55 protein-coding genes (2 of these 55 only partly in view) are annotated in these 56,761 nt (G+C 47.0%); 32 read left to right on the plus strand and 23 right to left on the minus strand.

Annotation, left to right across the window (positions count from 1 at the left end):
* The 4 genes in view from ACY2RR_RS16285 to ACY2RR_RS16300 are tightly spaced (at most 2 nt apart) and all read left to right on the plus strand, a layout consistent with a single transcriptional unit that may run on beyond the window.
* Nucleotides 1-182: the 3' end of a restriction endonuclease subunit S gene (locus ACY2RR_RS16285; protein ID WP_490109330.1), read on the plus strand. 1,138 nt of this gene lie to the left of the window's left edge; 182 of the gene's 1,320 nt are visible here — the last part of the coding sequence; its start codon lies off the left edge, out of view; it ends in the stop codon at nt 180-182.
* Entirely contained in the window at nt 183-1,880 is a 1,698-nt protein-coding gene (locus ACY2RR_RS16290; RefSeq protein WP_490109225.1) for an AAA family ATPase, read from the plus strand. It begins immediately after the preceding gene.
* Nucleotides 1,880-2,998: a hypothetical protein gene (locus ACY2RR_RS16295; RefSeq protein WP_490109226.1), complete on the plus strand. Its 1,119-nt coding sequence runs from the start codon at nt 1,880-1,882 to the stop codon at nt 2,996-2,998. Before ACY2RR_RS16290 ends, ACY2RR_RS16295 begins: the two co-directional genes overlap by 1 nt.
* A 2-nt stretch (nt 2,999-3,000) precedes the next feature.
* Nucleotides 3,001-4,047, plus strand: coding sequence for a restriction endonuclease (locus ACY2RR_RS16300; RefSeq protein WP_490109227.1), 1,047 nt, complete (start codon nt 3,001-3,003; stop codon nt 4,045-4,047).
* Between the two features lie 7 nt (nt 4,048-4,054).
* On the opposite strand, the gene ACY2RR_RS16305 is transcribed toward ACY2RR_RS16300, so the two are convergent.
* The 4 genes from ACY2RR_RS16305 to ACY2RR_RS16320 all read right to left on the minus strand — a co-directional run bounded on the left by ACY2RR_RS16305 (nt 4,055) and on the right by ACY2RR_RS16320 (nt 9,359).
* Nucleotides 4,055-5,155 carry an SAVED domain-containing protein gene (locus ACY2RR_RS16305; RefSeq protein WP_490109228.1) on the minus strand — a complete coding sequence of 367 codons (1,101 nt, stop codon included), beginning with the start codon at nt 5,153-5,155 and terminating at the stop codon, nt 4,055-4,057.
* On the minus strand, nt 5,152-7,377 hold the full coding sequence (locus tag ACY2RR_RS16310; RefSeq protein WP_490109229.1) for a ThiF family adenylyltransferase: 2,226 nt from the start codon (nt 7,375-7,377) through the stop codon (nt 5,152-5,154). Before ACY2RR_RS16310 ends, ACY2RR_RS16305 begins: the two co-directional genes overlap by 4 nt.
* 1 nt (nt 7,378) lies before the next feature.
* The gene (locus tag ACY2RR_RS16315) at nt 7,379-8,473 is read right to left on the minus strand and encodes a cyclic GMP-AMP synthase DncV-like nucleotidyltransferase (protein ID WP_490109230.1); all 1,095 of its coding nucleotides are present in this window, start codon (nt 8,471-8,473) and stop codon (nt 7,379-7,381) included.
* Nucleotides 8,474-8,645: 172 nt separating this feature from the next.
* Nucleotides 8,646-9,359, minus strand: coding sequence for an NUDIX hydrolase (locus ACY2RR_RS16320; RefSeq protein ID WP_490109231.1), 714 nt, complete (start codon nt 9,357-9,359; stop codon nt 8,646-8,648).
* A 164-nt stretch (nt 9,360-9,523) separates the two neighbouring features.
* On the opposite strand from ACY2RR_RS16320, the gene ACY2RR_RS16325 reads away from it, so the two are divergent.
* The 8 genes from ACY2RR_RS16325 to ACY2RR_RS16360 all read left to right on the plus strand — a co-directional run bounded on the left by ACY2RR_RS16325 (nt 9,524) and on the right by ACY2RR_RS16360 (nt 16,231).
* On the plus strand, nt 9,524-10,546 hold the full coding sequence (locus ACY2RR_RS16325; RefSeq protein ID WP_490109232.1) for an SPFH domain-containing protein: 1,023 nt from the start codon (nt 9,524-9,526) through the stop codon (nt 10,544-10,546).
* Nucleotides 10,543-11,466 (plus strand): diacylglycerol kinase catalytic domain-containing protein, encoded by a 924-nt coding sequence (locus ACY2RR_RS16330; protein ID WP_490109233.1) that lies wholly within the window; start codon nt 10,543-10,545, stop codon nt 11,464-11,466. The genes ACY2RR_RS16325 and ACY2RR_RS16330 overlap by 4 nt, the downstream gene beginning before the upstream one ends.
* A gap of 26 nt (nt 11,467-11,492) precedes the next feature.
* Nucleotides 11,493-11,942 (plus strand): 5' nucleotidase, NT5C type, encoded by a 450-nt coding sequence (locus ACY2RR_RS16335; RefSeq protein WP_490109234.1) that lies wholly within the window; start codon nt 11,493-11,495, stop codon nt 11,940-11,942.
* A complete protein-coding gene (locus ACY2RR_RS16340) occupies nt 11,917-12,588 on the plus strand; it encodes a metallophosphoesterase (protein ID WP_490109235.1) in 672 nt (223 codons plus the stop codon). The genes ACY2RR_RS16335 and ACY2RR_RS16340 overlap by 26 nt, the downstream gene beginning before the upstream one ends.
* A gap of 188 nt (nt 12,589-12,776) precedes the next feature.
* Nucleotides 12,777-13,763, plus strand: coding sequence for a LysR family transcriptional regulator (locus tag ACY2RR_RS16345; RefSeq protein ID WP_490109236.1), 987 nt, complete (start codon nt 12,777-12,779; stop codon nt 13,761-13,763).
* Nucleotides 13,764-13,892: 129 nt separating this feature from the next.
* Nucleotides 13,893-15,002 carry an alkene reductase gene (locus ACY2RR_RS16350; RefSeq protein ID WP_490109237.1) on the plus strand — a complete coding sequence of 370 codons (1,110 nt, stop codon included), beginning with the start codon at nt 13,893-13,895 and terminating at the stop codon, nt 15,000-15,002.
* A gap of 114 nt (nt 15,003-15,116) precedes the next feature.
* Nucleotides 15,117-15,407: a putative quinol monooxygenase gene (locus ACY2RR_RS16355; protein WP_490109238.1), complete on the plus strand. Its 291-nt coding sequence runs from the start codon at nt 15,117-15,119 to the stop codon at nt 15,405-15,407.
* 14 nt (nt 15,408-15,421) lie between these two features.
* Entirely contained in the window at nt 15,422-16,231 is an 810-nt protein-coding gene (locus tag ACY2RR_RS16360) for an SDR family NAD(P)-dependent oxidoreductase (RefSeq protein WP_490109239.1), read from the plus strand.
* A 51-nt stretch (nt 16,232-16,282) separates the two neighbouring features.
* Here ACY2RR_RS16360 and ACY2RR_RS16365 read toward each other — a convergent pair whose 3' ends face one another.
* On the minus strand, nt 16,283-17,245 hold the full coding sequence (locus tag ACY2RR_RS16365) for an NAD(P)H-dependent oxidoreductase (RefSeq protein ID WP_490109240.1): 963 nt from the start codon (nt 17,243-17,245) through the stop codon (nt 16,283-16,285).
* A 152-nt stretch (nt 17,246-17,397) separates the two neighbouring features.
* On the opposite strand from ACY2RR_RS16365, the gene ACY2RR_RS16370 reads away from it, so the two are divergent.
* Nucleotides 17,398-18,303 (plus strand): LysR family transcriptional regulator, encoded by a 906-nt coding sequence (locus tag ACY2RR_RS16370; RefSeq protein WP_490109241.1) that lies wholly within the window; start codon nt 17,398-17,400, stop codon nt 18,301-18,303.
* On the opposite strand, the gene ACY2RR_RS16375 is transcribed toward ACY2RR_RS16370, so the two are convergent.
* Nucleotides 18,304-19,515, minus strand: coding sequence for an MFS transporter (locus ACY2RR_RS16375; RefSeq protein WP_490109242.1), 1,212 nt, complete (start codon nt 19,513-19,515; stop codon nt 18,304-18,306). It lies immediately after the preceding gene.
* Nucleotides 19,515-19,673 carry a hypothetical protein gene (locus ACY2RR_RS16380; RefSeq protein WP_490109243.1) on the minus strand — a complete coding sequence of 53 codons (159 nt, stop codon included), beginning with the start codon at nt 19,671-19,673 and terminating at the stop codon, nt 19,515-19,517. Before ACY2RR_RS16380 ends, ACY2RR_RS16375 begins: the two co-directional genes overlap by 1 nt.
* 350 nt (nt 19,674-20,023) lie before the next feature.
* On the opposite strand from ACY2RR_RS16380, the gene ACY2RR_RS16385 reads away from it, so the two are divergent.
* The 5 genes from ACY2RR_RS16385 to ACY2RR_RS16405 all read left to right on the plus strand — a co-directional run bounded on the left by ACY2RR_RS16385 (nt 20,024) and on the right by ACY2RR_RS16405 (nt 23,832).
* Nucleotides 20,024-20,431, plus strand: coding sequence for a DUF4440 domain-containing protein (locus ACY2RR_RS16385; RefSeq protein WP_490109244.1), 408 nt, complete (start codon nt 20,024-20,026; stop codon nt 20,429-20,431).
* 119 nt (nt 20,432-20,550) lie between these two features.
* Complete coding sequence (locus tag ACY2RR_RS16390; protein WP_490109245.1) at nt 20,551-21,288, plus strand: SDR family NAD(P)-dependent oxidoreductase; 738 nt, start codon at nt 20,551-20,553, stop codon at nt 21,286-21,288.
* Between the two features lie 90 nt (nt 21,289-21,378).
* On the plus strand, nt 21,379-21,912 hold the full coding sequence (locus ACY2RR_RS16395) for a nuclear transport factor 2 family protein (RefSeq protein WP_490109246.1): 534 nt from the start codon (nt 21,379-21,381) through the stop codon (nt 21,910-21,912).
* Between the two features lie 167 nt (nt 21,913-22,079).
* Complete coding sequence (locus ACY2RR_RS16400) at nt 22,080-23,033, plus strand: MBL fold metallo-hydrolase (protein ID WP_490109247.1); 954 nt, start codon at nt 22,080-22,082, stop codon at nt 23,031-23,033.
* A gap of 187 nt (nt 23,034-23,220) precedes the next feature.
* A complete protein-coding gene (locus ACY2RR_RS16405; protein WP_490109248.1) occupies nt 23,221-23,832 on the plus strand; it encodes a TetR/AcrR family transcriptional regulator in 612 nt (203 codons plus the stop codon).
* A 23-nt stretch (nt 23,833-23,855) separates the two neighbouring features.
* On the opposite strand, the gene ACY2RR_RS16410 is transcribed toward ACY2RR_RS16405, so the two are convergent.
* Both ACY2RR_RS16410 and ACY2RR_RS16415 read right to left on the minus strand, forming a co-directional pair.
* Complete coding sequence (locus tag ACY2RR_RS16410; protein ID WP_490109249.1) at nt 23,856-25,571, minus strand: sensor domain-containing diguanylate cyclase; 1,716 nt, start codon at nt 25,569-25,571, stop codon at nt 23,856-23,858.
* A gap of 144 nt (nt 25,572-25,715) precedes the next feature.
* On the minus strand, nt 25,716-26,621 hold the full coding sequence (locus tag ACY2RR_RS16415; protein ID WP_490109250.1) for an AraC family transcriptional regulator: 906 nt from the start codon (nt 26,619-26,621) through the stop codon (nt 25,716-25,718).
* Nucleotides 26,622-26,828: 207 nt separating this feature from the next.
* On the opposite strand from ACY2RR_RS16415, the gene ACY2RR_RS16420 reads away from it, so the two are divergent.
* The gene (locus ACY2RR_RS16420; protein ID WP_490109251.1) at nt 26,829-27,977 is read left to right on the plus strand and encodes an iron-containing alcohol dehydrogenase; all 1,149 of its coding nucleotides are present in this window, start codon (nt 26,829-26,831) and stop codon (nt 27,975-27,977) included.
* 160 nt (nt 27,978-28,137) lie between these two features.
* Nucleotides 28,138-28,584 carry a DUF411 domain-containing protein gene (locus ACY2RR_RS16425; protein WP_490109252.1) on the plus strand — a complete coding sequence of 149 codons (447 nt, stop codon included), beginning with the start codon at nt 28,138-28,140 and terminating at the stop codon, nt 28,582-28,584.
* A gap of 101 nt (nt 28,585-28,685) precedes the next feature.
* Here the strand turns inward: ACY2RR_RS16425 and ACY2RR_RS16430 are convergent, their stop codons facing one another.
* From ACY2RR_RS16430 to ACY2RR_RS16440, 3 genes are all read right to left on the minus strand, one after another.
* On the minus strand, nt 28,686-30,293 hold the full coding sequence (locus ACY2RR_RS16430) for a BCCT family transporter (RefSeq protein WP_490109253.1): 1,608 nt from the start codon (nt 30,291-30,293) through the stop codon (nt 28,686-28,688).
* Nucleotides 30,294-30,355: 62 nt separating this feature from the next.
* Nucleotides 30,356-31,486, minus strand: a complete 1,131-nt coding sequence (locus ACY2RR_RS16435) for a mandelate racemase/muconate lactonizing enzyme family protein (protein WP_490109254.1) — start codon at nt 31,484-31,486, stop codon at nt 30,356-30,358.
* A gap of 89 nt (nt 31,487-31,575) precedes the next feature.
* Nucleotides 31,576-32,931, minus strand: coding sequence for an FAD-dependent oxidoreductase (locus ACY2RR_RS16440; protein WP_490109255.1), 1,356 nt, complete (start codon nt 32,929-32,931; stop codon nt 31,576-31,578).
* Between the two features lie 172 nt (nt 32,932-33,103).
* On the opposite strand from ACY2RR_RS16440, the gene ACY2RR_RS16445 reads away from it, so the two are divergent.
* The 5 genes from ACY2RR_RS16445 to ACY2RR_RS16465 all read left to right on the plus strand — a co-directional run bounded on the left by ACY2RR_RS16445 (nt 33,104) and on the right by ACY2RR_RS16465 (nt 37,328).
* Nucleotides 33,104-33,373: a CBU_0592 family membrane protein gene (locus ACY2RR_RS16445; protein WP_490109256.1), complete on the plus strand. Its 270-nt coding sequence runs from the start codon at nt 33,104-33,106 to the stop codon at nt 33,371-33,373.
* Nucleotides 33,374-33,395: 22 nt separating this feature from the next.
* Nucleotides 33,396-34,037, plus strand: a complete 642-nt coding sequence (locus tag ACY2RR_RS16450) for a GntR family transcriptional regulator (protein ID WP_490109257.1) — start codon at nt 33,396-33,398, stop codon at nt 34,035-34,037.
* 65 nt (nt 34,038-34,102) lie between these two features.
* The gene (locus ACY2RR_RS16455) at nt 34,103-34,729 is read left to right on the plus strand and encodes a paraquat-inducible protein A (RefSeq protein WP_490109258.1); all 627 of its coding nucleotides are present in this window, start codon (nt 34,103-34,105) and stop codon (nt 34,727-34,729) included.
* Nucleotides 34,726-35,328, plus strand: a complete 603-nt coding sequence (locus tag ACY2RR_RS16460) for a paraquat-inducible protein A (protein ID WP_490109259.1) — start codon at nt 34,726-34,728, stop codon at nt 35,326-35,328. Before ACY2RR_RS16455 ends, ACY2RR_RS16460 begins: the two co-directional genes overlap by 4 nt.
* A 2-nt stretch (nt 35,329-35,330) precedes the next feature.
* Nucleotides 35,331-37,328 (plus strand): MlaD family protein, encoded by a 1,998-nt coding sequence (locus tag ACY2RR_RS16465; protein WP_490109260.1) that lies wholly within the window; start codon nt 35,331-35,333, stop codon nt 37,326-37,328.
* Nucleotides 37,329-37,489: 161 nt separating this feature from the next.
* Here the strand turns inward: ACY2RR_RS16465 and ACY2RR_RS16470 are convergent, their stop codons facing one another.
* Nucleotides 37,490-39,028: an SGNH/GDSL hydrolase family protein gene (locus tag ACY2RR_RS16470; RefSeq protein WP_490109261.1), complete on the minus strand. Its 1,539-nt coding sequence runs from the start codon at nt 39,026-39,028 to the stop codon at nt 37,490-37,492.
* Between the two features lie 91 nt (nt 39,029-39,119).
* Between ACY2RR_RS16470 and ACY2RR_RS16475 the strand changes: the two genes are divergently transcribed.
* Nucleotides 39,120-39,410 (plus strand): hypothetical protein, encoded by a 291-nt coding sequence (locus tag ACY2RR_RS16475; protein ID WP_490109262.1) that lies wholly within the window; start codon nt 39,120-39,122, stop codon nt 39,408-39,410.
* Nucleotides 39,411-39,468: 58 nt separating this feature from the next.
* A complete protein-coding gene (locus ACY2RR_RS16480; RefSeq protein ID WP_490109263.1) occupies nt 39,469-40,053 on the plus strand; it encodes a hypothetical protein in 585 nt (194 codons plus the stop codon).
* A gap of 64 nt (nt 40,054-40,117) precedes the next feature.
* Here the strand turns inward: ACY2RR_RS16480 and hisC are convergent, their stop codons facing one another.
* From hisC to znuA, 4 genes are all read right to left on the minus strand, one after another.
* On the minus strand, nt 40,118-41,164 hold the full coding sequence (gene hisC / locus ACY2RR_RS16485; RefSeq protein ID WP_490109264.1) for a histidinol-phosphate transaminase: 1,047 nt from the start codon (nt 41,162-41,164) through the stop codon (nt 40,118-40,120).
* Between the two features lie 105 nt (nt 41,165-41,269).
* On the minus strand, nt 41,270-42,295 hold the full coding sequence (locus ACY2RR_RS16490; protein WP_490109265.1) for a hypothetical protein: 1,026 nt from the start codon (nt 42,293-42,295) through the stop codon (nt 41,270-41,272).
* Nucleotides 42,292-42,813: a hypothetical protein gene (locus ACY2RR_RS16495; RefSeq protein ID WP_490109266.1), complete on the minus strand. Its 522-nt coding sequence runs from the start codon at nt 42,811-42,813 to the stop codon at nt 42,292-42,294. Before ACY2RR_RS16495 ends, ACY2RR_RS16490 begins: the two co-directional genes overlap by 4 nt.
* 348 nt (nt 42,814-43,161) lie before the next feature.
* The gene (gene znuA, locus ACY2RR_RS16500; protein WP_490109267.1) at nt 43,162-44,148 is read right to left on the minus strand and encodes a zinc ABC transporter substrate-binding protein ZnuA; all 987 of its coding nucleotides are present in this window, start codon (nt 44,146-44,148) and stop codon (nt 43,162-43,164) included.
* 107 nt (nt 44,149-44,255) lie between these two features.
* On the opposite strand from znuA, the gene ACY2RR_RS16505 reads away from it, so the two are divergent.
* The gene (locus ACY2RR_RS16505) at nt 44,256-44,780 is read left to right on the plus strand and encodes a hypothetical protein (protein ID WP_490109268.1); all 525 of its coding nucleotides are present in this window, start codon (nt 44,256-44,258) and stop codon (nt 44,778-44,780) included.
* 11 nt (nt 44,781-44,791) lie between these two features.
* Here ACY2RR_RS16505 and ACY2RR_RS16510 read toward each other — a convergent pair whose 3' ends face one another.
* Entirely contained in the window at nt 44,792-44,983 is a 192-nt protein-coding gene (locus ACY2RR_RS16510) for a PA3496 family putative envelope integrity protein (RefSeq protein ID WP_490109269.1), read from the minus strand.
* Between the two features lie 78 nt (nt 44,984-45,061).
* Nucleotides 45,062-45,916 (minus strand): transcriptional regulator HexR, encoded by an 855-nt coding sequence (gene hexR / locus ACY2RR_RS16515; protein ID WP_490109270.1) that lies wholly within the window; start codon nt 45,914-45,916, stop codon nt 45,062-45,064.
* Nucleotides 45,917-46,225: 309 nt separating this feature from the next.
* On the opposite strand from hexR, the gene ACY2RR_RS16520 reads away from it, so the two are divergent.
* The 4 genes from ACY2RR_RS16520 to ACY2RR_RS16535 all read left to right on the plus strand — a co-directional run bounded on the left by ACY2RR_RS16520 (nt 46,226) and on the right by ACY2RR_RS16535 (nt 52,302).
* A complete protein-coding gene (locus ACY2RR_RS16520) occupies nt 46,226-47,734 on the plus strand; it encodes an ethanolamine ammonia-lyase reactivating factor EutA (protein WP_490109271.1) in 1,509 nt (502 codons plus the stop codon).
* A 69-nt stretch (nt 47,735-47,803) separates the two neighbouring features.
* Entirely contained in the window at nt 47,804-50,260 is a 2,457-nt protein-coding gene (gene eutB / locus ACY2RR_RS16525) for an ethanolamine ammonia-lyase subunit EutB (RefSeq protein ID WP_490109272.1), read from the plus strand.
* Between the two features lie 159 nt (nt 50,261-50,419).
* A complete protein-coding gene (locus ACY2RR_RS16530) occupies nt 50,420-51,754 on the plus strand; it encodes a 4Fe-4S dicluster domain-containing protein (protein ID WP_490109273.1) in 1,335 nt (444 codons plus the stop codon).
* Entirely contained in the window at nt 51,751-52,302 is a 552-nt protein-coding gene (locus ACY2RR_RS16535; RefSeq protein ID WP_490109274.1) for a BMC domain-containing protein, read from the plus strand. The genes ACY2RR_RS16530 and ACY2RR_RS16535 overlap by 4 nt, the downstream gene beginning before the upstream one ends.
* A 73-nt stretch (nt 52,303-52,375) precedes the next feature.
* Here ACY2RR_RS16535 and ACY2RR_RS16540 read toward each other — a convergent pair whose 3' ends face one another.
* The 4 genes from ACY2RR_RS16540 to eutB (ACY2RR_RS16555) all read right to left on the minus strand — a co-directional run.
* Complete coding sequence (locus tag ACY2RR_RS16540; protein WP_490109275.1) at nt 52,376-52,645, minus strand: hypothetical protein; 270 nt, start codon at nt 52,643-52,645, stop codon at nt 52,376-52,378.
* 124 nt (nt 52,646-52,769) lie between these two features.
* A complete protein-coding gene (gene eutA / locus ACY2RR_RS16545) occupies nt 52,770-54,224 on the minus strand; it encodes an ethanolamine ammonia-lyase reactivating factor EutA (RefSeq protein WP_490109276.1) in 1,455 nt (484 codons plus the stop codon).
* A gap of 152 nt (nt 54,225-54,376) precedes the next feature.
* Nucleotides 54,377-55,492, minus strand: coding sequence for an ethanolamine utilization protein EutH (gene eutH, locus ACY2RR_RS16550; protein ID WP_490109277.1), 1,116 nt, complete (start codon nt 55,490-55,492; stop codon nt 54,377-54,379).
* Nucleotides 55,493-55,736: 244 nt separating this feature from the next.
* A protein-coding gene (eutB, locus tag ACY2RR_RS16555; protein ID WP_490109278.1) for an ethanolamine ammonia-lyase subunit EutB crosses the window boundary here: on the minus strand, nt 55,737-56,761 show its 3' end. Its footprint extends 1,435 nt past the window's final position; the window shows 1,025 of its 2,460 coding nt (coding positions 1,436-2,460); its start codon lies off the right edge, out of view — the gene reads right to left on this strand; its stop codon occupies nt 55,737-55,739.

The following is a 56,761-nucleotide window of genomic DNA, read 5'->3' on the forward strand; positions in this document are numbered from 1 at the left end:
GGGTGAATAACCTCACTCAATCTATCCTCGCCAAAGCCTTCCGGGGCGAACTGACCGAACAGTGGCGTAAGGATAACCCAGAGTTAATCAGTGGTGAGAACTCCGCTGAAGCACTACTGGAGAAAATCAAGGCAGAGCGTGTTGCGCTCAAACCTAAAAAACGTTCACGGAAGACAGCGTAAATGAAGTTACTGTCACTCACTCTGGATGGCCAGTACAAAGGGTTGAAAGACCAGCACTTCGACTTTAGCCAGACTCAGGGCAATATCCTTGCACTGATTGGTTTGAATGGCTCGGGTAAGTCTCAGCTGTTAGAGGTGATTTCTGAGATCTTTGCATATCTGGAACGTTGGCAAAGACAGGATTTTAAGGTTCGTTCTTGGTTTGATAACTTATCAACTGCATTGGTTTACTCAATTCAGCCCTATGACTCAGAGGATTCAGAGAACAGCTATGAAGTCCGAATAGAGCACAACGGCAGAATTGCTTGGTGGAAAGATGGAAACATTCCTCAAGGGTCAGATAGTTTGCCTTTACCAAGCCATATTATTGGTTACTCATCAGGCCTGAATGAGAATCTACAACGATCCTTTATGAAAAATAGCATTCAGTATATGGACGCAATGAATGCTAAACGTTTATGGGAAACTCGCTTAGCCACAATAAAAGAAAATTTTGACGAAAAAGAAAGACACCTTACGGAAGCAGATTTGGTGTTGGGTGACCGTCAAATCGAAGAGGCTTATAGCTATTACCAAAAACGCTACCCAGGTATATTCCCTGAACAAGGCGGTGATTTTAGGATCACAGAAAACCCTGAAGCAGGGCTTCGAGCTACGCCTGTGCCCATGATGAAATACTTTGATCATGACAGCACGGGGTTGCTATTGACTAGCTTGGGAGGCTGGGGGAGTCATGAAGCGACCGAAGTCTTTGGCGCCGAACAACGGTTTGATCATATCAGCTCTGCAAAGCTTAGGTACGATTTAAGAAAATTTACACATGATGCTGGAGCACTGCTGGATATAGCCAAACTGATAAGGTGTGTTGGAGGTATTGATAGCCAACATTTCAAAGCGTTATCAGATAAAACGTCTTCGGATGTTTATAATCAGTTTGAATTAGATTACTTAGCGGGTGAAATCACGCTCGATTTTTCTAATGATAATTTATGTGAAGAGATAAGCAGTTCTTTTTTCGAACCAATCATTCTGTTTGAAAAGCTATTTCGTATCCAAATGTTAGGTGCTGAATTCTGGAATGGAGAAATGAAACGCTCTTTAAGACAAGATAGTTTTATTGGCAATGTGAAGAAACCACAAAAGTGGAAGGCCCCTTTACAATTGGTTTCTCTATGTTTGGGTAGTGAAGGCGGATCTCCAATATCCTTTGAGGATATCTCAGATGGTGAAGCTCAACTGTTACAGGTTTTGTCTGCGGGCGTCGTTTTCAGAGACAGTCGAACACTCTTTCTTTTAGATGAGCCAGAAACGCACCTTAACCCATCATGGCGTACGCACTTCCATAGCTACCTTGATAGGTCAATAAATAAAAACGTGCAGAATTCAAAGGTACAAGTTTTTGTGTCTACTCATTCGCCGTTTATGGTTTCGTCTTTGAAAAAGGAGAATGTTTTTCAATTCAGGAAGAGTGAAGATCTCATAGTTATTATGTCTCCAGTTGCTAACCAGACTTATGGCGCTTCATTTGATGTTTTGACAAAAGAATATTTCAATCTTCACTCGTTGATCTCTCACAGTGTCATTGATGAAATCCGTGAGCAGCTGAAAAAGGGTGATGATCATGCTCGTGAATGGATAGAGGAAAACTTGGGGCTCTCTGCTGAAAAGGCTTATTTGATAAGGAAGTTGAGTCACTAATGCTGTTCACTCTTTCACAAAGCACCCCCAGCTTTGAAGTTTTCGAAGAACTCAATGCAGAGCTGTTATTTTTTTTACAGAGCTCTATCGGTGATGGGGAGTTTCGCCGCGAATTATTTCGCCCCGGGGCTGTTGGGCAGGCTTGCTGGGATAATGCAAAAGAGAACAATTCTCGCGCAGAAAAAAACCTTACCCGTGATAAATTTCGTTTGTTGTTTATTGAAATTCAATTACTTGATACTGCACAACGACAGAGAGTGTTCGATGTATGTAATGCTCATCAAAACTTAGAACAATTTTTTCAGAATCCACATCCACACTTTCTTTCTGGGATCCCTTCAAGGGTGAGAAGTGAGCTTAAGGTAGTTTCCTCTCATCTTTATACATCAACGAAGGGCTTGCAGGGTGTGATAAATGCATGCTCAGGCATTAATATAAATGATCATTTTCAGGCGTTTGTGGAATCTAATGGTCGAGTATGCAAGGCATGTGGGATGCAACTATTAAACACTTACCGAGCGAATGTCAGCGAGTCTGAGCAGTGGAGATCAGATTATGACCATCAACTATGTCAATCTAAATATTCGATTTTTGCAGTTCACCCATATAACCTGATTCCACTTTGTGATGTTTGCAACCAAGATGCAAAAAAGGCGAAGAATATATTTCTTGATCATCAAGGGAACCAGCGACCTTCTTTTTATCCCTACACTGAATCAAGCTATCAGTATGTTGATATTCAGGTTGATTTGCTTCGAGATCCACATCCTACAGTATCCGTTGTATGGGTATCCCAAGATGCGGCTATTAGACAAAAGCTCGATACTTGGAACCAAGTCTATGAGATAAAAAACTTGGTGGAGGGGCAGTTCAGAAATTTATCGGAAATTCTTATTGATGAAATTCGTTTTCAAGATTTTGAGCATTTGCGACTAAGGGTAGAGGAAGAGGCTAGCCCTCCATCAATGGGGACCCTCACAAGGCGAGAATGGAAGTTCTGGTACCATAAACTCTTTGCATGCCTCAACCAGTTAGACCTGAGACCATTTTGGGAGAGTGCGAGTTTCACGGCCGCTCGTGGTAATGAGTCTGCTGATTATACTCTGAGGAGAAACTAAGCATGGCAGTTTGGCTCGTCAGAGCTGGTGCGCAGGGCCAGTATGAGCAAAAGTTTTTGCTGGAAAATCGCATCTACCTGACATGGGATGACCTTAACTTCCCTCTGGATAGCCTTCATGAGCGTAGTGAGTTAATTGCCCACCTGGGTGAACTCTATGGAGATGAGAAGCCGAAGCGGTTGATCAACCATGCCAGTCAGATCTGGCCTTTTGCTCATGCTATGAAGCAGGGAGACAGAGTAGTACTGCCTTCTAAGACACAGCCTGTCGTCTATGTGGGCAAGGTTATGTCTGATTACCAGCATCAGCCTGACGCAGATAACCCCTATTTTCATTGGCGTTCCGTTGAGTGGGAAGCCAATGGTGTGCCTCGCTCTCATTTCTCTCAGGATTTGCTCTACAGCTTTGGCGCGTTTATGACGGTATGTCGCGTAAAGCGGAATAATGCTGAGCAGCGGTTGGAAGATATGGCTCGCTCTGGCTGGGAGCCTGAAACACAAAAACATATTATTAAGTCCGCAGCGCCAGTAACAGATAATGACGATGATGCCAGTGACGAAAATGCAGATACCAATCTGGAAGAGTTGGCTCATGCTCAGATCGTCAAGCTTATCGAAGCCAAATTCAAAGGACATAACCTGACTCGACTGGTAACCGCGATTCTGGAAGCTCAGGGATATACCTGCTGGCAAAGCCCGGAAGGAGCCGATGGTGGTGCGGATATCCTGGCCGGAGATGGCCCTATGGGATTTGGGAGTCAGCGCATTTGTATTGAGGTGAAATCCGGTGATGGTTTGGTTGATCGTCCTACCGTGGATAAGTTGATGGGAGCCATGACCAAATTTAACGCCACCCAAGGACTGTTTGTAGCTTGGGGTGGTTTTAAAGGCAATGTTCAAAAGGAGCTGGCATCCAGCTTTTTCAGAGTTCGGCTTTGGACTCAGCATGATCTGCTCGAACAGCTGTTTCTTCACTACGAGAAGTTGGATGATGAGATCAAAGCTGAGTTACCTCTTAAGAGAGTTTGGACTCTGGCTATGGTTGATTAACTGCAGTTCAAGTCGTCGTAGTTTCCAATTGGCGGGTGGTGTTGGTTTCTATGCACTGACTGTTTAGCTTTACGCCAGACCTTGAAAGTTCGAGAGACCAGTCGTATGCGTTCACGTCAGGGTTAAAGTTATGAATCACCCAGTTTTTCTGGGTGCCTTCCTGGAACCTTCTACCCAGTTCAATAGCAAAGGTTGATTGAACTGAAAGAAAAAGGTGAACCCTCCTGCAACCGGGTAAAGCTGATAACTGGTCAATCCATTGGCATATTTCGCCGCTCAAGCGACAAAGGTTTTCCTGATTCTTAATCAGGTTTCTGCCATGGCCTGTGCCGGGAAGCAAAATCGTAGTGTGGTCTTGCAGTTCTATAGGTAGCTGTTCAACAGTAATGGGAGTGGTAAATCCAGCGGCTAGGGCTATATCACCATCGTCGTTGATTTGAGTGACGAGTTGCACCTCGTTAAATGAAATATCTTCATCAGAGTCATTTAACAGCGACCAACGGCCATCTCTGCGAAAGCGATCGAAGTACAGGACCTCACTGGAGATATTGCGTAGAAATGCCCCGTAAGCCACCAAGAAAGGGATTCTGGCTAATCCACCTATGTATAACCGCTGACCTTTGTCATGAAGGATAAAGCGCTTAAAGGTATCGGCTTCGAGTTCAGCGTTGTAACGCCTGGTTTGTTGTTTGAAATCCTCTATATGCCCCTGAGGGATACCAAGGGTAATCGCCTCCCGACAGAACTCTTTCTCTGTGGGGTCAAGTATCTCATCAGGGAAATCATTCGATGTACCTGGCAAAGAAGAGATAAAGACCTTGGCTGTATGTCGCATTTTCATATTCCATTCAGAATAAATCAGCAGTGACCCCACAGCGGCTAAGCCGATACTTACGAATACAGAGTAGAGGGAAGCTTGCTGGGCCGTCAGCTCCAGTGAGTCTATAAGATAGCCATTGGTGAAATTGATCTTAAAGACCCCCAGTGAGAAAGCAGTACCTGCCAGAGCCAGTGTGCAGAGTTTTGCCCCCCATAAGGTTCGGGGATATGCGGTTCGTCTAAATTTGAGGAAGGTGAGAAATAACCACTTTATTCTGTTCCATATCATACTTTGCTGCTGGCCTCTGAGCTGGTTGGTTCCAGTTCAATAATTTTGTCATCCATAGCGGTATAAACAGCTGTTTTCAAACGACCAACAACAATGAAAAACAGTTGTCTCTCATGGTTTTCCTGGTCGTGTGTTTGCCAGTCAACCGTGTCGGGAAGTGATGGTTCGGGGAAATCCTGAGGATGAGAATGCCAGGTACCCAAATAGCCCAATATATGATCTGAACCTTCAAAAGCAGTGTCTACCTCCCTTTGGTGAGCAGGAGCATCTAGGTGAAAGCGAGCTCTTTGGCGGATGTCTGTTTTCCTGGGAGTTGTCAGCTGATGAATGCAGGTTTCACCGTTACTTGTATTAAAACCGATCAGCAATCCTGCGGCTTCAGTCATGTCGGGCGATGTCTGTCTATAGGACCTTAACTTCTTTTCTATCGACTGAGGAATGCGTAACCGTGTAGAGCTATGACTGTACTCTTTATGCTCACTCGGGTTGCATACATCGCAGAGAGGATGGAGTAATGGGAGCTTTTTGAGTGAAGCGTGAAAGCTGTTGAAACGAGGAGTGAATTTTAAGCCTGCGTTTTCTGCATCTGACTCATCCCCCTTCCAGCTGACTTTTGTTGATGATGTCACTTGCCCGTTCAAGAAGCGGATGCCTAGATCTGCGGCCATGACCGCTGTCTGGGTTGAACTGACAGCCCCATAAGGGATAAACATTTCTCCGCAACCAGCATGGTTTTTAACTATGTTCTGGTTTGCAGCTAGAAAATTCAGGTTCGATGCCAGTCCACGGGTACCTGTTTCTGGTTCTACATAAGCACAACGCAGGCAGCCACTAGCGTCAGGCAAATCTAATACTGCATGCCCTCCTACTCCATAACCTTCAAGCCAAGTGTAAATTACCGGTGTCTTAACCCGAGTTTGAGTTATGTGCTCGTGGAATAACCTTTCATGCGTTGGAGCGCCAATAGCAACAACTACCAGATCATACGGTGACAGTAACTTTTCAACCCTCAGGCTGAGCAGGGAGAACGGAAGACCTGTTGCTTTTACCCAAGGGTATTTTTTTATGAGCTGTTTGGCTACAGATGTTGATTTGAGTTGATATATAGAAGACTGATCAAGAGTATGACGATAAGTGTTGGAGGGAGTGAATATATCGATATCCGATATATCTATATGACCAACCCCAGCAGCTCCTAACTTATGGGCCAGCTCACTGCCAACTGATCCACTTCCAACCAGAAGGACATGCTTATTTGTAAGAGGGCTTTCTGCTCCGCTGCGAGGCATTAGCCGATCTTTGTTGAAAGAATCGACATGAAATGGAGCCACTTTCCAGCCTGACATTTTTTCAAGGGTACTTGGAAAGGACCTTCTCTGGTCTCGGTAGAGTCGAACACCAAGCCAACTCGTTCCAGATGGCGTAGGGAGATTGAGCACAAGCCAAAACTCTTTGGCTCTTGGGCCCCACAGCTCTGTCTTTATACTTCTCTTCGTTGCTTCAGCGACTTTATCCAAGGCATCAGCCAGCCAACGCTTCAAAGATGATTCCGTTTCTGGAAAACTGGTCTCAACCTCTTTCAGAGGAATAACGAAGCAGAGGCCGCTGGCTGGTTGCTTTCTCTTTTCTTTAGAGAAATAAGCTGCTATTTCTGAGCCTTCACCATTGCACGGTAAAGCCACATAAGATGCAGGGATGGAAAATTTGCGGTGCCTAGACAATGGTAAATATAGTTCTAACCGCTGAAAGTCATAGCCATTGGAGGAACAGAACAGGTACTTGCTAACATTGCCATACAAGTGCTCTGTGCTCTTCTGCCAGTTCGTAAGGAACTCTCTTTTCAGCTCTTCCTGATTGAAATCTGAATCCTCAAGCAAAGACTTCAGCAGGTTGATGTGGCGACAAATAGACTCTTCAAAGGCCAGTTCCGGACGTTCAAAATTAACTGAAACAGAGTCTAGGTGATTGACACATATGTACCCATATCCACTGTAGACACTGGAAGGTAATACATGTGCCAGCGAGCCATAGTCTTTATGGTTCTTCAGATAAAACTGGGGCAGCTGACTCAGCTCATCCGTGCAAACATGAACAAGTGATATAAGTTTATCTGCTGCTTCGAAAGTGACAGATAGCGCATCTTTATCATGAAGCAAGGCAGGCTCTACATAATATTCACTACTTAAAAAGTGCTGAAAAATCGCTTCGTAATTTAAAGACAAATCAGGCTCCTTGTGAGGTTCCTGACGCACCTGCTGATGAAAACAACGCAGCACCTGCTGCTATAGATGAAGCTTTTTTCTTATCACTCGCTTCTGGAACGATGAAGTCATCACCAAAAACCATGTTTAATAGAGTGCACTGCTTGATTTCACAGCTTTCATCAATGGCTTTCTGAAGTTCGGTCTGAAGCCTGGTCAACTTGTTTTTAAACTGTTCACCCAGGTTTAAGTCGCTGCCTGATTCAGTTTCACCGCCGGTGATCTTATGCTGGAAAATATCCCGTCGAGGAGTTTTCGGTAGTTTCGTGTACACCCGATAATTTTCAGTAAATAAGGGAGCACGGAGGTAGCTGTCATCAAGAATACCATCAACGGCAGCCTTTAGAGCGACTAAGTCATCCTTTGTCTCACTGGTAAACCAACCTGGTTTGTACTGCTCTTTCAGCATGATCGTGAGCCCGATAGAGAACAGTTTTTTTCCAGTTTCTTCGTTGAAATTGAAGTCTCTCCAACGCTTCATATACCGGACTAAGCGCTTGTACTGTTTGCCCTTATCAAGAGAGCCTGCCCCATAACTATCCACATTTTTAATCCACTCGATCAGTCCTCTGGGATCTGAGGGGGACCACTCTTTGTTATTTTGATCAGAGCCAACTTTACCAACTGCAAGGTGATAGACATCATCACCGAAAACATCCTCGCCTTTTTTGTAAACGGTATAATCAATGTGCAAGTTGATGCTCTGGTAGTCAGCCGTTATGCAAGGCTTTTTAATTTTCGGATCCTTGAAGTTTCTGTCTTCAAGCACCTTTAATACAACTTTCTTTGGTTCAATCGGGTCTTCTGGAGCCTTACTGGCATCAATAACAAGTGCACGATCAATATCGTAGTCACCTTCAAGGCTATTGATCGCTGTATCGACAGCAAAAGAACCCTGCAAAAAAGTCTCGGTAACTGGATAACCAGCTTCTTTGAATGCTTTTTTTATTTCGCTGAGGATACTCTCGTCCTTGTCCTTGGCTTTTTTATATCCAGGTGATCGTCTGGTGAGATAAATCTTTTTATCGAACCGATCAAAGTGTTTTTGTATTGCCATTTTCCCTTAGCCTTACAGTCAGTCGAATGACCATAAGTTGGGGTCTTTCATGGTGTTTTCAATGATGATTTTTTTATGAACAGGAAAAGCGTCGTTTAGTTACTGATTTGAACCTTCTAGTCGCTTGGGTATAGCCGTAGAAGGTTCTTTTTATATTGGAGGGGGGAGGGGATTACAGCTCTAAATTACGTAAGAATTTAAACTCACCAGCTGTTTTTTTCATTTTGTATATAGCTGCAGGCCGGCCCCCTTCGGAGCGTTTTGCCCCCGTATCTTCCAGCAATTCTGCTTGTTCAATACGCCGTCTGAACGATTTTTTTTGCAGAGGCTTTCCAATTAAAACCTCATGGACGTGTTGCAGCTCTGGCAAAGTGAATATTTCAGGAAGCGTATAGGCTGGCACGATGGAGTACAGTGCTTTTTGCCTGAGTCTTTCTCGCCCTGCAGCGATAATGTCCTGGTGATCAAAGGCCAACGAAAGAGTGTCCAGTTTATCCAAGCCCACCCACTGCACATCACTGACGGTATTAATATGGGATGCACAGGACTGATGAGCGACCAGAGCTGTGTAGGTAACTGTAACAGACCAGCCTCGCTTATCCCGCCCTTGGCCACTGAAAGTAGCCAGTTGCTCCAGATAAGGAGGAGTCACCCCCGTCTTTTCAATGAGCTTGCGGAGAATGGTTTCCTGCAAGTTTTTGTCTGTTTCCTCATTCACAAACCCGCCCGGTAAGGCCCATTTTCCATATTCCGGGTGGTTGGATCGTTTGACCAGAAGAACCTTGACCTCCTCCTCATGATAGGTAAACAGCACAGCATCAGCCGTTAGCAGTGGGGCATTGAAGTCGGCTTTATTGTAGCTGGCAAGGAATTCTTCTTCGTTCATAGCTGTGCTTAATATTCCAAAGAATCAATATTTTATATGCAGCTTTTGTCGTTAGGCAAACTTATTGTCCTATAGACATAAATAAGTTCTTGACGTATTTGTGTCTATAGGACACTATCTGGCAATAAAGAGACTTATAGACACTAACGAAAAGGAAAAAGACCATGTTCGGCATTAGATATTACAAAGCAGACTCCGCAACCTACGTTATTAAAAGCGCTAATGGTCGGGTGCGCCGTCAAGGTAAAGGGTTGAGCTTCTATTACAACTCTGCCACCACATCCATTGCCGCTGTTCCTGTCAGTGTTCAAGAAGCACCATTCATCTTTAACATGCAAACATTTGACTTCCAGGCTGTCAGAGTACAGGGGCAGATAACTTTCCAGGTGACTGATCCTGAAAAGACCGCAACAATGCTCAACTTCAGCCTGAAAGCGGATAGCTCTGGTTATGTTTCGGAAGATCCTATGAAATTAAGCGACAGAGTGGTCAGAAGAATTCAGGCAATGGTGCAGAACAAAGTGCAGGCGACCCCATTGCGTAATGCTCTTTTGTTGAGTCAAACACTGGTGGATATGCTGCGTAAGACTTTACCCAATGAGGCTTCGTTAAGCGATATGGGTGTTCAAATTCAGGACGTAACAGTAAGCGGTATTATGCCGAATCCTGAAACAGCAAGAGCGTTGGAGGCTGAGGCCCGGGAATCTATTCTCCAGGAGGCGGATGACGCAGTTTATTCACGGCGAAAGTCTGCAGTGGAACAGGAGCGTATTATTAAGGATGCCGAGCTGCAGACAGAGCTCTCTGTTCAGCAGAAAGAGCAGGAAATTGAAGAGTCCCGCCTGCAGAATGAGCGTGCCATTCTTCGGGGTAAGAATGAGACAGAGCGGGAGCGGTTACAGGCAGAGATTGAAGCGGAAAACCAGAAAAAAGAACTGGTAGTACTCAGTGTTGAGAACAAGCAAATGGAAGCCGATTCTGATGCTTACGCAGTTGCAGCTCGTATGAAAGCCTATCGTGAGTTACCCGTTGAAAATTTGAAGGCTATGGCACTGGCCAATATGAATCCGGAACAGTTAATGGCCATGGCCTTTGACTCCCTGGCTCAGAATGCGGGCAAAATTGGTGAGTTGAATATCAGTCCCGATATGGTTGGGCAGCTGGTGAAGAAGGTGAAACAGGCATGAGCAGCAGAGTTGATCGGCGTTTTGTCCTTGTCTTCAGAAAAACCCGACTGCAGGAGCTTGTGGAGCGCTTCAACACTTGGCCTCAAGCCAAGTTTTACTTGGAGCATAGCCAGGTGGATGCGCAAGACTATCTGGCTGAGCATGATCACTACCAGAAGCAGCTTGTTGAAGCTGAGCGCATCCTGAAAACCTGTGGCCGGTTTCAGTTACTGGAACGCAGGCTTCTGCCCAGTTATCAGTTCTCACAACAGGACATCGTTGTGGTTATCGGCCAGGATGGTCTGGTAGCCAATACTCTGAAGTATTTGGATGGCCAGCCCGTGATTGCGGTGAACCCTGACCCTGCTCGATGGGATGGAAAGTTGCTCCCTTTTGAAGTCGGAGATCTCTCGAGCACTGTGATGAAAACGATCAAGGAATCCGCAGACTCAAAGGAGGTTACCTTTGCCGAGGCAAGAACCAATGACGGGCAAAGCATTCTTGCCGTGAACGACCTGTTTATTGGTCCCAAAAGCCATACATCGGCTCGCTATTCAATTAAATGGTGCGGGCACACAGAGGTACAATCATCCTCGGGCATTATTATCTCAACAGGATTTGGATCAACCGGATGGTTCCAGTCTATTCTGGCTGGGGCTCAGGCGGTTGCCGGGCAAACAGACCATCAACTCTCCCAAGGCTTTGGCTGGGATGAAAAGAGGCTGCAATTTACAGTGCGAGAACCTTTTCCCAGCCAGACAACAGGAACTGATATCGTGTTTGGCGCTATTACCCATGACAAAGAGCTGGGTCTCGAATCCTATATGCCAGAAAACGGAGTGATCTTTTCCGATGGCATTGAAGATGATTTTGTTCCCTTCAACTCTGGGGTTAAAGCTACAGTTGGGCTGTCTCCTCGAAAAGGCTGTTTAGTCTGCTGATCATCTGGTTCAAATAATAGAAAGTTATGCCCAAGACAATTATTTACATCGATATGGACGATGTCCTCTGCGACTTTACCGGGGCTTTTGAACGGGCTTTGAAAGAGAATCCGCAGATAGCGTTTCCCCAGTCACAGTATGGATTCTTTCGGAATCTGGCACCAACTTTTGGTGCAGTTGAGGCTATTGCTGTTCTGAATAGCTTTCAAGAATACGAACCCTACATTTTGACCGCGCCTTCACTAAAAAACCCTCTGTGCTATTCAGAAAAACGTGAATGGGTGGAACAGCATCTGGGGTTTGAAATGGTCAGGAAATTGATTATTTCCCCTGATAAAAGCCTTCTAAAAGGGGATTACCTAATTGATGATTTACTCAGCGGCAAGGGCCAGGAGGGTTTTGAAGGTAGACATATTCACTTTGGTAGCCAGCAGTTTCCCGGTTGGAAAGATGTGCTGCGCTACTTTCAGCGTTGATGAGCGTGACATCACTGCCGCTCGCCAGTGGTTTCCAGATATACCCATACTCTATGTACCGGGCAACCATGAGTATTACCACAAGGAACTGCACGCAACGAACCGGCGTTTGCAGGAGGTGTGTCGTCAAGAAGATGTAATTTTTCTGAACCCAGGAGTTTTTCAGTATCAGGGTTACCTTTTCGTTGGGGCCACCTTATGGACTGACTTCGCACTCTATGGTGAACAGCAAGCAGGTATGGACACCTGCGAAAAGTGGCTGAATGACTACAGTCTCATTCACATCGCAGAGAACGGTTCTGAAAGAAAATTATCGGCAGACGACACCTTGAGAATCCATAAAGAGCATCGCAGTTTTCTTGAGGCTGAACTTGCTCGGTACAAAGGGGACAGCGCCATCGACATCACCCATCATCTACCATCAGAACAGTCTGTGAAGGCAGAGTACAAAGGAACCAATCTGACGACAGGATTTGCTTCCTCACTGGATGCAGTAATACACCAACACAGGCCTAAGCTCTGGGTCCACGGGCACAGTCATACGTCTGTCGACTATGTACTCCACGAAACCAGGGTTATCTCTAATCAGAAAGGGTATCCAGGCGAGAAGACTAGCTTTAGGCAAGATCTGGTGACATCGATCTGAGAGGTAGTAGGAATGAAGTTTCAAAAAATGGTATTTTTGAGCCTATCCGTGTGTATTGCTTAAGAGTAAAAGTCTTTTAGAATATGGTGGTTACCAACTTTATTACTCCCAATATTTACTGAAATTCTTTGTAAGCCTATTCCAGTTACCAACTTTATAGTTGAAGTGACTTTTTTAGGAATGGTGGAATGCGGGCTGCAGAGGGTTGGAGTTACCAACTTTATTACTCTCCTACAGCCATACTTCATGGCCCGACCTCTGTTCTCTTTCTATACAGTCGGGCAAAGATGATAAACGTCGATGCCATGGTTCATTTTCTCGCGATTATTGATCATGGCTCCTTCTCTGCGGCAGCAGAACACCTTGGGCAAACTCCTTCAGGTGTTAGCCGCTCTCTTTCCCGCCTTGAAGAACAGCTGAACGTGCGACTGTTAACCCGAACAACCCGTCGTTTGGACTTAACTGATGAAGGTCGCTGGCTGGAGCAGCGTGCCCGGCAGATTGTTCAGGATCTTGAAGATACCCGCCATGAATTAACCAACAGTTTCTCCAACCCTTCTGGGTTGCTGAGAGTGAATACTTCAACGCCAGTGTTCACAACATTGGTTGCGCCTGTTCTCACTGGCTTTTTAGAGCGTTATCCGGATATTCACTTTGAACTGGTCAGTGATGAAAACGTTATCGACCTGATTCAGCAGAAGACAGATGTCGCTATTCGGGTTGGAGAGTTGTCTGACTCCACCCTGAATGCCCGAAGACTCACAAGCAGCCGAATGCAGATAGTTGCCACACCTGATTATCTGAAGAAGTATGGAACACCGAAAACCCCAACTGAGTTGTCCGGCCATCGAATGCTGGGCTTTAAACAACCAGCCTCTCTAAACCTTTGGCCTTTATCTTTTGAAGGGAAGGAAGGGTTTCCTGTTGAACCTTCAGTCTCCTGCTCAAGTGGTGAGGTTTTGAGAAAAGTAGCTCTCTCTGGTGCTGGTATTGCCAGTCTGTCGGATTTCTTTGTGCAGGAACATATTGAGCGGGGGGAGTTGCAGCTCATTCTTGAGGATTTTCACTGCGGATGGAAAAAGGACATCTGGGCGGTGTTTTATAAGAAAAATGTGCTGCCAGCCAGAACACAGGTGTTTATTGATTACCTCGCCGAAAAACTCGCGTACCTTTGATTCATTGTCAAAAGCGTTTTGTGCCGTTTCCTATTTTTGAAGCTTTTATCGACGAGTATTGTTGCTGCCAACTCAATGACAGCTCGACAGGAAAAGTGCTGTCGAAAGTCTGGTTAGTGGAGAATCGTCGTGTCTTATCCTCATCTTTTTTCAGAACATAGTTTTGGTCGCCTGACATTTAGCAACCGTATTGCCATGGCTCCGATGACTCGCTCCCGCACTGAGCAGCCTGGTGATGTGCCAGGTGAAATGGTTGCAACCTATTATGCTCAGCGTGCCACTGCAGGGCTTTTAATTACAGAAGGTGCTCCCATTTCTGCTGTTGGCCGTGGCTACTCCATGACTCCCGGCATTTACACGCCTGAACATATTGAAGGCTGGAAACGCGTTACCAAAGCTGTGCATGAGAAGGGCGGTAAGGTCTTTATTCAGCTTTGGCATGTAGGCCGGCGCTCCCACAGCGTGATTGCTGGTGAACAACCAGTATCTGCTTCTGCTGTTAAGCATTCTGATAAGGTATTTGGCCCTCTCCCTGAGGGTGATTTCGGCATGATTGAAACTGGTACTCCCAGAGAAATGAGCCTTGAAGATATTCAACAAACTATCAATGACTTCGTGGTAGCTGCCCGTAACGCTATGGAAACAGGCTTTGATGGTGTAGAAATTCACGGCGCACACGGCTATTTGCTGGATCAGTTTATGCGCATCTCCAGTAACCAACGAGCAGACCAATACGGTGGCAGCCAGGAAAATCGCATGCGCTTTATGCTGGAAGTTGTTGAAGCTATTGCCAAAGAAATTGGTGGTGACCGCACAGCTATTCGTCTGTCGCCTTTTGTGACGGAAGGTTATGGCGAGGAAGACGCTGATCCGGAAATCATCGATCTGACTTTAAAAGCGATCAAAGCAATGGCTCCGTTGAAGTTGGCGTATATCCACTTCTCAGAAAACATCTCTCGCTATACTGAAATGCCTGAGTCTTATCGTCAGCAGGTGCGGGATATTTATCCCCATCCAATTATGGTTGCGGGCAAATATACCAAGGAAACCGGCGAGGCCATTTTGGCGAAAGGTTATGCGGACATGGTGGCTTATGGTCAGCCATTTATCACCAATCCAGACTTAGTGTACCGGATGGAAAACAGCCTGCCTTTGAACCCGGTCGATTACGATGCGCACTCTACCTTTTACGGTGGTGATGAGCGTGGCTACACAGATTACTCAACTACTGCAGCCTGAATCACAAAGTAAGCTATAAGTTAGGGTACATACGAAGCTCTCTTTTCTATTAAGGAAGGAGAGCTTTTCTGCTTTTGTTGATTTACCTGCTATTGCTGACTTATGGAGTGCAACATGGCTCACCTTACAATCGTTGCCAACATTATTGCCAAAACCGGTAAGGTAGAACTGGTTAAAAGTGAACTGAAAAAGCTGATTGCCCCTACTCGAGCAGAAGAAGGTTGTATTAACTACGACCTGCACCAGAACAATGAAAACCCCGCCCACTTCTTGTTCTATGAAAACTGGGGTACACGCGAGCTTTGGCAAAATCACATGGATACACAACACATAAAGAATTATCTCAATGCCGTTGAGGGCGCGGTAGAATCGTTCACGGTTAATGAGATGAGCCAGATCGGCTAACAGGGAGAGTTTGAGTGAAGAAAGTTATTCTGCTGACAGGCGCAACTGATGGTATTGGTTTAGAAACTGCTAAGGTGCTTGTTGCTCAAGGTCATCATGTTTTATTGCATGGCCGTAACTCATCAAAGCTTGAAGGTATTGTGCGTGAACTTTCTGCTCTGCCGGGTGCTGGCGAGGTTGAAAGTTTTACTGCTGATTTGTCTCGTCTGGTGGATGTTAAAACGTTCGCACAGGCTGTTATGGCCAAACATAAAACACTGGATGTATTGATTAACAATGCCGGTGTTTACAAAACACCCAACCCAATAACTCAGGATGGGTTAGATATTCGCTTTGCGGTTAACACCATCGCTCCTTATTTGCTCACCAAACAGCTGCTTCCTCTTTTGGATAGCTCTAGCCGGGTAGTCAATATTTCCTCTGCCGCACAAGCCCCAGTGAATCTTGAGTCTTTGGCCGGGAAAGACCTGTTGTCGTTATCGGATAGTGACGCTTATGCCCAAAGCAAGCTGGCTATTATCATGTGGTCCAACCACCTGGCTGGTTCGTTAAAAGACTCTGGACCAATGGTTGTGTCAGTCAACCCTGCGTCATTTCTAGGAAGCAAAATGGTGAAAGATGCTTACGGTATGGCAGGCAAGGATTTAAGTATTGGTGTAGATATTCTTTGTAGGGCTGCTCTATCAGAAGAGTTTGCTGAGGCTGGTGGTCGGTATTTCGATAACGATAGCGGGAAGTTCACCGACCCTCACGCTGATGCCCTGAATGCTGAGAAATGCGAGAAGGTTGTTGAAACCATTGAGGCTGTTTTAGCAAGAAATTAAAAAGACTAAAACACGCCTCAGAGTTTGGTCTGAGGCGTGTTTTACAGAGAGTTATGCCGCTACCGGAGTAACTTTGTATTCCTGAATAGTCACTTGGCCCTGATCGTTCAACTCCAGCGCCCAGTTCTCATTCACCAGAATATTTACTGGCTCACCTTTCAGTTCTGAATCTTCGAAGGTCTCTGCAATAAGGCGGATGCGAAGTTCAGCAGAATATCCTTGCGTAGCCTTCTTAATTTCAACTTGCTCAACCTGATGAGTGCAGCCAGGTTTAAACAGGCCGCGCACAATGTCGTACCACTCACGGAAACCATTGTGGCCGGTAAACTGACCTTCTGGTGAAATCCATCGAACATTTTCAGCAAGGCTTTCTGTGAAGAAGCCACTTTCTTCGGGCAGTTGGTCAAACTGGGCAAACCAGTCAGTAACAAAACGGCGAATTTTCTGTTCGTCGGAATGAAGTACATCGTTAACACTGGCAATCAATCGCTGAGCATGTTCCTGGGCGCGTGCCTGCACATCTTCCAGCTTGTTATAAACACCGGGAATGTAAACCATGCCATGAGTGTAAACAGGCTCCCGATAATTCATTCCTGCCAGATAAGCTGTTTGCTGCAGTGGGTGAAGCAACTGCTCAATGGTGAAGTGGTTATAGCCCAGAGGGTCGTAAGCCTCTTTTGGGCCTCCAATAGTGAAAGACAGGAAGAAATCTTTGCCTTTCAGTTTGTCTCCTTCCGGGCCGTAAGCGAAGTTAAAGGTCAGCACCTCATCCATCCACAGTTTCAACAGTGCTGGCACGGTGTACCAGTAGAAAGGAAACTGGAAGACAACAACCTTGGCATCCATTAAAGCCTTTTGTTCGGCTTCCACATCGATTTTGAAATCAGGATAAAGGCTGTCTAAGCGACGCACATCAATGCTGTCGTATGTGTTCTCCAGCTGGTCGAGAATCAGGGTGTTTGTGTAAGAATCTTCAAGATTTGGGTGACCGGAAATAACAACGACTTGGCTCATGGGAACTCCAGACAAAGTGGCAATTGGCTGATCGATGTCTGCAGTGTATGGAAAAGAATTGATATATTTTAGATGTCTTATATCGAATGCATTGTTAGCTAAAAACTAACAATTGAGTGTGCGCTGAGGCATCGCTTTGAAGAGGAGTGGCTTTGAAAGGTTCAACCTTTAACCAGCTGACAATTTTCCAGACCATTGTGAAAGAGGGAAGCATCCGCGGTGCTGCCCGAAAAATGGAGATGGCGCCGCCCTCCGTAAGTCAGGCGTTAAAGCAACTGGAAGCAAATATAGGACTTCCGTTGTTCAATAGAACAACCCGCCAGATGGAACTGACTGAAGCAGGGCAGCTTCTCAATGAGCAAATCTCTGGTGCCATAACAACGCTCGACTATGCGCTGGAAAGTGTTCAGGATTTGAGTGAGCAGCCTTCAGGGCGAGTGAGTATCACCCTGCCTCGTTTTGTATTTCAGTCTTTTTTTCGGCCAATCTATGCCGAGTTTTGTCAGCTCTATCCAGATATTCAGCTGGAAATATCTGTCTCGGATAAAGCTGTAAATATTCTTACCGAAGGCCATGACTTGGGTATTCGTCAGGGAGATAAGGTTGAGCCCGGTATGGTGGCTCGTCAGCTCACTGCACCCGTGAAAGAAGCGCTTTTTGCTTCCGATTCTTACATTGCTAAATACGGCATGCCTCAAACTCTGGAAGATTTGCAGCAACACAAACTGGTGCAATATCGCTACATTGCATCCAACCAACTGGTGCCTCTGGCATTAATGCGGGATAAGCAAACTATCGCTGTAGATATGCCGTTAGCTTTGATAGTTAACGATACTGACGCAATGATTGATGCTGCAGAAAAAGGGCTGGGGATTGGGCGCTTTCTTACGCCAATGATTGAAGAAAAGTTAAAAGACGGGCGACTGATAGCAGTGTTGGAAAAGCACTGGCACCCTTACCCCGGCCTTTACTGTTACTTTATGCAGAACAGCCAGAAGGCTCGCAGGGTAAGGGCTTTGATCGATTTTCTGGTGGAGAAGAGTCTTCCCCTTCGCTAGTTATACTGCCGGAGCTAAGCGTACAACTGGCTTCGCATTAATTGGCAAATGTAAGAGAGCGGCCAAGAATGCCAGAACAACTGTGGACCACCAGATTGGTTCATAGGTTCCGTAGTAGTCGTAAATACGACCGCCTGCCCAGGCTCCCAGAAAGCTGCCAATCTGGTGAGTTAAGAAGACCAGACCGTACAGAGTGGAAAGGTACCGGGCACCGAAAATCTGGCGAACCAGACCAGACGTCAATGGAACAGTACCCAACCAGCAGAAACCAATTGCTGCGCCAAACAGTGTGGCTGTGCTGTTAGTTACCGGCAGGGTGACAAAGCTGGCAATGACCAGAGTTCTTGCCACGTAGAGAGCGGTCATTACATAACGCTTGTCGTAGCGGTCGCCCATCAGTCCCCAGAAGTAAGAACCGAAGATGTTGAACACACCAACATAAGCCAGAGCCATAGCTGCAGATGAAGCTTCTAAACCTTTGTCTGCCAGATAGCTGGGCAGGTGCGTGGCAATAAACATCACATGGAAGCCACACACGAAAAAGCCTGCGTGAATTAGCCAGTAACCTTTGTGGGCAAACGCTTCCTGCATAGCCTGTTTAACAGTTTGGGGTTCGTTCTCAGCGGCTTTTGCAGAAGTGCTTTGGCTCTGGCCAGTTTTCATAAAATAGGAAAAGGCCACCATTACACTGCATGCCAGTGCGAAAACCTGCAAAGTGGTTTGCCAGTCGAAGTTACTCAGCAGAGCTTCCGCGCCAGGAATAACTGCAAACATACCAAAAGAGCCAGCTGCAGTAGTCAGACCAAAAGCTTTGGCGGTGTGTTGTGCAGGAACAACCTTTGCGACAGCACCCAGAACAATCACATAACTGGTGCAGCTCAAGCCCAAACCAACCAGTGCTCCCAGAGAAAGGTACAGCCATTCTGGCTGAGAAGCGGTAGATGTTAGATATAACCCGGCTGCGTAAGCGAGAGCACCGAGAGAAATAACTCGGCGTGCTCCCCAGCGGTCAGCAGCCATGCCAACAAATGGTTGGAACACGCCAAACAGCAGGTTCTGAAAAGCGATAGCAAGGCTGAAAAACTCACGCCCTGTGTTAAAGGTTTCGGATATCGGCATCATAAAAATACCGAAAGACTGGCGAATACCAAGGCTGAAAATCAGGATGGCAATACCAAACCAGACAAGAAGGGGGAATCGAAAAATACTCATTAATGGTGGTGCTCGGAGTGATCCATGGAACCAGACATCTGGTGGTGCATGTTTTCCTGCTGATGGCAGCCGGCGTTAACCGCATTTCTGGTGAGAGAATTCAGTAAGACTGGAGAGTTATGAACAGCAACCAGTGTCAGGCTCAGCAGTAAGAGCATTCTCAAGAGCTGAGCAGGTAAAGATTGGGAAGACATTGCGCCTCTCAGTGTCAGGAAGGCGCGGGATAGTAACCAAGAGCGTGAGTACCAACCATTGGTATTTACTGTGGTGCTCTGTCTATGGGCGAAGCTGGAGATAATGTGCTTTGCACAAGGTGCTGATCAAAAGCACCTCCAACGGGTGTAACTCTTTTGGGTTTGTTTTGTAATGATCGATAAAAAACTGTTGACGAAATCACTTCTTTTTAATTTAATAATGATCATTACAAAACTGACAGGCTAAAATTTTGCGTCGGCAGAATGTCTGCTTTCCAGCGTTTCACTGTTAATACAGTCGATGGAGATATCTCATGACTAAGGCAACACATACCAAAGAAGCTATTCGCGCAGCAATGGACCACCTGATCGACCGTGCGACCAATTTTGACGTAGATGCACTTGAGACGATCTACCACAATGACTTTCACACCACACTGGTTCTGCCAGACGACACGGTGCAGACCTTTAGCAAAAAAGAGTTCATTGAACACTTTCGAAAGCAGGCGGCAGAAGAAGATAGAAAACAGCTGAATACTTTTGCTAAATGGCATGACTTCCATATTCTGGGTGATACCGCAGTATGTGTTCTGACGCGACATCATAGTGGTATGACAGGGGATGAAATGATGCTGCTATGCAACATTGAATTCCGTTTTGAAGATGGTCGCTGGCAGGTTCTTCGTGAGCAGATTTTCCTGCGCCCTCTTTCTGAAGATTAAACTCTTTCCAATTGAGATAGACGTCAGGTAAAGCCAAATCATTTCAGGGGCATTTTCTAAAACCCCAGGCTATGGGGAAACAATCTGGAGATGTTTCCCCAGTTCAGAGAGAAGTTAAAGTGAAAGATAAAACAGTCATTATTACTGGTGGCAGTAACGGTATTGGTAAAGCTGCAGCATTAGAGTTTGCACAACTGGGAGCACAGGTTTTAATCACAGGCCGGCGCGCTCCAGCCTTGGAAAGGGTTGCAGCTCTGCATGAGAACATTTCCATTCTTGTTGCTGACAGCGGAGATCCTAAAAGCGCTGAATTGATCGTTAACACTGCTATTGAAAAGTGGGGAAGGCTGGATGTTCTGGTGAATAACGCCGGAGCAGGTGCAAACGCGACCTTGGAAGAGATCAGTGAAGAAAGAATTAATGAAATACTGTCTTTGAATATACTTGCCCCCAGCTTGCTAGCTGCAGCCAGTGTTCCGCATTTGAGAAAAACCGGAGGCTCAATCATTAACATAACCAGTGTGGTTAGCCATATGTCTGCGAAAACACTGTCTCACTATGGAGGCAGCAAGGCGGCTCTGGATTACATGACTCGCACCTGGGCCTTAGAGCTGGCTCCTGATATTCGTGTTAATGCAATTGCACCTGGCCCAACGGACTCTGGGGCTTTAACAGGAATGATGGGCCTTAGTGAAGAGCAGGCTAAACAGGTTGAGGACCAGGAAAGAGCCGCTATCCCTCTGGGGCGTCGAGGAATCCCTGAAGATATCAGCCGCTGGATTGTTTTGCTGGCAGATTCATCAAATGCATGGATGACTGGTCAGGTAATTGGTGTAGATGGTGGATTCGGTATTTAAATAAAAATTTACCCGGGTTTTTTAATTAATTGGAATTGGATTTCAATACTAAATAATTCAACTCCATCTCCTTGAATTAGTGAGTTTGTTATGAATATGAAAAAGATATTGGTTCTGTTAATTACCGTGTTTTCTATGGGAGGCTTTTATGTTTATGGTGACGGAAAAATTCCAAACGATAAACTCACAGTTTTGGATGCAGGGTACTCTGTTCCCCAAAATTTGAAAAATACGCGCACAAAAGAAGGTGTGCGCGCTGCAATGGATAATCTTATAGATCGTGCAACAAATTATGATGTTAATGCACTAGAGGAAATTTATCATAAGGACTTTCATACAACACTTATAATGCCTGATGGAGCTATAAAAACTTATAATAAAAAAGAGTTTATAACTATTTTTAGAAAACAGGCGAAAGAAGGAAAAACACAGCTTAACACTTGGGCAGACTGGCATGACTTTCATGTTTTGGGTGATTCAGCTGTGAGTGTTTTAACAAGAAAGCATAGTGGTATGAATGGTGAAGAAATGCTTTTGTTATGCAATATTGAGTTGCGTTTTGAGGAGGGGCGCTGGCAGGTTCTTCGAGAACAGATTTATCTGCGACCACTTTCTGAAGCTTAAAACTATATCTAAAAATCTGGTTCTAAAGCCAGACTAGTCACATAACTTTTCATGTTCTGTCAGGTTAAATGACAAAAGTGAAAAAACTCATCTGATATTTTTAAAAGCTATACTCGAGAACGAGCCCTAGGCCAGATATAGCAAATATATTTTATTGGTGTCTCTCTATGAAAAAACTAGTACTGATACTAAGTATTCTGGTGTTGTCTGCCTGTGCTGAACAGCAGCTTAAAAAACACTCTCAGAATGACTCTTCGCCAAGTGTTTCTTATGAGTTTTACAGGAATGCTACAGCCAAACTAAACTACAATGGTAAAACACTGTTGCTCGACCCTATGCTTGGCGATAAGCATTCATTACCTTCTTTCGCAGGTATTGAGCCGAACCCCACCATCCCGTTACCTGTAAAAGTTGAACAGATTACCGATGGTGTAGATGCTGTTATTGTCAGTCATATGCACGAGGATCATTTTGACCCAGCAGCTGCCAAGGCTCTGAAAAAGAATATTCCTATATACACGCCAAATAACAGTTCGCCTACTAATCTGGAACACCCAGTTGAAAGCCGAAAAGCTTTTATTGATCAGCTCAAAGACTATGGCTTTGTAAATGTCACTGCTATTGGGTCAAATGAGTCAAATTCTGTAAGCTTTGACGGAATAACTCTCACGCAGGAGTTTGGTCAGCATGGCACTGGTGTTCTTGTGCCTTTAATGGGAGGGGTAAACGGAATTATTTTTGAAGCACAGGGGCAACCCACTATTTATTGGACTAACGATACTATTCTGGACAAAGAAGGTCGGATAAAAGGAATTCTAACTAAATATTCGCCGGATATTATTATTGCCCATACTGGTGGTGCAGTGATTGAGGCTATCAGCCCAGAGCCACTTCTGATGAACGAAAAACAAGCTATTGAGTTCTTTCAGGAGGCTAAAAAAGCAAACAATGATGTTCAGATTGTTGCTGTTCATATGAATGCACTTGATCATTGTTTTACAACTAAGAAGATCCTTCGAAATGCTATCAATGCGAAGGGTAAAGATTTTGCTAAAAATATAAGTATTCCCGAAGAAGGTGAAGAAATTGTATTCACCTCCGTTAACAGAGTTTTGTTGTAAATATGATTGCTGAAACAGCGCTCTCTATCTTCAAGATTAATTTGGACGATTAGGCTCTTCAGGGTTTGAGTCTGGGGGCAAACCCTGAAGCTAGCGGTATATCAGACGAGTGCTGTAATGCTTGAAATTGTGTAATGGCCGTCATTAAATGTGCGGCCAAATGCTTTGTTAATGAGTTTTGCATTACATGACAGAAAAGAGAAAGGTTGGGCGCCCCAGAGGTTTTGATATTGATACAGCCCTGGCTGCTGCTACCAATGTTTTCTGGGAGAAAGGCTATGACGGCGCTTCCATGAAAGATCTCACTGAAGCAATGGGTGTTAATAGCCCTAGCCTTTATGCAGTATTTGGAGATAAGAAAGGCCTCTACATCCAGGCTATTCAACGCTACATGACCAATGATTCTTGTGCTCCTATGGAAGCTTTTGAGTCTGAACCTGATATAGAAAACGCTGTGCAAGCTTTTATGAAAGCTGTACTGAATTACGCAACTCAGCAACCCGAAGGCCGGCAGGGCTGTTTTATGTCTAACTGTGTATCCACCAGTACAGGCACAGTTGAAGGAACGCAGGAGCTTTTGCGGGAAGCCATCTATTCAGCAGACCAAAGGCTGGCAGCACGCTTTGATGCAGAGAAAGAGAAAGGTCGTTTACCTGAAGGCTTTCCTTCTACTGAACGTGCAAAGCTAATGTTCGACTTACGACAAGGGTTCGTTTTAAGAGCCAGGGCAGGCATCAACAGGGAAGAGATGGAAGCTGATCTGGCGTTTCGCACCAAAATGATTCTGGCTTCAGTTTGAAGCCTATCAGGAATAGATATTATTTATTCTTCAAAGTCTGAAGTGGAACTGTCTTGCTCTTTAGAGGTCTGAACAATCATTCGATTACGGCCCTGTTCTTTGGCTTCATACAAGGCGTTGTCTGCTTCTTTCAGCAACATGTCGATGCTGTTATCTGCATGGGAACGAGCAGCAACTCCCATTGATATGGTGATGTTGCCCAGAGACTGGCCGTTAAACTGCATACCCTGCCCGGCAATTCGGGCAACCAGCATACTTCCCAGCTCTGCAGCTTTATCGAGATCAGTGTCTGGGCAGACAATGCAGATTTCTTCACCACCATAACGGCAAACAAGGTCGTTTTCTCTGGTCGCTTCTTTCAGCTCCATAGACACCTGCTTGAGAACATAGTCTCCAGCGTCATGACCAAAGGTGTCGTTGAAACGTTTGAAGTGGTCGAGGTCGATCATCATAACTGACAGCGCAGAAGCGTGATGATCCGCACTGTAGAATCTCTGCTCCAGCACATCCATCATATGTCGTCTGTTATACAGGCCGGTTAATGGATCACGGATAGCCTGCTGTCTTAAGTCTTCACGGAGTCTCATGTTCGCTAAAGCAAGGCCAATCTGTTCTGCCATAGCTTCTGCTTTGGAAGAACCTTCTTCAAGATCTTCCTGGTTATCGTAGTTAAGGTGAAGCACACCAAGAGTTTCACCTTGGGCAACAAGTGGAATACAGGCCTGGCATAAATCATGTTCGTGGGAGCTGTGTGCGCAGCGAATTTCCAGGCCGTCTTCAATGCTGTAATGGGTATGACCTTTAAGCAGAGACCAACATTCATTGGGTTCAAAGTGCTCACTGCCCTGCCACTGTTCGCCCCACTGGGTTAATAAATCCAGACGGTTTCTTGAAGACTTAATAAGAGTTATTGCGCCACCACGGCAACCCGGTAACAGATGAGCGGCGATTGGGTGAACAACATTGGCGGCACCATCAACCGTGGTACACGCAGACATAAGGCTTCCCAGCCGCTGCATAAGGCTGAGTTCATGGGTGCGTTCTTTAACCTCTCCTTCTAATGCCGCACGTTCAAGTGCTGACTGGTTGCTAAGCATCTTACTGAAGAAAATAGTAATGATAATAACGACAATAACACCCAGCAAACTGATGCCTGCCACCCATAACCAGATCCACAACATCTGCTGGCTAAGAATGTTTAATGGAAGAGCTGTGCGAACAATAAAGGAGTCTGTTTGGTTTGCTGTTGAACTATGCGCTTCGTCTTCTTCGTGCCCATGACCATGGCTATCGCTGGATTCTAGAAGGTCTACCTTCGTTGCGTAGTAGAGAAGGTCATAGCCTAAGGTTTTGCTGTATCGCTGCATCAAGCCGCTTTTATTGGCTAGAGCCTCGCGAATTTCAGGTTTCGCTATATGGTTTTCCATTTGCCCCAGGTTGCGTTTGGAAACTTTGGAGTCACCAATTACCACACCTTTCATATCGATGATCGTGACGTGAATGCCGGAGCTGCTGCCTACATCTGTGGCCAAAAGGTCAAAGTCCAAATGGTTGTCACCATGAAGCTCAATATCGTCCCGAAGAACTTTTGACGTGACTTCAGCAATTTGTTTCAGCTTGATCTGGTAGCTTTTAAGAAGAATGTCTTCGAAGTGAAATGTGAGCAAAGCCAGGCTGGCTGTTAGAACAACAGTCATTAAAATGGCGGGCATGGCCAAAACGCCTGACTTACGCAACATAAAGAACGTCCTGATTGCTTTAATGTTGTTTTTGTTGCTTCTGTGCTCCTTTTTCGCAGGCGCAGTTAACAGCAAAAAGTGCCTATAAGTATTGCAGGGGATTTGTGGCCAGGAGCGACAATCTTTTGAACAATATTCAGGGAGTTAAGCTGTTTTGGCCTGATAACCAATTTGAGAGGTTTTGCTGGGTGGTAACCCGAAGTAGCGTTTAAACTCCCGGCTGAACTGGGCGGCACTCTCATATCCAACCTCAAACGCGGCACTGTTGGCAGCCATGCCCTGATGTACGATCAGACTCTTTGCCTGAGTAAGGCGAACCTTCTTCAGATACTGGAGAGGGGAATCTTCAACGGTTTGTTTAAACGCCCGATGAAATGCTGAAACGCTCATGCCAGCATGCAGAGCCATCTCTTCAACGGTCAGCTTTTTCTCATAGTTACCCTGAATGTATTCCGTTACCTGAGAGATTCGCGAAATCACATGATCCTGCTGGCAAAGGGTAACAATAAGATGGCGAGCCGGGCTGGTCAGTAAGCGATAGTGCAGCTCTCTGTAGTAATGAGAGCCTAGTGCAGCCGCTTCTACTGGGGAGCTGAGTACAGAAAGAAGGTGAAACAGTGTTTGCTGAAACTTATCATCCTGCTCAATAACAGCAACGCCATTACCTACCGAACCACTGAAATAATCTGGCCCATGATGTTGTTTTAGCAGCTCTGAAAGTTCAGCAATAAGATCAGGGTTGAGATTAATAAACATGCCATAGAGAGGTTTCTTAGGGCTGGCAAATGTTTCGCACTCCATGGGCAGATTGCTTGCCACTATCAGACACTGGCCTGGGCCATAGGTGAACTTTTGTCCTCCGCAGAAGGCTTCTTTATGCCCCTGCATAGTGATGATCGCCCCTTTGCTATAAACCTTTGGTGTTCTGTATTGATGTTGGTTGGAACGGAAAAACTCAATTTCTTTTGTGCAGGATTCGGCAAAGTTATCTGCTTGTTCAGCGGTGTGCTTCTCACAAAGTTGACTGATTAATGAAACAACGGATTTCATGGTGCGATCATCATTTTAGGGAATATTTTCAGCGTGCAAGCTTGGCTGTTTGAAACAATAAATTAGGCAGAAACAGGCAAGAATTAAGTCTAAGTGAGCATTCGTTTTGTTAAGGGGCGACCATACAATACACACCACATATTGACCAGCAGACAAACAATGCTGGCAATGCATCGTGAATCGTTTGTTTTTCCATAGGCATACGCAATGCAATTCAGTTTTGAAAATACAACCCGCATTCATTTTGGTGAAGGTCAGATTGCAACACTCGCGAATGACATCCCAAAAGATAAGAAAATCCTGGTGACCTACGGTGGCGGTTCTATCAAAAAGAACGGCGTTTACGATCAGGTTGTAGCTGCTCTGGCAGAACACCAGTGGGGTGAGTTTGGCGGCATTGAAGCCAACCCTCAGTACGACACTCTGATGAAAGCTGTTGAGATGATCAAAGCCGATGGCTTTGATTACCTGCTGGCTGTTGGTGGTGGTTCAGTTGTAGACGGTACTAAATTCATTTCTGTAGCTGCCAAGTACGAAGGTGAAGATCCCTGGGATATTCTGGCGAAAGGCAAGGTTTCTGAAGGTGCAATGCCACTGTCTTGTGTTCTGACCCTGCCTGCCACCGGCTCCGAGTCAAACACTGCTGCTGTTGTTTCCCGCGGTAATGACAAACTGTTCTTCTACGACAACCGTGTTCGTCCTGAAGTTGCTGTACTTGATCCAAAAGTAACTCTGACTCTGTCTGAGCGTCAGGTTGCTAACGGTGTTGTTGATGCGTTCGTTCACGTACTGGAGCAGTATCTGACTTACCCAACAAATGCCAAGGTTCAGGATCGTTTCTGCGAAGGTCTGCTGCTGACTTTGAAAGAAGAAGGCCCTAAGGCGCTGGCAACTCCAGAAGATATGGAAGTGCGCAGCAACGTGATGTGGGCTGCCACCATGGCTCTGAATGGTCTGATCGGCGTTGGTGTTCCTCAGGATTGGGTTACTCACATGGTTGGTCATGAGCTGACTGGTTTCTTCGGTGTGGATCACGGCCGCAGCCTGAGTATTGTTCTGCCAGCGGTTATGAAAGTGCGCCGTGAACAGAAGAAAGGCAAGATCCTGCAGTTCGGTGAGCGTGTATTCAACATCACTGAAGGCAGCGATGATGAGCGTATCGATGCCACTATCGAAGCTACTGTTGCTTTCTTCAAGGAAATGAAAGTACCTGTATCTCTGGCTGATATTGAACAAGGCCCTGAAGCCGTTGAAACTGTACTTGAAAGCCTGAATGCTCACGGCCGTGAAGGCATGGGCGAACGTGGTGACATTGGTCAGACTGAGCTGCGCGCTATTCTGGAAGCTGCTCTGTAATTGTCTTAGCCCTCTGCTCACCTCCTGAGTAGGGGGCTGTTGACCTTCCCCCAAGAGTAAGGTTTAGGCTTTCTGATAAACAGCCATGAGCCGAAAGTTCCTTCACCAAAGCATGATATGCGTAGGGACTTTCGTGGTAAAAAAGCTAGAGGGAAAGCCTGTGAGTTCATTCAAGCCAGCCATAACAGCCAGCCTTATATTTTTACTTTCCTCATCCGGACATGCGGCAGAAGCATTGCCGGAAATTCAGGTTTATAAATCAGCTACCTGTGGCTGTTGTTCCAAGTGGGTTGAGCATCTGGAAGATGAAGGCTTTAAAGTCTCCAGTCACAACGTCACCAACCTTGGTGATTACAAACAGCAGGCGAATCTTCCCTACGGACTGGGTTCTTGTCATACGGCTTTTGTGGATGGTTATGCGGTAGAGGGCCATGTTCCCGCTGCAGATATAAAAGCGATGCTGAAAAATCGCCCGGAAATTGCAGGTTTAGCAGTTCCTGGAATGCCTATTGGTTCACCGGGGATGGAATATGGTGACAGGAAGGATGCCTACCAGACTTTAGGTTACACCCAAGGTGGAAAGGTAACGGTGTTTGCCTCCCATTAAAATCGTACCCCTTGAAATATAAAAAGCCGTGCATTTTTTAATAATGCACGGCCTTTCCCTTTATATAAGCCTATACGTTTACTTCTTTCGTGGTTATCTCCTTATGCGGCTTCTGCTGCATGAGCTGGCATTTGCTCTTCTTGGGATTCTACCGTTGCTTCCACCTTATGCATTTCCTTGATTTCCATTTCGGTCAAGTGACCATAATCCTGCTTCATGTAGCCGAAGGTTTTGTACAGCATGAAGCTTGTCATCAGCAGTAGTGGCAGAGCGAAAATCAAAATAGCTGATTGCATGGAGCTTACTGGAGCGTTTACGGAGATAAACACTGCAGGGATAGCGATAATTACCAGACACCAGAAAATCTTCAGAGCAGTAGCCGGGTTATTTTCCTTGTTCAGTTTTTTCTGAGTCTGACAGGCAACAGTGAACACAGAACCGTCCAGAGTGGTTACCAGCAACAGGAAGGTTGAAACGATAAACACTGCCAGAATCACAGAAGACAGCGGCAAAGTATTCAGGGACTGAACAATAGATTGGCTGGCTTGACCCTCAGATACCATCTGGCTGATGTTTACCTTGCCATCCAGTTGGGTTTTCATCATGAAAGAGCCAACAATGGAGAACAGTGCTGCGATACCGGCAGTACCACCACCAATCATGCACACGATAACCTCACGGATGGTGCGACCTTTGGATACTTTGGTCACAAACACACACATCAGTGGAATGAAGATCATCCAGTATGCCCAGAAGTAAGCTGTCCAGTTCTGTGGGAAACCAGCTTTATCAATGGCATCTGTGTACAGGCTCATTTTTACAAAGTTGGAAGCCCAGATTGCAATGGAAGAGCTGGTGTTTTCCAGAATGAACTGAGTTGGACCAAAGATCAGGATATACAGAGCCAGAGCAACGATGCAGTAGGTGCCGTAGCTGCTGATGTTCTGCATACCTTTTTCAATGCCCAGAAAAGAGCTGGAGATCAGTAGTGCTGCAACAATCGCAACCATGGCTAGTTTCAGCGTCAGAGTGTCGGCTACGCCAGTAAGCAGAGAAACTGCGGCTGAGAGAATAGGTACACCCAGAGCCAGTACGATAATCAGGCCGAACACCAGAGCGATTGGATACATGATGTCGATAACACGTGCCACAACGGAACCTGTGGTCTTGTTAGCGATCATGCTTTTCATGATATCGCTGATTTTCAGGGAACCGGTTTTGCGAATGTAGAACGCATACATAACAGGAATAGCGGTGATAGCGTAAATCGCCCAGGCAGTAATGCCCCAGTGATGCAGGCTGTAAGTCACCGCCCACTCGTGAGCCAGAGTACTGCCAGCTTCAATCGCAAAAGGTGGTGTGTTGATGTAGTAGGACCACTCCAGAAAGGCCCAGTACACGGTACCGGAACCAACACCTGCCAGAGCCATCATGGTGATGTAAGAAAAGGTTGAGAACTCAGGCTTCTCATTACCCATACGAATGTTGCCGTACTTGGATAAGCAAAAGAATGCCCCAATGAGCACAAGGCCAAAGGCGTACCAGAGAATTGGAGTTCCGAGGTTGCTGGCTATCAGAGTAAAGATGTCTCCAGCCATTTTGATGGCGGTGTCAGTTTTGGTAAGAAAGAAAACTGAAACTGCGGAAACGATAACCATAGATATGGCTATCGTGACCTTGTCGTAATTTCCAGATGTTTGGGTCGACATAAAATTCTCCTGCCGTATCTACTCTTCATCCCTGCAGAGCAGATACGAGACGTTTGTTGTATTTATTTTTCGATGGTGTAGCTCAAAATGGATGCGTCGCGTACAGCGGCCCAGTCCATTTCAACGCCGAGTCCGGCACCCTCCGGTGCATGGACAAATCCTTCTTTGTCGGTGCGGATTACGTTCTTCGCCCCGTACTCAAAGTTCTCGTAAGGGAAGGCCTGTTCGAAGTACACGCCATTGTTGTGAGCCAGAGCTACATGCAGATTGGCAGCCTGAGTAATGGTGTAACCCCAGGACTGGATTTCCAGGGGTTTGCCGTGGGCTTCTGCAATAGCAAAGCATTTGTTCAGAGGTGTGATACCACCGCAAACAGTTGCATCCTGTCGTACGTCAGACCACATATCGTTAGCCAGAGCGTGTTCAACTTCAGGCAGGGTTAGCAGGCAATTGCCATGGCTGGAGATTTCGATGTTGGTCTCTTTAACCAGCTTCTGGTAAGTCTTGAAGTCATAATCGGAGCAGGGAGCTTCGTACCAGTACCAGCCAAGTTCATCCAGCAGCTTGGCCATCTTCAAAGACTGTTCGCCGTTGTAGTACATGGCAGTGTCGAGCATGAACTCGATCCCACGACCTTTGAAATGTTCAGTCACGGCCTTTACCAGAGGAACATCTTTTTCGAACACACAATGGCAATGAAGTTTGACCGCTGTGAAACCTTCTTCTATACACTTCTCAATGAAATCGAAGTACTCCTCGTGAGAGTGGAAGAGAGGTGTAGACGCGTAAGAAAGCATCTTGTTGCGAGCGCCACCGAGCATCATATAAATGGGCATGCCAAACTTTTTGCCCTTGATGTCCCAGGCTGCGATATCGAAGGGGGATTTCGCAGTCAGACCACCCCAGGTGCAGCGGCCTTGCAGCCAGGTATGAAACTGTTCAGTCATCAGAGCGTTCTTGCCGATCATGCCGGGGGTTACGCTCTTCATAGCTTCCAGCACACACTTGTCGAAGTCTTCTTCTGTGTAGCTGATGGTTGCGCCAACGCCTTCCAGCCCATCTTCAGTGATCAGGCGGACAATGTTGTTGGTGTAGTAAAGCGGTTCTTGGTCGTCTGCCCAAGGCACGGGGTCGGCTTTACGGTCAGCAACGGCATACAACTCAATTCTTTTGATGATGCTTTCGTAGCTCATTATTTTTAACTCCAGTGTGTGCAGGGAGAAGTCCTGCTCCTGCTGTGAAGGGGGCGTGCAGCAGGTTCAGAAAATGGTCTTGGTAACGATCAGATAAGGCTGCCTGCGGCAACCATGCGGGTGCGAACCTCTTGTCCTTTCAGTTCTCGCAAGCTCTTGTTTTCTTTGAGGGAGAGGACACAGGCTTGGCCAGCGGCGTGCCCGTATTCAAAGGTTTGTGCTGTGACTCGTGCAGAAGCCAAAGCCTCGTGCTCGGCAGAAAGACAACGGCCGGCAACGATAATGTTTTCGCCTGTTCGGGGGATCAGTGTGCCGTAAGGTACGTCGTACCAGTCTTCCAGCAACCAGTGCAGCTTGGGCTTTGTGCCGGAGTGCAACTCGATAGGCCATGGGCTGCGGCAGATGCTGTCTTCGCGTTTACGACAATTCACAACATCTTCGTTGCTTAGTTTTTCAATACCTTCAATAGAGCGTGTCTGGCGAATGCCAACTTCTACGCTGGTATCCACAACGTAAGATTCTTCACAGCCAGGAACAAAGTTCTTCAGGAAGCGAGCGTATTCGCGCATCTGCTTGCGACCAAAGATTTCCGCTTCGGTAAAGTCCACAGGGTCAATAACATTGAGAACACGGCCGTCCTGACCAGCCAGACGGGTTGCGTTAACCATCAGTTCGCCGGGGCGGGTTGTTGGGAAAATCCAAATCTTGTGGCGGGGAAGGTCGTACTCGCCAGAAGCGTTCAGTTCAAGAATCTTGGCCGTCATATCAGCCGGGCAGATAGTGTCTTCGCCGTAGTAATCCAGATAGGTATCCATGTTCACGCCACCCAGGCGGAAGAACATGGTTGGGTTCTGGATAATGCCGTTATCGCCAAAGAAGTATTCGCCACCAGCGCGGGCTACAACGGCTGCATCACCGCTGGCATCAATAATGCGTTTGGCAAGAATTACGCTTTGGCCAGCATTAGATTCAACGACAACGCCTTTATATTCTTCACCGTCCATAACCACACCGATAACTGCGGTGTGGTAAAAAATCTCTACATCAGCATCCATCAGCAGTTCATCTGCTGCCTCTCGCCACATCAGAGGGTCGTGGGTTACGGTAAAAGTTTTTCCGTAACGCTGAGCTTCAGTTACACCGCCTTTCTCTTTCAGCTTCTGGCGAAACTCTTCGGTAAAGCCGAATACCACCTGTTCAGGTGCTTTTGTGTCGTCCTCGCTGCCGAGATACATGCCACAGATTGTTCCGGACATTCCGGCTACTGCTGACCCGCCACAAAAACCATATTTCTCTATCAGAGCTGTTTTCAGACCATTACGGCCACAGGTTGTAGCTGCTGCCACACCGGCTGAACCACCGCCCACGACCAGAACATCCAGCTCCCGTAAAACTGCGAGTCCGGAGTGATCGTTAACGCGGTTTTCTATTTTCCAGCCTTTCATGTGGCTACCTCTTAACTATAAAGCAACTGATATATCAATAATATTCAAATAATATTCATATTGCCTTTCAGCGGGCTTGATGTAAATCAAAAAAGGAGAAAGGAAGGCTGGTTAATGTTCCCGTGCCTTTTATGTGACAAACATTCAGAGTGAGTAAATAAGGGGGATAGGGATGAATCCCTATGATATTGTTGGGTTGGTAGGTGTCGGCGCCTATTTGCTGCCTTTTGTGTTGGTACAAATGAGAAAAATGGAAACCCGGGCGCTTTCGTATTCGGTTCTTAATCTCGTCGGGGCTGGTTGTTTTCTTATATCATTAACCAACAGTTTTAATCTGGCTTCTTGTGTAAACAGTATTATCTGGGTTGTTTTCAGTCTGGTTGGCGTTGCTCGTTACTTAAACGATCGTTATTCCAGAAACAGCTCAGAGTGCTGCAATTGATATTTGGTTATTTCAGAAATTTATGAATTTGGAACTATCGCTGACAGAATCAGCCAGTGAGAAGCTGGAAAGGATGATAATTTTTCAGGAGCTGGCTCCGGGAGCTATGTATTCTGAAAAAAAACTGGCTGAAGCTGTAGGCATGGGCAGAACACCGGTTCGTGAAGCTTTACAGAAGCTGGCCTGGGAGCAGATGGTAGTTATTCATCCTCGACGTGGTATTCAGATACCCGATGTCACTGTTGAGAATGAACTTAAACTGCTGGAGGTTCGTCAACCTCTGGAAGCCTTGTGTGCAAAGTTAGCCGCGGAGAGAGCAACGCCTGCTCAGAAAGAGAGAATGAAGGAGCTGGCGGCCGGGATTCAACAGTGTGCCACTGAACATGATGATGAACGCTTTCTTGATTACCTGCGGGGTTGCCATGAAGCTTTGGTGGAAGCTGCCCGCAATGAGTACATCAGCAAAGTTATGCGCCCTTTACAGGGGCCTTCAAGGATATTCTGGTTCCGGCACCGGGAAGTGAATACCGATCATCCCGCGCAATTGCATGCCAATATTATGAATAGTGTTGTGGCTGGTGATGCGGAAGAGGCCGATAATGCTTCTCATGCCCTTATCGAGTATCTCCGTAATTTTGCAATGACGCGCCTCTATACATCCTGATAACTCGCAGTATTTTCATGTCTTGCCTATAACTGACCGGAATTTATGGTTTTGCGGAAAACGCAATGTCACTGGTTTCAGTGAATGGCAAGACATTTCACGCCCACCTTTGCCCTGACTGCGATCAGCTGCTGAAAACAGTTGTTCCATCGTCCACGCAGCGACTTCGCTGCCCCCGCTGTGGCCATCTTATCCGTTATGGAACTGGATCATTAGCAACCTGTCGTGCACTGACTCTGGCCGGATTGATACTTTATATTCCAGCCAACCTCCTGCCTGTTCTTGAAATTACCATGTCAGGAGAAACCAGCAGTAATACGGTTTTTTCTGGTGCAGTGGCTCTTTGGCAACAGCAATTGTTTGCAGTATCTGTGTTGGTTTTTCTCTTCGCTATCCTCGCTCCATTCCTCAGACTGAGTGCCTTGTTTCTTGTCCTCTTACCCAAAGGAACACTGAAAGACAGTGGACTGTTGGTTATGCGATTTCACCATACCCTGCATGGTTGGGGGATGATGGATATCTTCCTGCTTGGTGCGCTGGTGGCAGTGGTAAAGATGCAGGACTTTGCCTCGGTTTCTGTGGGGACTGGAGCTTATTGCCTTGCGGCAATGATGCTTATGGAAATAAAGGCGTCCCATATTCTTCCCAAACAAAAGTTGTGGCGGCGGTTCAGCCCGGATGCCTTTCTATGAAGAAGTTACATCTCTGCCTGATTTGCGAACACACCTGTATAGAGCATTCAAAACAGAAGCGTTTGCGTTGCTCCCGTTGTGGCAGCGCTCTTTCCCATCGAAAGCCTTTTAGCCTTTCCCGCACCTGGGCTCTGCTGATCGCTGCCGCAGTTCTTTATATTCCGGCCAATCTGCTGCCAATCATGCAGGTTATCAGTCTTGGGAAAGGGGAAGCTGACACGATTATGTCTGGGGTTGTTGCCTTGGCCCGTAGCGGTATGGTTCCTATTGCTGCTTTGGTGTTTACAGCAAGTATTGTTGTGCCTCTTTTCAAAATAATGGGGTTGGCGATTCTTCTGCTGAATGTTCATGGTCTTCTGAATGGGAAGTTGCTCCGGTTATCCCGGCTTTACCGTTTTATTGAATGGATTGGTCGCTGGTCCATGCTCGATATTTTTATGATCTCCATTCTGGTGTCTCTGGTTCAGCTCAGGGTTCTTGAGATTCTTGCTGGTCCAGGGGCAACAGCCTTTGTTGCGGTGGTGATTCTTACAATGTTTGCCAGCCGCTCTTTCGATCTTCGTCTACTTTGGGATCGTCATCATCCAACGACGCAGTAGCGATGACTGAAAATCAGGAACAAGAGCCTCAGGAACCGATCGTTGAAGAAAAGCGCCGCCTGTCGCTCGTTTGGCTTATGCCTCTTGTTGCCCTGTGTGTTGCCGGATGGCTTGGATGGCAGGCGTGGCAGGAGAGGGGAGTAAAGATAACTCTGCAGTTTGATAACGGAACAGGAATTGTAGCTGGCAGAACCCATGTTCGTTATAACGGCTTGGAAGTTGGCAGGGTTGAAAGAGTTTCCATGCGACCAGATTTAAAAGGTGTTGAAGCCCGGGTCAGCATGAATAAAGAAGTCAGTCGCTGGCTTACGGAAAAAACAGAGTTCTGGCTGGTGAAACCGGAAATATCTCTGGCAGGAGTTTCTGGAATAGAAGCGTTGCTGTCGGGTAACTACATCACCTTCAAACCTGAAAAAGGCAAACCTGCACACCATTTTATTGCTCTGGATGATCCGCCACCTCTGGCGGAAGGAAAGGCCGGTTTACACATTACTTTGAGTGCGCCTGATGGTGGGTCACTTATTGCGGGTAGCCCTGTGTATTCAAGACATATTCATGTTGGTGAAGTGGAGCGGGTTATTCTGAAAGAGAATGGGAAATTTGTTCAGGTAGATATCTTTATTGAGCCGGATTACGAGCATCTGGTGCATAAAAATACCCGTTTCTGGAATGTCAGTGGTTTTCACGTCAGTGGTTCTATATCCAATCTGCATGTACAAACGGATTCACTGCTTTCCATTTTGAAAGGTGGAATTGCGTTCAGCACTCCGGAGTGGGAAGACCCTCAGGATCAGGCCATACAGAAAGAACAATTCCCTCTCTATTCCGACTATGAAGCGGCACGCTCAGGAGTGCCTATTACTATCGAATTCCCTCTCAGCGCACACATTGTTCAAGAGGGGGCGCGCATTATGTTTCACGGTGTGGAAGCTGGAGTTATTAAGTCTTATGACTTTAAAGAAGATCTCAGTGGCTTTTCTGTGGTGGCGTCTATGGACCCTCAGGCAACGCCGGCTCTTGTTGAGGGTGCCAAGTTCTGGCTTGTGGAACCACATATCACTCCACAAGGCGTAGAGGGGTTGGAAACGTTGCTGTCTGGTCGTTATATCGCCATGGATATTACCGACAAAGCCATTAAACGAGGGAAAACAAAGCGTTTATTCCACGGCTCATTACGCAAGCCTCCCCCCGGGCCAGAGGTTCCGGGTTTGCACTTGCAGCTGACAACTAATGATATTGAAAGTATTTCGGAAGGCAGTGTTGTATGGATGCGAGGAGTGAGTATTGGTTCAGTTGAATCTGTTGAGCTGCAAAGCTCGGGAGTGAACCTTTCTGTTTTGATTGAACCGCAATATGCCCATTTAATTCGTACTGGGGTTCGGTTTTGGAAAATAGCGGGTGTATCTGTCAGTGGTGGGCTTTCTGGTTTTAAAGTTCAAAGCAGACCTTTGGGGGCAATGATCTCCGGAGGTTTAACCTGTGAAGTTCCTGATAACAGTGCACCACAAGTGAAAAGTGGTGAGCGGTTTTCTTTGTACTCCAACAGAGAGCAGGCTTTTCAGAAGGGCAGGCATTTCACACTTGTTGCCGCAAATAAGAAATCTGTGAGTATGGGAACAGCTGTTCTTTATCATGGTGAAAAGGTTGGGGAGGTCCATGGTGTAAAACTGGGAAACCCGGCCGATAGAGTCGAGATTGATATTATTCTTCATTCCCCATACGAAGCTCTGGTGACTGAGAGCAGCCGATTCTGGAGTGTTAGTGGGCTTGATGTGCATTTCAGCGCCTTCAGGGGAATAGAGATTCAAACCCCATCCTTAGAAAGTATGATTCGTGGAGGAATTGCCTTTGCCACCCCCAAAGTGGCTGAACCAGCTTCAGAATATTCCAGCTTTATTCTGCATGGAGCTCCAAAAGAGGAGTGGGGGCACTGGAATCCGCCAATTTATTTAGATGATGATGTTGAGGCTAAAGGTACTGAAAAGGTGGCCGATAAATAGCTTTCCCTTTAACGATAAAAGAAAAAACAAAGATGACGACACCAAAAAATGATACCAGTAAAGAAAGAGGACGGAGCTCTTTCCTTTCTTTCGGGAGCCTGAGACGCAAGCTTACTGATAAGAAAAGCCCCTCTTACCAGAGCAGAAAGAACGCCTGACAGTTATTTACACTGGTAACCTTGAGCAGCCAGAAGTTCACACACCAGCTCAGCCACCATTCTGTGCCCTCGCGACGTTAAGTTGAAATTATCATAAAACAAACGCTTCTCTGGCTCGTTGCAGCGGGCCACTGTTTTACCAATAAACCGGTACGCAGCTTTCAGGGACGAGGCATCCTGAGTGATAGGGTCGGTAAAAACGGTTTGTTGAGAGAGTCTGGGAACATGAACCAATGTGTAGTCATGCAAATTGATACTTGGGTTATCAGCAGAGTGCAGGCAGGGATCAAGGGAAAGTTCTAACTCACACGTTTTTCTGGAAATGCTTCCGGTGTCCGAGAGGGTAATAAATCGTGTGTTCGGGTGAGCAGCTTTCATTTCTTCAATCATGTTTCCAAGCTGGTAGTTATGGCGATCAACCAGAGCTTGAATCTTGTACTTCTTCTCGGCTGGTAGCTGGGCTATGCCTGGAAGAATCAATGGGGACAACTGGTTGATAAGGAAATGTTTCGCACCATCTCTTTCAACCAGAGTACTGATACTCTCCTTCAGCGCGAGAATAACCTCTTCTGGGTTTGCCTCATCAATCACGTAATCATCGGAGCCATAGGCAATCACATACAGCGTGGTCTCAGGGTCTCTGACTCCTGCATACCTGTTCCTGTTGCCGTAGTCTTCCACCATGTATTCAAAGCTTGGCGGAACTCCATTCTTTAACAGATTTTCGAAGCGGACTTTCCCTGAATCACTCATATTGCCTGTCGCTTTGGCCCAGAAGCCTTGCTGTTCACTTTGGGCGCCATCTTTATTGAACAACGCATTGGCCATACCAAGGCCAATATCCATATAACCTAACCAACTTTTAAAAGAGAGCATGTCTTCTTCTGAAAGGCGCTGGCGAATATGACTACCGGCATAGGCAAGGCTTATGAACTGGGATGGTTCATCAGGGTTCATTCCCATTCTGTGAGCCAGCACTTCTACCCACACTCGCGGGCCATTGGTGAACCTTCCTCCCTGATTGTAGAGTTGCCCCGGCGGAAGAACTGGCAAGCCAACGTTCGGGTAAAGCCAGAGAATTGCTTTTAAGAGCAACTCATTTCTATCCACAACATAATCCAGAGGACGGCCCAGAAAATGTCCTATACCTGTTTGGTAGAGAACAAGGGAAAGTGTGGAAACTGGAATAAGGCGAGATAAGGTTCCGTAATCTTTGAGGACAGGGATTTTGTCCAGAAATTTGTCCCAACCTGCAGCATAAGCCCCAGTCCCCAGAATAAGGGAAATCGCAGCAGAGGAACCCATGTCTATTACATCAGGGCCGTGATACCGAATATCCTCTCTTAGCCGGGAAGGTTTTTTGCGGCCTGCCAGTTCGTCAAACAGTTCCCGCGTATTGCCTGTATCACTGTGAGCATTCCCAAAAACCACCATGTGTTTGATTGTTATCGGAGTCTCGTCTGCCCGCAGACTGCAGACATGGAGAAGAATAAAAATGGAAATCGCAGAGAAGAACTGCCTGAACACTTTTGTTCTGCACATGGCGCAAACCCCGGATCTGAACCGCAGGAGCTTATGCCAACAATCACTATGCCGCTATTCTGAATAGAGAGTTCATGGAAGAGTTAAACAAATGCGGATACTTAAGCGTTGCCCTTCGTGCCGTGGTGATGCGGAGATTATCGAATTTCCGGTTTCTGATGATGTTCTGTGGCAGGTGAACTGCAGGCATTGCGGTTTGGCAACGGAGCTGGACGATGATCGTGGCATAACTATCCAGCATTGGAACCGGCGAGATCAGGAGGAACGTATGCGATCCCTGATCACTATATTGGTTGTTCTTATTCCTGCGGGCATGGTCATTATGTTTTTTCTCGGGCTTTTCTTCGGAGGTGTTCTTCTGGGGGAAGAACTGCAGATCTAAACAGTTTGCACTACTTTCTTAGCTTGTTCCCCAGAGTTGTAACTTGGAGAGCCCGGCTATGTTGACCCTGTGTGAAGCCCTTCTGCGTAAGCACAAATGTTATTGCCGCCATCTGCGCTCACTGCTTTCTCTGAGTCTTATCTTTTTCTTGTCGTCATGGGCCAGTGCTGAATCAGCGGGTTGTAGCGAATTGAACCTCATACTTGAAAGCAGCAAGAATAATTTCAAGGACCATCGCACAGGCCCCCAGTTTTTTAACCAGCTCACCATCTGGAATACCGATCTGAATCGTCCCGGGCAGGAGTGTCAGATATGGCAGTGGGGAGCAGGGAACTACAGTTATGTCTGCACGCGAAGTTTTCCGATAAAGGAAGCCGGGAAAAACTTCACTCGTGAAGTCGCTAACAAACTGAAGAACTGTTTTTCAACAGAGCTCGATATAACAGATCAATCCCACCTGATAGAGGATGGTGTTTACACCCGTGTTCGCTCCAAAACAGACAAGCGAAGAATTGATATGTTCCTCACCAAAAACAGCGGGTTGTTCAGGGATTCATGGACTTTCTATTTTATGGTGACCGGAGCGAGTGGTTATCCACTGAAATCACTGGAAGACGGACTTAAGAAAAAAGAAGGGAAATAAAGTAGTTGGTCTTTTGCTCTCCTGAACTTTCTGAAAGTAAGGTTCAGGAGAGCAAACTGGATACTTAAGTCGCTAGAACCTTGATAAGACGTTCGGTTTGCTCCCGTGTGCCTATGGTTATTCTTAAACCTTTTCTGCCTTCACCGTCGTTTTTGGGGCGAACAAGAATCCCTGCATCTATAAGAGCTTTGTTCATCTCATCAGGATTGTCCGGGAACACCCAGATGTAATTGGCGCTGCTGGGCCAGTAGTCCAGGTTATTTTCGTCTAGCCACTTTTCCAGTAAAGGCTTGGATTCGTTCATAACCTCTTTGACGTAGTTTTTTGTGTATTCGGGATGGTCGAGGGCTGCCTGTGCAGCAACCACTGCCAGCTGGTTGACATCGTAAGGGCCACGAACACTGAGAAGTGGAAGAATGTTGTTGGCCGAAGACAGGACATAGCCAAAGCGGATAGACGGCAGTCCCCATGTTTTTGAGAATGTTCTGGTGATAACAATATTTGGGTATTGTTCCAGCACATCCGCAACGGAGAGTTGCGTGTATTCGTAATAGCACTCATCAACCAGAATTGTGCAGTCCGGTGCTACAGCCGCGATGCGCAGAATGTCATCTTTCGGCACAGCTGTTCCGCAGGGGTTGTTAGGGTTCGCAATAACTATCAGTTTTGTTTTATCACTGATGCTGGCAAGAACATCTTCTACCGGGAAGCCATTTTCTTTTGAGTAGGCCGGTTCGATAATTTTCAGGTTTTCAATACGTGCGCACTGGTGATACATGGCAAAAGTGGGGCCGGGAATAATTGCTTCATCACCTGGGTTACAGGAAGCCCGAATAATGAGGTCAATTCCCTGATCAGAACCATTGGTGATCATGACCTGCTCTTTATTCACACCACAGTAGCTGGCAAGCCGCTCGGTAATATCGCCATAACTTGGGTAAGTTTGCATGCAGCCACTGTGGATGTAATTGGTTAAGGCATCCAGAACCGGTTTGCTGACGGGCAGGGTTCGCTCATTGAAATCCAGTAAAAGGTGGCTTTTGGGGCTGCGGCCTTCCAAAGGTGGTTTGTACGCGCCCATCTGGCGGATGTGTGCCTTGAAAATGCTCATACAGCAGCCCTTTGTACAGATTTATTAATTGGGAGTTATAACTTTTCTGGGAATAGTATGCAGCGGTGGGCGGCTTTACCAGCCCGCCACACCCTGAGCGACTATTTATTCTTCGCCGGACTCTTCATCTTGTGTACTGGAGGGGACACTATGAACGCTGCTGTTGTCATCATCACTGGAGGTGCTGGCATTACTGTCATGTCGCCCATGATCAATATTACTGGCATGGCTTTCTGCCCGGCGAAGGCGCTTCGAATGTTTCAGAATATCTTCTTCATCAGCATTAATTCGCAATTCCAGTTGGGGCCCTTTCTTTTTGGGTTTCTTTTTCGACTTCTTTTTGGCTGGTGTGCTGAGATCGCCAGGATCCTTGTATTTACTGCGGTCAGGCTCTCCTCGGGAGAAGGTGAAGTCTATTCCACTGCTTGATGTTTTATGGGAGAAAGCACTAATGAGCATTTGAATGTAATGTTGCTCATAGTCAAAGAGCTCACCTTTAGCATGACTGGCCGTTCGACCATGCTCAAACATCTTATCTCTGTAAATAACATACTGATCGCGAAGATCATCCTCTGAAGTCTCTTTATCCAGACGAGTGTATAGGTTGGTACAGCCATCTCTTAAGAATTTGTAACCGTCAGCTACGTGATCCTCTCCTACACCACCTTCTCCGGCCAACCTGGGAATTAGCTGGACAACCTTTGAGCTGTTGCGCATGCGAATCTTAATAACAATCTGCAGCTTGTTTGCCAGAACGTCTGCTTCTTCAGGTGTCATGGAGGCAAGCTCCATTGATATGCCCAGTTGATCTCTGAACCATAACTTGGACATGACCCCAGTCAGCTTTTTCTTAGCGTCTTCGAACTGTGCTTCAGCTTCAGTTTTTGGTTGGGGTGTTGGTGTTCCTGTTGAAGGAGTTGTTTTTCGATTGTTTACATCTGTACTGTTTGATGACGGTGGAGGGTTTCCCTTGCCCTCGCCACCCACTGAATGGCTGGCAGAAGGTGTGGACTTTGTGACCTTCCTGCGGAGAGGGGATTTAGAAGAACCCTCTCCCTGGTCGTTATTAACCGGAGGATTTGAGACGCTTGTTGGGCCGGCGCCTCCAACCCTGCCTCCTGGTGCGCTCATGGTGCCTCCTGGCGAGTGAAATCGCTGATTGAGTAGTTATCAACGTTGCCCGCCAGAGGGAGAACAAAGCCCTTTTCAGCAACGGCACCCTTATAAACTGTACGCAGCTTCAGAACAGGCTTGCGGCCCTGAAGAGCTATGTAGGTGAGAACATGAAGATCTGAATCTGGAGTAATGGTCAGAACCGGGTCGGTCAGATTCCGTCCGGGAACCAGAAGAACAGCGCCTTTGCTTCTGGATTCTGCATAAATGCCGTCGGCCCGGTTGCTGAGGGGAACGAGAGTTCGGTCGGTTTGCTGGAGCTCTATATCCTGATTCTGCTCCAGAACCTTATCACTGGTAACCGCCGTCAGGCTGATAGTGGCTATACGGCGTTCGCCCTTAAGAGTGCGGTAAATGACTGTTGCCTGCAGATCTTCGTCAGAAGCTGGTGGCCAGGTTGGAAATCGCAGGCAACCGCTGACAAAAAGAGCTATCAGTACCGTTGCAATAAACGTTCGAGCGGAAAAATAGTGCATTCTTTGCCGAAGTCCTGTTTTTAAACCGGGCCGGATGGAACCGGCTTTTACAGATCATCGGCAAAGAACTGGAGGATATGAGGCTAGGGTGTGTTCACAATTAAGCATCGAGCTCAGCATTCCCAAAAGTTTCTAGGCAAGGCGCGGCTCCGCAGGAATGCTTGTTGCCTTTCAAGGGGCTGCAACTTAGCCATAGGAACTTTCGGGAATGCCCTTCGGGTGGCTCTGAATGCCATCATTCGTGTCGTCAGGCTCACTCAATGTAGAGTAACTACGATTTTCGCAAGCCTTTCTAACGCCTGATGGCATTCAGAGCCACTGAGTCGCATGTTTAATTGTGAACACACCCTAGGGCTTCTGGTTGGGGGCGAGGCAATCCCGAATTGTAATGGAAAGCTGCTCCAGAAACTCTGGGTAAGCTCGGGGCTGAGCCCGGATGTCGGACGCCAGAGGGTCAATAACCGCAACTTTCACTGGAAGCTTGTTTATCATGGCATCCAGATAGGCTGGCTCAAACTGAGGCTCACGGAATACACAGGTTTTACCCGCTTCCCTGAGCTTGTTACGCAGTTGCAGCATGTGGCGGGCGCCAGGCTGTTGCTCAGGACTGAGGGTGAAAACATCAAGAACTTTCAGGTCGTAATGACGGGTGAAGTAGCCCCAGGCATCGTGGAAAACAAAGAAGCCCTTCTGGTGAAGGTCGCTCAGAACCTGCTTATTAATGCTGTCTGACTTTTTCACCAAGTCAACAAAGCTCAGGTAGTTTGCCTGGTAGGTGTCTGCATTCGGTTTATCGACTTCTGAGAGCGCTTTCATCATGGCTCTGGCCATAGCAATGGCGTTGTCTGGAGATAGCCAGATATGAGGATCATGGCTGCCGTGATCGTGGCCTTCATGGCTGTGGCCGTGACCACTATGGTCTTGTTCCAGTTCCTCCATTTCATGCTGTACATCTTCTTTATCAGCACTGAGAAAGCGTTCTACTTTGACATTGGGAGCATCCATCATGGCAATGGAGTAAACGTTGCCAACATAACGCTCAAGAGGAGTGGCCAAGAAGCTCTCCAAGTCTTCCCCTATCCAGAACACCAGATCAGCAGAGGCCAGGTTTTTGATATCAGACGGCTTCAGGCTGTAATCGTGAGGAGATGTTCCCGGTTGTAAGATCAGTTCAGGAGTTGTTACACCATCAGTGATGGCTGTTGCGATCAGCTCCAGTGGCTTGATGCTTACCAGAACCTTTGGCTCTTTCGCAGCTATGGAAATAGAGGGCAATAACAACAGGAGAGGCAATAGCTGGCGGACTATTGTGCGAAGGCTGCGAAAATACAACATGTGTGATCGGAGCGTCTTATACTGATTTGGGGATGTTATGTTATTACATTATTACGCTAAATCAAGAAACCAATAATTAGTTCTAAAAGGTCGTCGATAGCGTGCCTATGAACCTCGAGACTTTCTTTGTAACTGTTACAGTGCTGGCGGCTGGATGGATTGCCATTTATAGCCTGAAAAACGGTATTGGGCCGGTTCCTACAAATCGTTTGGTAAGAAATAAGCTATTCGACCTTGTACCCGAGAATATATCTGGCGATGTCTTCGAACTAGGAGCTGGCTGGGGCGGAATGTCTCTGGAGCTGGCCAGACATTATCCAGCTCAGAAAGTAATAGCCGTTGAGAACTCTTTACCTGTCTGGCTGTTTTGCTGGTTTCGGGCTCGAATCCGCAGATTGGGTAATCTGGAAGTTCGGTTTGGAGATATCTATCAAACAAACCTGCAAAGTGCAGGCATGGTTTACTGTTACCTCTACCCCGGGGCGATGACAAAACTTTCCCCCCAGTTGCAGGCACTTCCTGTAGGGTGTGTTCTCATTAGTAACACTTTCTCGGCTCCAGGTATGGAGCCGGAAAGCTGTTTACAGGCAACGGATCTCTGGAAAAGCCAGATCTACCGCTACCGGCTTTAAGGCAATAAACGCTAGAGGTTATCCCAGTAGTTGTCTTCAGACATGGACTCAAGGCGCTTTTGTTCCGCGCGATCTTCAATAGCTCTGCGAATATGCAGTTGCCGCTGAGAGGCTTTTTCCGGAAGTTCAACAACAGTCTTTTCACCGGGAGTCAGATCGTACGTATCTGTGTCTGCTGGCTGTTCTGCGACGATATCTGTCATTGTCGATCCCCTTTTTTTCTTTTTTCTTGTTAGGCCAGTGCAACCAGTTCTGGCGTCCTTACCACTGCGTTCTGGGGTTTAAACCTGGGTGACCCTCAGGGTACGCAGATTCTGCTTCACATTTTCTAACTGCTCTGCAAGTTCAGGGCCACGTGTGTGGGCAACACCCATAGCCAGAATATCTATGATGGTTAAGTGAACAATACGTGAGGTTAATGGCGTATATATGTCAGTGTCTTCAGGCACATTTACAGCAATTGTTAGTTCTGTGTGGTTCGCCAGAGGTGAGCCCCCCGGGCAGAGAGCTATAACATGTGCTCCCTGTTTGCGTGCCAGTGTTACCATATGTAGCAACTCCCTGGTTCGACCTGTTTGGGAGATTGCTAAAACAGCGTCGTCTTTTCCAAGAGTTGCAGCAGAAATAGACTGCATATGTGGATCGGAATAAGCAGAAGCATTCACCTGTAAACGAAAGAATTTATGCTGGGCATCATTGGCTACATTGCCCGACGCTCCAAAACCGTAAAACTCAATACGCCTGGCTTTGCTTAGAATCTGAATGGTTTTATCAAGTGTTTCAGGGCAGATGCTGTTGCGAATATCCAGCAGGCTATGAACAGTGGCATCAAAAACTTTTCGGGTTATAGCTTTAGTATCATCACCATCAGCCACAACAAAACGGGAAAAGTCATTACCTGATGCCAGTGTTTGGGCCAGATGAAGTTTAAAATCCTGAAAACCGGTGCATTCAATAGCTTTGCAGAAGCGCACAACAGTGGGTTCGCTTACCTCACACTGCGCGGCAAGTTCGGCAATGCTGGTGCGAACAACACTCTGTGGATTTTTGGCAACGTAATCAGCAACCTTTTGTTCTGATCGTCTTAGCTGGTTGCGCTTTTGTTCTATCTGCCGAAGCAGGTTTGTTGTTGGCATTTCCCTGCATTCACCGCATGGTTGGATAATTATCCAAGAGGTGATTTGTTGTTTGGAGGAGAGTTATACAGCAAATTGCGGGATACCACTATACCGTTGGTGGTAGAAATTAATGTGATAAATTCCACACTAATAAATATGGTGTTATATCAACAGGCTTGCTGTTTGTGGGTTTTTGCCTGATTCAACGAGGTTTGTTTGTTGATAAAAATCATGAAAAAGAAAGAGCTGTCTGTAATACTTCGCTCCTTGTAAATATCCCATCTGCTCCACGAAACCCTGCTTTAGAACTGACCTTGTCTGAGAAGTATGACGAACGGCACACTCCCTGATACGGCTACCGAAACAATATCCCGGTACCGGACCGTCAATGGCTTAAGTCAGGCGAAGTGTAACCCCGATGAAGTGTTGATGATTGGATTGGACTTCGGTTCAACCACCAGTCGTGCTCTTATTGCCCGCTCCCGCATTGGCCGGAACCGAATGACCGGTTATATGGGATTGGGTAAACCCAGCATAATTTACCGGGCACAGCCGGTTTTCACCCCGTTTCGTGAAGATGGCAGGCTGGAGCTGGATGATGTGCTGTCCTGTCTGGATAAGTGGCTGGAAGAAAGTGGCGTTGCTCCTTCTGAACTGTTTTCTGGTGGCGTGATTGTTACAGGTCTCGCTGCTGCTCTTGGTAACTCAGAAATTATCGCCCGAGCTGTGCAGCATAAAATCGACAATCTCATAGTTGCCACTGCTAACGACCCGGGCCTGGAGTCCTGGCTGGCATTTATGGGTAATACTTTAGAATTGTCGTCCAGATCTCCCGAGGCCACATTCATCAATCTCGATATTGGTGGAGGGACAACCAATGTTGCTGTTGGCAGGAATGGGAATGTTGGAAAAACAGGCTGTTGTCAGATTGGTGCTCGCCATTTTCGTTTTCGCCCCGGTACTTATGAACTGGTTGGAATCTCAGAATCGGGATCCCATCTGGCGGATTATTTAAACATCCCGATTGCTTTTGGAGCGGTTCTTCAGGAAGAGCATCGGGATAAGATTCTTAATGTTTATGTCGATGGTTTGAAAGCTCTCGTTACGGGGCACAGACAATACTTTGAAGAATTGCCCGGTTCACTACTGCAACAGTTACCTTTTGATCAAGTTTTAGATCAGTCTGTGGTTATTACCTATTCTGGCGGTGTTGGCGAGCTGCTATATCGTTACTCTGCTGGAGAATCTTTGCCTGGCGTTACAGCCTACGGCGATCTGGGTGTGGACCTGGCAAGGAAAATACTCTCCTGCCCAATGTTGATTCGGAATCTTACAACTTATATTCCAGAGTACCGGGGGCAGTCGACAGTTTACGGCCTGGCTATGCACAGTGCCGAACTGTCTGGAAGTACGGTGTACCTGCCAGACCCGTCGCTATTGCCACTGCATGATCTTCCAATAGTGGCACGACTGGGCATTGATAGTGATGAAGAAGCGATTGCCCAGGCTTTACAGTTGGCAGGAAAGTGCCTTGCCGGAAGTTGCATACAGGTTTCAACCACAAATGGCGATTATCCACGACTGACAGATTTGAAGCGCTTCGGGAAAATGCTTGCAGATCAGTTAGAACGGTTCAGTTTGCCAGAACAGTTTCCATTGTTGCTTCTGGCTCCTCAGGACTTCGGCAAGGTTCTGGGCAATTATGCGACACGTTGGGGGCGAATGCCTGTGACGTTACTGGCCGTTGATGAAGTGCCTGACCGTCCAGCCCAGTTCGTGAGTCTTGGAGCTGTCAGAAACTATGTTATTCCCGTCTATTACTACGGCATGCATTAAGCCAGTGCTCACTGTCAATTTTGAGGACAGTAGAGCTTCTATGAAAACAAGTACTCATGGGGCGTGACTTTGACCATCTCAAACCATCAGACTCCTCTGGATCAAATTCCAGTTCCTCCCGCAGGTAAGGAGCTGGTCTATCGTACCAAAGTCATGGGCCGGGAATATTCCTTCCAAGGTCTGGCAGCACTGTTAGGTGCTGCAGATATGAGTAAAGCCGGCGATCGTGTTGCCGGGCTTGCTTCAACTGGTGAGGTAGAGAGAGAAGCTGCCAGAAAACTTCTCTCTGATATGACGCTGCAGCATATTCATGATCATCCCCTGACTACAGAAGAAGGGGATATTGATGAAATCATGATTGCTAACTACGCCATCGACCGGGAAGTTTTTGAAGAAGTTTCTCAAATGACCGTTGGCGAGCTGAAAGATATTTTTCAGGTGAGCGATGGCGATGCTCTCCTGCGATATGGCCGTGGTATGACTGGGGTTATGGTTGCTGCAGTAACCAAGCTGATGGGCGTTCACGACATGATTTTCAACGCCCGCAAAATACGCTGCCCAACTCAGGCCCGCAATCACCTGGGGCTGGCAGGAACTTTGTCTACCCGGGTTCAGCCAAATCATCCAACAGATGACCTGACAGCTATTACTGCAATGGTTTTGCAGGGGCTGTCGATGGGTAATGGCGATCTGATGATTGGTTTAAACCCGTCTGAAGATACTGTGGACAATATTGCCGCCTGTCTGACCCATCTGGATCGACTGCGTAAGCAGACCGGAGCTCCCACCCAGGTTTGTGTGCTCTCTCATATCCGCACCCAGCTGGCCTGCCTGGAACAGGGAGTTCCTGTTGATATTCTTTTCCAGTCGTTGGCTGGTACAGATAAAACCCTGCGTCGTGGTTTTGATGTGAGTGTGTCGTTTATGGATGACGCATGGCAAACCATGAAAGAGAAGGGTGCTCTGGCAGAGAGAACTGAGCAGTTCATGTATTTTGAAACTGGTCAGGGCAGTGAGATCAGTTACGGTTATAACGATGGCATTGATATGGCTACGGCGGAAGCGCTGACATACGGGCTTTGTCGTCGGTACTCACCAGGTATGGTGAACAGTGTGACCGGTTTTATCGGCCCCGAAACCCATGCCAACAGTCAGGAGATTGTTTATTCCAATCTTCAGGACCTGTTTATGGGTAAGCTGATGGGGCTGCCAATGGGGGTTTCTCCCTGCTTTACCATGCACGCAGATGCTGGTGTAGAAGGCCAGGAAATGGCTGTTCAAATGCTGACGTCTGCTGGTGCCCATTACCTGATGGATATTTATCTGGGTGCAGACCGTATGCTGGCTTACTCAGATACTAGCGGTCATGATGCCCAGACCATGCGGGAAATTCACAACCTGAAACCATCCCCAGAGTTCTGGCACTGGTGCCTTGATAAGAAGATCTTTGTCGAAGGCAAGAGTGGACAAGTGAAGCGCGGCCCTAACTGGGGTAAGCCAGACATCTTCTGTGACTCCACCAGCGAGTTCGATGAGATGATGAAGCGTGTACCAATGGATTACGCTTCGAGTCATCCGAACCGTGGTATGGCTGGTCCTCGTATGAGTAACTCTGCCCAGCGAGAGTTGCGCATGAACATGGCTGTAGCCCGTGAAGCTGCCACCAGCCGACTGGATATGGAGTTGTTTGAAGACTGCAATATTCGGACTCTGAATACAGAAGCTCGTAATATTGAAGAGCATCACACCATTCCTTCTGCCGGATGTCACTTGCTGCCAGAAAGCCTTGAGCAGCTGCAGGAAGAAAATGCCGATGTTCAGATCGTTATCACTGATGGTTTGAGCGCGGAAGCGGTGAACTCAAATATTCACGATATTCTGCCAGTTGTTGAAGATGGTCTTGAATGTGCTGGCTTCACATTGGGTAAAACCATTGTTGTTCCCCATGGACGTGTTCGTCTGGCGGAAGAAATAGCTAATGCTCAAAACAATCGACTGGTAATTGTTTTGCTGGGGGAACGACCTGGAGCAGGTGCTGAATCCTCCAGAAGTATGTCTGCCTATCTGGTGTACCGTCTGGAAGATGATGTCAGCCTTAAACAGGCGCGTTTGTTTGCTGGTATTCCTGGTCTGGAGTTTGAAGACAGTGTGATTCCAAACATTTATCACGGTGGTACACCTCCTATGGAGGCTGGCTCTCTGATTGTTGAGCGTGCCATTCAGATTCTGGAGAACAAAGCTGCCGGAAACCGCCTGAACTCTATTCTTGGTTCAATTATGGGGCTGCCCGGAGAGGTAGACCTTCCTATGTTTGAACGTAAGAAAGAGGAGAAGTCAGTTGGTTCTGTTCGCTTCTACGATTTTGGCGAGCAAACCCGCATTACCGAAGCCGACATAATGATTCTCGCCCAGTGGGGTGTACGGGAAGTGTTGGTTAGTCGTCGTGCGCTTCTGTCTCCTTTGGCAATGGACCTGGTGGAATGTGAGCGAATCAAACTCCGCTATAACGATCACCAAGTTGCCTGAACCGAACAAAAACAGAACCTGAACACGTTCATTATTGATCTTTGTCATTTTTCTCCGGACTTGAGCTTTTCTTGCCCGGAGAGGATTGACGCTTCTCAACACCCTGCTTTTTCCTCCAAGTATCCTGCATAAATCAAAAATTTTATGGAGTCAGGTTCGATGGATCTGATTGCAAAGATTCAGCAGGCTGGAGTTGTGGGCGCTGGTGGTGCCGGTTTTCCCACCCATGTAAAGCTGAATGCAAAAGCAGAATATCTGATTATTAATGCGGCCGAGTGCGAACCTCTGCTGCAGACTGACCAGTTCCTGATGAAGGAGCAGGCTCTGGCTCTGATTGGCGGCATCCTGATGGCGAAAAGCCAGATTGGCGCTGAAAAAGCCGTTGTTGCCGTAAAGGGTAAGTACAAAGAAGCTATCGCCAGCATGAAGCAGGCGATTGAGCGTTTGAACGCACCGGTAGAAATCTTCGAACTGCAGAACTTCTACCCTGCGGGTGATGAACAGATGACTGTATTTGAAGTCACTGGTCGTTCAGTTCCTCCCGGTGGCATTCCTCTGCACGTTGGCTGTGTTGTGTCTAACGTAGCCACCATGATTGGCGTATTTGAAGCCGCGCAGGATATTCCTGTCACTTACAAATATGTTTCTGTTCTTGGTGAAGTGAACAAGCCTCGGGTGATTCGCGTTCCTGTTGGTACCAGCTTCGAAGCATGTCTGGAAGCTGCTGGTGGCACTACTCGTGGTGACTTCGCAATTATCCGCGGTGGCCCAATGATGGGCGGCATTATCACCAAAGATATGCTTCCCAAAATGCACATCACCAAAGTTGATGGTGCGTTGATTGTTGTTCCTGCGGATCACTATCTGGTTGAACGTTCTCAGCTGACTGAAGAACAGATCATTACCCGTGCCAAAGCCTGCATCCAGTGTGGTTACTGCACGCAGCAGTGCCCACGTTACCTGATTGGTCACGACCTGAACCCACACAAGATGATGAACGTTATCAAGTATGGTCAGGAGATTGATGAATCCTGCGCAGAAGCGCAGCTTTGCTGTGGTTGCGGCGTGTGTGAAATGTACGCCTGTCCAATGGGCATTGATCCTCGTCAGGTGAACTTCCTGATTGCTGGCAAGCTGCGTGAGAAGGGTATTCGCTACAAGCACGACGGCAGTGAAATCATTGCCCGTGAAGGCCGCGAACATCGCAAAACTCCACCACAGAAGTTGATTAGCCGTCTTGACCTGACCCGCTGGGATCATCAGGAACTGCACAGCCATGTGGAAATTGATGCGGACACCGTCACCCTGGCTCTGTGCCAGCATGTTGGCGGCAACAGTGAGCCGAAAGTAAGCGTCGGCGATCGTGTAGAGGTCGGACAGGTTATCGCTAAAATGCCTGAAGGCAAACTTGGCTCCACCATTCATTCCAGCATAAACGGCGCAGTTATCGCCGTAGATAGCGACAGTATTACAATTAGCAGGAAAGCAGCATGAACAAAGCGCTGGGATTACTTGAATTCACCAGTATTGCCAAAGGCATGGAAGCGACTGATGCCATGACCAAGGCCGCAGCCGTTAAGCTGGAAGAAGCCAAAACAATTTGCCCCGGCAAATATATGGCTATTGTTTCCGGTGATGTGTCTGCAGTATCCGCTGCTATTGCTGCAGGTCGTGAGTGTGGCCGTCATCTGATTGTTGATGAACTGGTGATTCCTAACATTCACGAAGACCTGCTGGCCGGTATGCAGGGCACAGCTTATGTTGATAAGCGCGGCCCAGTTGGCGTACTTGAGTTCTTCAGCGTGGCATCTGCCGTTGTTGCGGCCGACGCAGCAGCTAAAGCCGCAGACGTGAAAATCATGGAAGTACGCCTGGCTATGGCTATCGGCGGTAAGTCTTTCGTGGTTATGACTGGCGAACTGGCTTCCGTGAAAGCTGGCGTTGATGCAGGTGTGAATGCTGCTGGCGGTGCGGGTGGCATGTTGATTCACAAAACTGTTATTGCTTCTCCAACTGAAGATTTCTTCAACAAGTTGATGTAAATCTCAAGTTAAGTTGGATGTGAAAATGCAGAGGCTTAAACCTCTGCATTTTTGTATGTAAGCACTGGTGCTATTAGCTGTTCCAGACCTTGACGATTCTGTTTCCAATCTCTGTGTAGTTATCTTCGATAGCCTTCAGATATCTATCACGCTCTGGGGTGTTGGGATCAGTGAAAACTGGTGCCATGAACAAGGCTGCTGTATTGAAGAAGCCAACGTAGTATCCACAGAAAAGAGCAACACCCATCTTGGCTGTTTTTATTACGGTACGCTTGGTTTCGCTGATAGCTGAAAACAAGTTATTGCACAGATCAGATAATGTGTTTGAAGGTAGGTGTTGCATGGCGAGATCCTCATTTCCTTGGACTGTTGTTATTGTGAGTGAGGACATACCCAGTATCACTAACAGGGCTGTTAGTACTCCTAACAGCCCCAAAGAGATTTAAAAGTCTAATAAAATCAATCGGCTAGTAGCCAAATACCAGCGTTTTGACGATCACCGGCAGTACCGTGCCATCAGCCAGTGGCTTACCAATATCAATATAATCCCCGTCTTTCACCTCAACGCTATCCAGGCAAATAACATCTTTCCGGATCTTTTTGATGCGTAGCTTGGCTTCAATGGTTTGTCCCAGAACTTTGGCGAAGTCCTCTTCCACCACTACGACTAAAGGCTGATCAAGCTGGATCATGCTGTCCATGCCTTCAATAATTGCATCAGCCAGTTCCTGCACGTAGCTGAACTCAGGCATCTTCGGCCCTTTCATTCCCAAAGCAACATGCTGGGAGCCGGTTTCCAGGTTAAACCAATTCAGTTTGTCCCGAATGATTCCGGCCATCTCACTCATGGGTTGTTTTTCGTCCTTGACGCTCAGGCGCAGAACCGGAACATTTTTCAGAGGGAAAACATCACGGGTAAAGTTGATGGTGCTGCCGCTGATATCAGTAGCGTGTGAGCCCGCACCAATAACCGTTGCACGAATGGTTTCTACCGCTTCGTATTGGGCAATGCCAGTAACCAGAGGAGACTTCTTAATTGCACGGCCAAGCAGAACGCCCAGATCACCATACTCATAATCACTGGCAGAGCTGTCCTGATCATAAACATGAACGGCAACACCACCAGAGAAGGTGAGTTTATCAATGGTGTAATCGTTGGTTTTCATAGCGGATGTGCCACGACCAACAACAAATTCGAGGTCTTCTGTTGCCGGGCGCAGTCCAACAGATTCTTCCAGAATGGTGACCATCTTATCGACGATACGATCAATCTGAGAGCGGTTGAGAATGTCGCCAATTTTAACCGGCATTCCCATACGGCGGGTCATTTCAGCCCATTTCTCAGAGATGTAAGTAACCTCTGTACCACCCTTTTCAAACTTGATCAGGCGGCCGCCGATATCGAGGCAGGTCGTGTCGATAACTTCACCAACCCGATACGCCGCAATGTTTGTCGTACCACCGCCGATATCCAGGTTGGCGACAGTGATATTCTTTTCGTCAGAATGCTGCGCGGCACCTGCACCCTTACCAGCAATAATACTTTCCAGATCAGGGCCTGCGGTTGCCACAACAAAGTCACCAGCAAAAGTACTGAGCATTTCAGCAACCTGTTTGGCGTTCTCTTTGCGGGCTGTTTCACCGGTGATGATTACTGCGCCGGTATCAATGTCGTTAGGGCTGATATGGGCTTTGCGGAATTCGCCTTCAATCAGTTCTTTGACCTTGGCAGCATCAATCATGGTAGGGGAGAGCAGAGGTGTGAAATACACTTCACTGCGATAGATAACGGTGCGATCTACGATAACGATTTTCGGAATCATCGCACCCGGAGAAACGTTCTCAATCTGGATGCGCGTAAAGACCAGCTGGGTAGTGGATGTGCCGATATCTACACCGGCACTTAGAATCTCTTCTTTCATGACAACCTTCGATTGTGCGGTTCTCTTTCTTTAACTCTCTATTTCCAGGCTAAAGAGCTAGAGAAATAGGGCCTGGGATAAAATGGCAAAAAGGCTGCCGGCAAAACCGGCAGCCTTTTTTATCTTCAGCGTGAGCTGGTCACAGAACCTGATTAGGCTTGTGCAGTCTTGGCTTCAGAAGCTTTTTCTTCACTCTTCATGTCGCGAGTGATGAAGATAGCCAGAGCCAGAGCGGAGATACCACCAACCAGCTTGCCGATAACAACAGCGGAGATCATGTCGCTGTTTACGGCAGCGGTGAAGCCCAGGTGGTCACCGAATACGAAGGAAGCACTTACGGCGAAAGCAACGTTGATTACCTTACCGCGGTCGTCCATATCCTTCATGATGTTGAACATAGCGATGTTGTTAGCCAGGGAAGCAACCAGACCAGCAGCAGCGGTTTCACCCATGCCCAGAGAGCGGCCCAGAGCCATCAGAGGCTTGTTCAGCTTGGTGGTGATGAAGTGAACCATTGGGAATGCGCCAGCCAGTACCATGGCGATTGCACCGATGATTTCGATACCTTCGGAGATTGGAGCCATGCCTGGGATGATTACAACACCAGTCAGAGTTTCAATAACGATAGCGGCCAGAGCTGCAGTGATCACGATAACCACACCCTTACCGAAGATTTCGAAACCGCTGATCATTTTGTTGGGGATCAGTTTCAGACCCAGAGCGATAGCGCCGGCAACAATGATGATTGGTACCAGGTTGATCAGGATCATACCCATGTCGTAGCCAGCAGCCAGACCACCAACGAAAGAACCCAGAGGGATAGTGGTCAGACCGATCAGAACACCACGAGCCAGGAACTTGGTGTCTTCTTTCTTGATGATGCCCAGAGATACAGGGATGGTGAATACGATGGTTGGGCCCATCATTGCACCGAGGATCAGGCCGGAGAAGTTAGCAACGTCAGCGTTTTCAGTCATGGCGCGAGCCAGAGGGAAACCGCCCATATCGTTAGCCAGCAGAGTACCTGCGAACATGGCTGGGTCGGCACCCAGAGCTTGATACAGAGGTGCAACCAGAGGAGTCAGTACAGTGTTCAGAACAGGTGCCAGGGAAACCACACCGACCATAGCCAGTGCCAGAGCCCCCATGGCCATGAAGCCTTCTTCAAACTGTTCGCCGTAGCCCCACTTGTTGCCCAGCATTTTGTCCACGGCGCCAAGCACCATGAAACCTACCATTACGTAGAGGATGATATCGTTAAGGCTCATAGTGCCCTCGTGTGTCTGCAGTTAAGACGCTTTTTTATGGAGCTGAAACTGAGCTCCGGTTAATAGTGAGGAAGGCTAACAAGACGACTACGGGCTGGTTGTGACTTCCCTCAAGGGCAGATACCGACACTTTGGGCTTTTTTGATTTGCGTCAGTTTTGCGGGGGAAGGGCTGAATTGCGCTAGATCATAAAAGAAAACACCCTCAGTAAAAGAGGGTGTTTATGGGTTTGAAAACTAAGAGCTTAATGAACCGGGTCGTTAAATGTCACTTTGACCTTGTGTTGTTTCAATAAATCCTGAGTCATTGGAGTAATGATTGTTCTGCGGGAAACCAGAATTTCATTAAGGCCGTCTTTTATCAGTTGTTTCAGATCAGCTTCACAGATCAGGCGTTTCTTACCAAAATCAAATGCGCCATCAGAAACACTGTTAATTACCGGTTTATCAGACTTGATGTTGGCAGGAGTTTGTCCAAGAAGACTGTTCAAACGATTGCCAGCTGCCTGGTGAGTCATAATCTGGTGGCATTTCTCGGCAACCAGAGCCCCAGCCTCTACAGGTGGGATACCACCATGATAAATATTATTCACCACAGTATCTTCAAATTCAGTATTACTTGTGCCGGAGAACTCGATAGCTTTTTGTCTCAGAGTTCCATCACCCAGATTTAATACCATATAGGCAGACATAGAGCGTGAGGAACGAGCATCTCCTCCGGGGCGCTCTCCAAGCAGAATAACAACCAGCTTTGAATTCACTGCCTGAGCAATGGATTCAGAGAGTTTTACCCGGCCATGTGGAACAACAATGGTTTGCCCTAACGAATAACCGTTCGCGCGTAAGCCATCTTCCAGCACAGGAAGCATATCGGGAACATTATGATGAACCGCTTCTGCAGAAAGGCCGTCGGTAACAACGATCTGAATATCGTTATTTTCCTTGGTGAGTTTGCTCAGGCTTTCCGGGCTCAGCTCGGCACCGCTGTCTGGCGCATTGTGATGTTCATCAATTGAGCCTGCCAGAGAGTCGAACTGGCGGAAGTTATAGTCTTTAAATTCCTCTAAGCGAATGAGTGAACGTGCAGCTTCACGAGCAATAGCAATATTACTGCGCAGCTCACGGGCAACAGCGTTCTTCATTCGTGGGCCTGCGGTTGGCATCTTGCCAGCCTGCTCAGTTTGCCCTTTCTGGAAGTCACTCTTCTGGAAACCGTAGTTTTGAGGAACGGACTCCATAAGCGTTTGGAACTCTTCATCAGACTGACAGA

This window comes from Parendozoicomonas sp. 2304DJ65-17 (assembly GCF_058148445.1).

What these genes read in the sequence shown, in the direction of transcription:
- ACY2RR_RS16395 (WP_490109246.1), top strand. Translation starts at nt 21,379, where the DNA reads ATGAATATGAAAAAGATATTGGTTCTGTTAATTACCGTGTTTTCTATG.
- ACY2RR_RS16365 (WP_490109240.1), bottom strand. Translation starts at nt 17,245, where the DNA reads ATGAGCCAAGTCGTTGTTATTTCCGGTCACCCAAATCTTGAAGATTCT.
- ACY2RR_RS16355 (WP_490109238.1), top strand. Translation starts at nt 15,117, where the DNA reads ATGGCTCACCTTACAATCGTTGCCAACATTATTGCCAAAACCGGTAAG.
- ACY2RR_RS16415 (WP_490109250.1), bottom strand. Translation starts at nt 26,621, where the DNA reads ATGAAATCCGTTGTTTCATTAATCAGTCAACTTTGTGAGAAGCACACC.
- ACY2RR_RS16300 (WP_490109227.1), top strand. Translation starts at nt 3,001, where the DNA reads ATGGCAGTTTGGCTCGTCAGAGCTGGTGCGCAGGGCCAGTATGAGCAA.
- ACY2RR_RS16430 (WP_490109253.1), bottom strand. Translation starts at nt 30,293, where the DNA reads ATGTCGACCCAAACATCTGGAAATTACGACAAGGTCACGATAGCCATA.
- znuA (WP_490109267.1), bottom strand. Translation starts at nt 44,148, where the DNA reads ATGTTGTATTTTCGCAGCCTTCGCACAATAGTCCGCCAGCTATTGCCT.
- ACY2RR_RS16520 (WP_490109271.1), top strand. Translation starts at nt 46,226, where the DNA reads ATGACGAACGGCACACTCCCTGATACGGCTACCGAAACAATATCCCGG.
- ACY2RR_RS16420 (WP_490109251.1), top strand. Translation starts at nt 26,829, where the DNA reads ATGCAATTCAGTTTTGAAAATACAACCCGCATTCATTTTGGTGAAGGT.
- ACY2RR_RS16475 (WP_490109262.1), top strand. Translation starts at nt 39,120, where the DNA reads ATGCGGATACTTAAGCGTTGCCCTTCGTGCCGTGGTGATGCGGAGATT.
- ACY2RR_RS16535 (WP_490109274.1), top strand. Translation starts at nt 51,751, where the DNA reads ATGAACAAAGCGCTGGGATTACTTGAATTCACCAGTATTGCCAAAGGC.
- ACY2RR_RS16290 (WP_490109225.1), top strand. Translation starts at nt 183, where the DNA reads ATGAAGTTACTGTCACTCACTCTGGATGGCCAGTACAAAGGGTTGAAA.
- ACY2RR_RS16470 (WP_490109261.1), bottom strand. Translation starts at nt 39,028, where the DNA reads ATGTGCAGAACAAAAGTGTTCAGGCAGTTCTTCTCTGCGATTTCCATT.
- eutA (WP_490109276.1), bottom strand. Translation starts at nt 54,224, where the DNA reads ATGAAAGAAGAGATTCTAAGTGCCGGTGTAGATATCGGCACATCCACT.
- ACY2RR_RS16465 (WP_490109260.1), top strand. Translation starts at nt 35,331, where the DNA reads ATGACTGAAAATCAGGAACAAGAGCCTCAGGAACCGATCGTTGAAGAA.
- ACY2RR_RS16320 (WP_490109231.1), bottom strand. Translation starts at nt 9,359, where the DNA reads ATGAACGAAGAAGAATTCCTTGCCAGCTACAATAAAGCCGACTTCAAT.
- ACY2RR_RS16410 (WP_490109249.1), bottom strand. Translation starts at nt 25,571, where the DNA reads ATGTTGCGTAAGTCAGGCGTTTTGGCCATGCCCGCCATTTTAATGACT.
- ACY2RR_RS16505 (WP_490109268.1), top strand. Translation starts at nt 44,256, where the DNA reads ATGAACCTCGAGACTTTCTTTGTAACTGTTACAGTGCTGGCGGCTGGA.
- ACY2RR_RS16480 (WP_490109263.1), top strand. Translation starts at nt 39,469, where the DNA reads ATGTTGACCCTGTGTGAAGCCCTTCTGCGTAAGCACAAATGTTATTGC.
- ACY2RR_RS16455 (WP_490109258.1), top strand. Translation starts at nt 34,103, where the DNA reads ATGTCACTGGTTTCAGTGAATGGCAAGACATTTCACGCCCACCTTTGC.
- ACY2RR_RS16325 (WP_490109232.1), top strand. Translation starts at nt 9,524, where the DNA reads ATGTTCGGCATTAGATATTACAAAGCAGACTCCGCAACCTACGTTATT.
- ACY2RR_RS16440 (WP_490109255.1), bottom strand. Translation starts at nt 32,931, where the DNA reads ATGAAAGGCTGGAAAATAGAAAACCGCGTTAACGATCACTCCGGACTC.
- ACY2RR_RS16540 (WP_490109275.1), bottom strand. Translation starts at nt 52,645, where the DNA reads ATGCAACACCTACCTTCAAACACATTATCTGATCTGTGCAATAACTTG.
- eutH (WP_490109277.1), bottom strand. Translation starts at nt 55,492, where the DNA reads ATGAGCCTTAACGATATCATCCTCTACGTAATGGTAGGTTTCATGGTG.
- ACY2RR_RS16385 (WP_490109244.1), top strand. Translation starts at nt 20,024, where the DNA reads ATGACTAAGGCAACACATACCAAAGAAGCTATTCGCGCAGCAATGGAC.
- ACY2RR_RS16490 (WP_490109265.1), bottom strand. Translation starts at nt 42,295, where the DNA reads ATGAGCGCACCAGGAGGCAGGGTTGGAGGCGCCGGCCCAACAAGCGTC.
- ACY2RR_RS16460 (WP_490109259.1), top strand. Translation starts at nt 34,726, where the DNA reads ATGAAGAAGTTACATCTCTGCCTGATTTGCGAACACACCTGTATAGAG.
- ACY2RR_RS16315 (WP_490109230.1), bottom strand. Translation starts at nt 8,473, where the DNA reads ATGGCAATACAAAAACACTTTGATCGGTTCGATAAAAAGATTTATCTC.
- ACY2RR_RS16435 (WP_490109254.1), bottom strand. Translation starts at nt 31,486, where the DNA reads ATGAGCTACGAAAGCATCATCAAAAGAATTGAGTTGTATGCCGTTGCT.
- ACY2RR_RS16380 (WP_490109243.1), bottom strand. Translation starts at nt 19,673, where the DNA reads ATGCTCTTACTGCTGAGCCTGACACTGGTTGCTGTTCATAACTCTCCA.
- ACY2RR_RS16405 (WP_490109248.1), top strand. Translation starts at nt 23,221, where the DNA reads ATGACAGAAAAGAGAAAGGTTGGGCGCCCCAGAGGTTTTGATATTGAT.
- ACY2RR_RS16510 (WP_490109269.1), bottom strand. Translation starts at nt 44,983, where the DNA reads ATGACAGATATCGTCGCAGAACAGCCAGCAGACACAGATACGTACGAT.
- ACY2RR_RS16530 (WP_490109273.1), top strand. Translation starts at nt 50,420, where the DNA reads ATGGATCTGATTGCAAAGATTCAGCAGGCTGGAGTTGTGGGCGCTGGT.
- ACY2RR_RS16375 (WP_490109242.1), bottom strand. Translation starts at nt 19,515, where the DNA reads ATGAGTATTTTTCGATTCCCCCTTCTTGTCTGGTTTGGTATTGCCATC.
- ACY2RR_RS16305 (WP_490109228.1), bottom strand. Translation starts at nt 5,155, where the DNA reads ATGATATGGAACAGAATAAAGTGGTTATTTCTCACCTTCCTCAAATTT.
- ACY2RR_RS16495 (WP_490109266.1), bottom strand. Translation starts at nt 42,813, where the DNA reads ATGCACTATTTTTCCGCTCGAACGTTTATTGCAACGGTACTGATAGCT.
- ACY2RR_RS16450 (WP_490109257.1), top strand. Translation starts at nt 33,396, where the DNA reads ATGAATTTGGAACTATCGCTGACAGAATCAGCCAGTGAGAAGCTGGAA.
- ACY2RR_RS16330 (WP_490109233.1), top strand. Translation starts at nt 10,543, where the DNA reads ATGAGCAGCAGAGTTGATCGGCGTTTTGTCCTTGTCTTCAGAAAAACC.
- hexR (WP_490109270.1), bottom strand. Translation starts at nt 45,916, where the DNA reads ATGCCAACAACAAACCTGCTTCGGCAGATAGAACAAAAGCGCAACCAG.
- ACY2RR_RS16335 (WP_490109234.1), top strand. Translation starts at nt 11,493, where the DNA reads ATGCCCAAGACAATTATTTACATCGATATGGACGATGTCCTCTGCGAC.
- ACY2RR_RS16345 (WP_490109236.1), top strand. Translation starts at nt 12,777, where the DNA reads ATGCGGGCTGCAGAGGGTTGGAGTTACCAACTTTATTACTCTCCTACA.
- ACY2RR_RS16340 (WP_490109235.1), top strand. Translation starts at nt 11,917, where the DNA reads ATGTGCTGCGCTACTTTCAGCGTTGATGAGCGTGACATCACTGCCGCT.
- ACY2RR_RS16445 (WP_490109256.1), top strand. Translation starts at nt 33,104, where the DNA reads ATGAATCCCTATGATATTGTTGGGTTGGTAGGTGTCGGCGCCTATTTG.
- hisC (WP_490109264.1), bottom strand. Translation starts at nt 41,164, where the DNA reads ATGAGCATTTTCAAGGCACACATCCGCCAGATGGGCGCGTACAAACCA.
- ACY2RR_RS16400 (WP_490109247.1), top strand. Translation starts at nt 22,080, where the DNA reads ATGAAAAAACTAGTACTGATACTAAGTATTCTGGTGTTGTCTGCCTGT.
- ACY2RR_RS16295 (WP_490109226.1), top strand. Translation starts at nt 1,880, where the DNA reads ATGCTGTTCACTCTTTCACAAAGCACCCCCAGCTTTGAAGTTTTCGAA.